The sequence below is a fragment of the Dermacoccus sp. 147Ba genome, assembly GCF_004151355.1.
GTDB classification, from domain to species: Bacteria; Actinomycetota; Actinomycetes; order Actinomycetales; family Dermatophilaceae; genus Dermacoccus; species Dermacoccus abyssi.
Genome location: NZ_SEHL01000001.1, coordinates 456,570 through 512,683 on the forward strand (window position 1 = coordinate 456,570; position 56,114 = coordinate 512,683).

Genomic DNA, 56,114 nt, shown 5'->3' on the forward strand with positions numbered 1-56,114 from the left:
CGTCCGCGAGCGCGCGGGCAGCGCTGCCGGCGGCGTCACGCTGCGCGCCGACGTCGGTGAGGGCATCATCGCGCTCCTGGCCGGAACCGACGGCGAGCACGACGCCCTCGGTGCCGGCGATACCGGCGAGGCGCACGACCTCGTCGGCGCTCGCTTTGGCCTTGAGGGTGCCGAGGGCGGCGTTGACGGCCTTCACGGTCTCGGCGGAGACGCCCTGCGGGTCGACGACACGGGCTCCGTCCTTCGACTTCGCGGTGAGGACGACGAGGACGTCGGCCTTGGACGCGGCGGTGGCCTTGTCGCTGAGGTTCACGGTGGTCACGTGAAGTGCCTTTCTCTTGCGAATGATCGACCCGCGAGGGGTCGCGAAACTGCTCCTCGTCGACCCTAGCGGCCCCATCCGCCCCGGACGATCGTCCGGGGCGATAGGTTCGGCTGTATGAGTGAAGCGAAACTGTCCCCGCTCGACGAGCGTCACCGCGCCCTGGGGGCCAAGATGGCCGACTTCGGTGGGTGGGCCATGCCGATCGAGTACCCCGGCGGCGGCGTCGTGCGCGAGCACACGGCTGTGCGCGAGCGTGTCGGCATCTTCGACGTCAGCCACCTCGGGAAGGCGACGGTCCAGGGCGAGGGGGCCCTCGACTTCGTCAACGTATGCCTGTCCAACGACCTGCGCAAGATCCAACCCGGCAAGGCTCAGTACACGATGTGCTGCGACGAGTCCGGCGGCGTCGTCGACGACCTCATCGTCTACGTCAAGGCCGAGGACGACCTGTTCCTCATCCCCAACGCCGCCAACACCGCCGAGGTCGTGCGTCGTCTCGCCGAGGCCGCCCCGGAGGGCATCACCGTGCGCGACGCGCACGAGGAGTTCGCCGTCCTCGCCGTTCAGGGGCCCAAGTCGGACGAGGTCGTCTCGGCGCTGGGCCTGCCGGTCGACCACGACTACATGAGCTTCGACGAAGCCGAGTGGGAGGGCCGCCCGCTCACCGTCTGCCGCACCGGCTACACGGGTGAGCGCGGCTATGAACTCGTCAGCCGCTGGGAGGACGCCCTCGCCCTGTGGGACGCACTCCTCGAAGCAGCCGCTCCCTACGAGGGCCTGCCCTGCGGGCTCGGCGCTCGCGACACGCTGCGCACCGAGATGGGCTACCCGCTGCACGGTCAGGACCTGTCGCTCGAGATCACGCCCGTCCAGGCTCGCGCCGGCTGGGCCGTGGGGTGGAAGAAGGACTCCTTCTGGGGCAAGGACGCGCTCACGAAGGAGAAGGCCGAGGGTCCGCGTCGCATTTCGCGCGGCCTCAAGCTGACCGGTCGCGGCATCCCGCGTGCCCACTGCGTCGTGCGCAGCACCGAGGGCGAGGAACTCGGTGAGGTCACCTCGGGCACGTTCTCGCCCACGCTCGGCCAGGGCGTCGCGCTCGCGCTTATGCTCCCGGACGTCGCCGAGGGCGACACCGTGGCCGTCGACGTGCGCGGTCGACTCCTCGAGGCTGTCGTGACGAAGCCGCCGTTCGTCGAGGTCCAGACGCGCTCCAACTGACCCCGCGCCGACGCCGTTCGGCGCACTCACGACGAAGCGGCCGCTCCCCTCGCCAGGGGAGCGGCCGCTTCGGTGTGTTCGGCGCCGGCGTCAGATACGCGTGCCGCCACCGAGGACGTTGCCGAGGATGTCGCCCCAGTTCGGGCCCGCTTGCTGCTGGGGTTGAGCCTGCTGGCTCCCCTGTCCGGCCGACTGGGCACCCGGCACGGAGCCACCGAGAACGCCCGAGAGGATCTGCGTCAGGATGTCGGCGCTGGAACCGGCGCCGGCCGAGGCGTTGGTGTCCGCGCCTCCACCGAGAACCCGCTTGGCAAGGTAGGAGATGACGATCGGCGCGATGATCGGTATGAGTCGTCGCACGAGGTCGTTGCTCGTGCCCGGCAGACCGCCGAGCTGGTTGACGACGGCGTCCTGCTGGTCGCCGAAGACGTGCTGGGCGATCTTGGCGCCGTCGTCGGTGTTCACCTCGTCGAGCGTGGGAGAGGAGTCGACGTGACCGCCGAGCGCCTCGAGCAGGGCACTCTGCCCGCCGGGGTGCTGGATGTTGGCCTCCATGCCGCCGAGGAGGGCAGGCACGACGCTGCGCACGGCGGCCTCGGTTTCCTCAGGGCTCGCGCCCACCTGCTCGGCGAGCTGATCGATCGGAAGCTCGGACAGGATCTCGGACGTAGCGGACATGTGCGTCTCCTTCGAAGATCGGTTTCTCCGTCACCCTAGTGCCGCCGTCGACGCGGCACGGCTCGTAGGCTCACAGGCATGGACGAGTGGAACTGGACCAGTGAGACGTCCGCCCGTGTCGGCGGCCCCTTCTCCTCCCAGGAGGACGCCGAGGCCTGGCTGTCGCAGACATGGCAAGACCTCCTCGACGAGGGTGTCGAGGAGGTCTCGCTCATGAATGGTGAGGAGGCCGTCTACGGGCCGATGCCGCTGAACGCCTGAGGTGTCAGTCGATCTTCTCGCCGCGCTTGACGACGGGCCGGGGGAAGCGGCCGCGGCGGATCTGCATGGCGCGCATGATGGCGTAGCCGGCGCCGCCGCGCGGTGCCGCACCGAACTTCTGGATGAGGCGCTTCTTCGTGCTGCGCCACATGAAGATCGCGTCGAAGAGGGCGATGAGCAGCACGGCCCAGACGATGATGAGCCCGAGAGACTGGATCGACGGGTTCGGCACGAACATGACGATGACCGCGACGAGCATGAGCGGAAGTGCGATCTCACCGATGTTGAGGCGTGAGTCGACACGGTCGCGGATGTAGCGCTTCTCCGGGCCGCGGTCGCGGGCGGGAAGGGCGCTGTCGTCGCCCCGCTCGGCTGCGGCGCGCTGGGCGAGGCGCGCCTCGCGGGCACGCTGCTTGTTCGCCGCTTTGGCGGCCTTGCGGTCGGTCTCCACGAGGGGGCGGCGACGCGCGGCCTCTTGATCCTTGCGCTTGGGCGTCGGGCGGTTCTTGGCGCCCGGACGCTCCTTCACCGGGGAAACGGGGGTTTCCGCCGTCGTGGAGGCTTCGACGCGTGTAGCGCCCTGGGTCGTGGTCTTGTCTCGTCCGAACACCCGATCATGGTAGGTCACCCTCGGTGCGTGGGATCGGACGACTCGCTCGCCGCGGACGATACCGTGGCCGGTGTGAACACGAATGACACCGTCGTCGACCTCGAGCAGCTGCGCGAACGCGTCCGTTCCCTCATGCCGAAGGTCGTCGAGGACCTCAAGGAACTGACCCGCATCCCGAGTGTTTCGCTCGGCTCCTTCGACCAGACGCAGGTTGCTCGTTCGGCCGAGGCCGTCGCCGAGCTGCTCGCTGCGGAGGGCATGGACGTCAAGGTGGTGGCCGAGGGAGGACGCCCCGCCGTCATCGCCCACAAGAGCGGCCCGGCCGGAGCCCCGAGGGTTCTCATGTACGCCCACCACGACGTGCAGCCGCCGGGCGCGGACGCACATTGGGACACGCCGCCGTTCGAGCCGACCGAACGCGACGGTCGTCTCTACGGTCGCGGCGCGGCCGACGACAAGGCCGGTGTCATGGCGCACCTGGCCGCAGTGCGCGCGTGGGGAGACGACCTTCCCTGCGACGTCACCCTGTTCATCGAGGGGGAGGAGGAGATCGCCTCCGACTCCCTGCCCGCCCTGCTGGAGAAGTACGCCGACGAGTTGCGCTCCGACGCGCTCGTCCTCGCCGACTCCGCGAACTGGGCCGTCGGCACGCCTGCCCTCACGACAACGCTGCGCGGCACGGTGCGTGCGGTCGTCACCGTCCGCACGTTGAAGCACTCGGTTCACTCGGGGATGTTCGGCGGAGCCGCGCCCGACGCCCTGACGACGATGTGCCGCCTCATGGCCGAGTTGCATGACGCAGAGGGCAACGTCGCGGTACCCGGTCTCGATGCGTCCGAGGACACCGAGATCGAGTACGACGCCGACCAGCTGCGCTCGGACGCCGGCATGCTGCCCGGCACGCAACTCATCGGCTCGGGTCCGCTCACGTCTCGCCTGTGGCTCAAGCCGAGCATCACGGTCATCGGCATCGACGCCCCGGGCGTTGACGTGGCGAGCAACACCCTCACCGCGAGTGCGCGTGCCAAGCTCTCCCTGCGCGTCGCGCCGAGCCAGGATCCGCAGGCGGCCTTCGACGCGCTGAAGAAGCACCTCGAAGACGCGGCGCCGTGGGGCGCCGAGGTCAACGTCGAACTCGACGAGCTGGGTGCGGGCTTCTCCGCCGACGCGAACGGTCCGGTCTACGAGGAGGCGCGTGCGGCCTTCGCGGACGCCTGGCAGAACGAGCCGGTGGACGTCGGCATCGGCGGTTCCATTCCCTTCGTGTCCCTCTTCGCCGAGATGATGCCCGACGCGGCACTCCTCGTCACGGGCGTGGAGGACCCGGACACGCGCGCACACGGCGCCAACGAGTCGCTCCACCTCGGCGAGTTCGAGAAGGTCTGCCTCGCCGAGACCGTGCTCCTGCAGCGGATCGCCCGACGCCTCGGATCTGAGTGAACCTCCACTCGAGCGTGAGCCTCGCCCTCGCCCCCTCCGCGGTGGACGAGGGTGAGGCTCTCCTGTGGGTGGCCCTCGTCGTCGGGGTCGCCCTTGCGCTCGTGCCGTCGACGTATCGGTGGGGTCGCCATGGGGTCACAGCCGTCCACGAGGCGGGGCACGCGCTTGTCGCGCTGCTCGCCGGGCGACGGCTTCGTTCGATCCGACTCAACCGTGACTCCTCGGGAGAAACGGTGAGTGTCGGACGTTCCGGTGGCCCCGGTGTCGTCCTCACCCTCCTCGCGGGCTACCCGGCGCCCTCCCTCGTCGGGCTCAGCGGGGTGTGGGCCGCCCGTCACGACCACGTCGAGGCCTGGGTGCTCGTGCTCCTCGTCGTGCTCGGAGGGACGCTGTTCCTGCTGCGCAACGTCTTCGGCGTCGTCGTCATGCTCGCCGTGCTGGCAGGTCTCGTCGCCCTGCGCCGCTGGGCCGAACCCGAGCAGGCGCTCGCGGCGTGCGCGCTCGTGTCCGCCTTTCTGCTCGCCGCCGGTCTGCGTGGGGCACTCGAACTGTTCGCCTCCCGTGTCGGAGCCAACGACGCCTCCGCGCTCGCCCGAGCCACGCACCTGCCCGCTGCTTGGTGGAAGACGGCCTTCGTCGCTGTGGCCCTGGCTGCCGCGGTCGCAGGCGCCTGGGTGCTCGGCCTCCAGTGGCCGGCGGCTTCCGGATGACCACCCCGGCGGGCGTACAGTGGTACACCGGGAACACGCACGAGCGTGCCGCTGTTGCCCTACACACGGCCTGGAGACCACCAGGACCGAGGACGTGAGAGAGGATCGATCCACGATGACTGTGGAGACGAACACCCAGACCGAAACCGGTACGCACGGCGTCAACCTGAGCGACGTCGCGGCCTCCAAGGTGAAGAGCCTGCTCGAGCAGGAAGGACGCGACGACCTGCGTCTGCGCGTCGGCGTCCAGCCCGGCGGGTGCTCCGGCCTGATCTACCAGCTCTACTTCGACGAGCGCACCCTCGACGGTGATCTCGTGCGCGACTTCGACGGTGTCGAGGTCGTCGTCGACCGCATGAGCGCGCCCTACCTCGAAGGCGCCTCCATCGACTTCTCCGACACCATCGAGAAGCAGGGCTTCACCATCGACAACCCCAACGCCGGCAGCTCCTGCGCCTGCGGCGACAGCTTCAGCTGATCCTTCCCTCGCTGCGTCTTCCGGTCTGAACCCCTCGCAAGCTCGGAGTTCAGCCTCGGTGCGACACAGCTTCGGGCACGACGCGCGAAAGCCCACCCCTTGTGAGTTCGCAAGCTCACTCCCACCGGGGTGGGCTTTTCGCGCGTCGTGGCGTCCGCTTCCAGCGTGGTCCTGTTCGTGACGAGGGCCGGACCGGATTCGTCCGAGGGCGGTCGCTCGCGCGGCAAACGCGCGTTCGGTCGGCCCGGGGGCGTCTCAGTGCGCGTCAGTGTCGGCGAGTTTCGACGACGTGGGCGCCCGTCCGCACACCCGCGATAGGTTGGCCCACGTGAAGATCGCAGTGACGGGTTCCATCGCAACCGACCACCTCATGACGTTCGACGGGCGCTTCGCCGACTCGCTCGTCGTCGAGCAGCTCGACAAGATCTCGGTGTCGTTCCTCGTGGACGACCTGCAGATCCGGCGCGGGGGAGTGGCAGGCAACATCGCCTTCGGCCTGGGCAACCTGGGCCTCCGCCCCGTCCTCATCGGTTGCGTCGGGGCGGACTTCGCGGACTACGGTTCCTGGCTCGAGCGCCACGGCGTCGACATTTCCGAGGTGCGCACGTCGGAAACGCACCACACCGCACGCTTCGTGTGCACGACCGATCGCGACATGGCCCAGATGGCCTCGTTCTACCCCGGCGCGATGTCCGAAGGGCGCGAAGTCGAGATCGGCCCCATCTCCGAACGCCACGATGGCTTCGACCTCGTTCTCATCGGCGCCCACGACCCCGAAGGCATGCGCCGCAACACCGAGGAATGCCGACGCCGCGGCCTCCCGTTCGTCGCCGATCCCTCGCAGCAGCTCGCCTTCGCCGACGGTCCCTTCATCCGCGAGATCATCGACGGCGCAGACTACCTGTTCACCAACGAGTACGAGTCGCACCTGACCGAGAAGAAGACCGGTTGGAGCGGCGAGGAGATCCTCGAGCGCGTCGGTGTGCGCGTCGTGACGAAGGGCAAGGACGGCGCCACCATCCTGCGCAAGGGAGAGGAGCCGATTCACGTCGACGTCGCCGCCATCTCGGGTGCCGTCGACCCGACGGGCGTCGGCGACGCCTTCCGCGCCGGATTCCTTGCCGGGCTGTCGTGGGAGCTCGACCTCGCCCGATGCGCGCAGGTCGGCTCGGTCCTGGCCGCACACGTCATCGAGACCGTCGGCACCCAGGAGTACGTCCTGCGCACCGAGACCTTCCTCGAGCGTCTGCGCGCGGCGTACGGCGACGATGCCGTGGCCGATGTCCAGGCGCACCTGAGCTGCCGTCGTCCTTGAACCCACTCGACTTCACGAGTGAGTGGGATTTCTCGCTCGCCCGTTTCGACCTCGACGACGACCTCGTCGCGCTGGGCGCCGACCTCGCCCCGGGCACGATCGTTGCGGCCTACGCGCACGGTGTCTTTCCCATGGGGCTGGGGGAGGGCGGTGCCCCACCGATGGGGTGGTGGTCCCCGCAGGAGCGGGGCGTCCTGGACCGCGACGCCTTTCACGCCTCGCGGTCGTTGCGCCGCTCGGCGCGTGCCTTCGAGGTGAGCTTCGACCGAGACTTCGAGGGTGTCGTCGCAGGGTGCGCCGACCCGTCCCGCGAGGGCGCCTGGATCACGTCCGAGATCACTGCCGCCTACACGCGTCTGCACGATCTCGGCGTCGCTCACTCGGTCGAGGTCTGGCAGGACGGGGCGCTCGTCGGAGGCCTGTACGGCCTGGCCATCGGCGGGTTGTTCGCGGGGGAGTCGATGTTCCATCGCGCGACCGACGCCTCGAAGGTCGCTCTCGGCGCGCTCGCGCACGCCGTCTACGAGCGTGACGACGTGCCGAGGCTCATCGACGTCCAGTGGCGCACGCCGCACCTCGGCAGTCTCGGGGTCACGGAAATCGCACGTGACGCGTACCGTGCTCGGCTGCCCCAGCTCGTCCACGCCCCGCCGATCGCGGCGTTCGGCGGCTCGGGTCGCGGCCGTTAGTGAATCGTTAACGCCCGGTACCGACCCCCACCCTCAGTGCCACCTGTGCCTGGGATAAGGTCTTACCGTGCCTGGTTTGGATCTGCGGAAGGTGGACGCTGTGCGTCGGCCCCTTGAAAAGACGAGCCCAGCGCGGCGTCGTCGGATTGCTGCTGTTGGTCTCGGTGGAGCTGCGCTGCTCCTGTCGGCGTGTTCGCCGCGCGTTGAGCGCGGTTACCTGCCGCACGGCGTCACGAAGAACGCCAACGAGGTCATCGACTTCTGGCTCGGTACTTGGTACTGGGCCTTGGCTGTCGGTGTCCTCGTCTGGGGCCTGATCTTCTGGTGCATCGTGCGCTACCGCCGTCGCAAGAGCGACACCGGTTTCCCGGCGCAGATGCAGTACAACGTGCCGCTGGAGATTCTCTACACGGTCGTGCCGATCGTCATGGTCGCCGTGCTCTTCGGCAAGACCGTGGGCCTGGAGAACAAGCTGCTCGACACGTCGCAGAAGCCTGACGTCACGATCAACGTCGTCGGCAAGCAGTGGAGCTGGGACTTCAACTACGCCGACGAGAAGGTCTACGAGACCGGCGTCATGGCGGACATGAAGGCCGGCAAGCCGGGCGCCGAGAAGGCTCTGCCCACGCTGTACCTGCCCGTGAACAAGCGCGTTGAGTTCGTGCTCACGACGCGTGACGTCATCCACACGTTCTGGGTGCCGCAGTTCATGCAGAAGCTCGACATGATCCCGAGCAAGGTGAACCGTTTCGCGGTCGACACGACCGAGGAAGGCACCTTCAAGGGCAAGTGCGCTGAGCTGTGCGGTGCGTACCACTCGCAGATGCTCTTCAACGTCAAGGTCGTCTCCCAGGAGGAGTACGACAAGCACATGGACGACCTTCGCAAGCAGGGTAAGACGGGCTTCCTGTCCAACTCCCTCAACCGCGCCAGCGTCGACCCGAAGGACCAGCAGTTCCTGCCGGACGGTCTGGACTCGTCCGACATCGTCAAGGAGGGCAAGTAATGGCATCCGTCGCCACCCCAGCGGCTGGAACCGCGGAGCGCCCCGATGGACGGCGCCCTGAGGACTTCCACGCAGGCCGCACGGTTGTGAAGTGGATCACGACGACCGACCACAAGGTCATCGGCAACCTCTACTTCATCACCTCGTTCATCTTCTTCCTCATGGGCGGCGCCATGGCGCTGGTCATCCGTGCTGAACTGTGGGAGCCCGGCCTCCAGGTCGTGGACAACCCCGAGCAGTTCAACCAGATGTTCACCATGCACGGCACGATCATGCTGCTCATGTTCGCGACGCCGCTCTTCTCGGGCTTCGCGAACGCGCTCATGCCGCTGCAGATCGGTGCTCCCGACGTCGCGTTCCCGCGACTCAACATGTTCGCTTACTGGCTCTACCTCTTCGGCAGCCTCATCGCTGTCGGCGGCTTCCTCACGCCGCAGGGTGCAGCCTCGTTCGGTTGGTTCGCGTACGCGCCGCTGTCGAGCTCGACGTTCAGCCCCGGCCTTGGTGGAAACCTCTGGGTCTACGGCCTTGCGCTGACCGGTTTCGCCTCGATCATGGGTGCGGTCAACTTCGTCACGACGATCGTGTGCATGCGTGCACCGGGCATGACGATGTTCCGCATGTCGATCTTCACGTGGACCGTCCTCATCACGTCGATCCTCGTGCTCCTCGTCTTCCCGGTTCTCGCCGCCGCGCTGTTCGGCCTCGGCCTCGACCGCACGATGGGTGCGCACGTCTTCGACTCGGAGACCGCCGGTGCCATGCTGTGGCAGCACATGTTCTGGTTCTTCGGTCACCCCGAGGTCTACATCATCGCGCTGCCGTTCTTCGGCATCATCTCGGAGATCCTGCCGGTCTTCTCGCGCAAGCCGATCTTCGGTTACAAGACGCTCGTCTTCGCGACCATCGCCATCGCGGCGCTCTCGGTCTCGGTGTGGGCTCACCACATGTACGCCACCGGCCAGGTGCTCCTGCCGTTCTTCGCGGTCATGACGATGCTCATCGCCGTTCCGACCGGCGTGAAGTTCTTCAACTGGATCGGCACGATGTGGGGCGGTTCGCTCACCTTCGAAAACCCGATGCTGTGGGCCCTCGGCTTCCTCGTGACCTTCCTCTTCGGTGGTCTCACCGGTGTCATCCTCGCCAGCCCGGCGCTGGACTTCCACCTGTCCGACTCCTACTTCGTGGTCGCGCACTTCCACTACGTCATCTTCGGCACCGTGGTGTTCGCGATGTTCGCCGGCTACTTCTTCTGGTGGCCGAAGTTCACGGGTCGCATGCTCAACGAGACTCTCGGCAAGATCCAGTTCTGGATGCTCTTCGTCGGCTTCCACATGACGTTCCTCATCCAGCACGTGCTGGGTGTCGAGGGCATGCCGCGTCGTTACGCGGACTACCTGCCGGAGGACGGCTTCCAGTTCATGAACCAGGTCTCGACCGTCGGTTCGTTCCTGCTCGGCGCGTCGATGATTCCCTTCCTCTACAACGTGTACATCACGTGGAAGAAGGCGCCGATCGTCAGCGAGGACGACCCGTGGGGCTTCGGCGCGTCGCTCGAGTGGGCCACCTCGTGCCCGCCGCCGCGTCACAACTTCAACAGCATCCCGCGTATCCGTTCGGAGCGTCCGGCGTTCGACCTGCACCACCCCGAGGTCGGTGTCTTCTCGGTGCTGCCTTCGCCTGAGACGGTCAACCAGCTCGACCGAAAGGGCACCAACGCATGAAGACTTCGGCCAAGCTCTTCCTCTACCTCGGACTCTTCTACGTTCCGCTGATCTTCATCTACGGTCACTTCACGGAGTGGTCCGAGCCGGTCGGCGCCGTGGGTCTGGCCCTCAGCGCCGGGTTCGGCCTCATGATCGCGGGTTACTTCGCGATGACCGACCGCAAGATGGACCTCGACCCGAGCGACAAGCCCGAGGGCGAGATCAACGAGGTCTCCGGTGAGGTCGGCTTCTTCTCGCCGTACTCGTGGTGGCCGCTGTGGCTGGCCGCGTCGATTTCACTCCTCGCCCTCGGCCTGGCCGTCGGTTGGTGGATCGTCTTCGTCGCCGCTCCGCTGGTCGCCCTGGCCGTCGTCGGTTGGGTGTTCGAGTACTTCAGCGGAGAGCACGCGATCTGATCGCTTCCTCGCAAACGAAGGGCCGCACAGTTCTGAACTGTGCGGCCCTTCGGCATGCCTGGTTGCGCGAGCAAGTGCGAAGCGGCGTCGGCCTCGTACGAGTTGTGGGTTTGAGGTTAGAAGCGCGCTGAAGGGTGGTCTGCGAAATCTGACCAAAAACTTACCGTTCGTTTCGGCCACCTCGTGACGATGCCGGGTGAGACTCGACGAGTCCCATCAACTCGTGGAGGTTGTCATGTCCGAGCGTTTCACGCACCGTGAAGTCCGAGGAGATGCTGCGCCGCTCAACGGCGGCACTCCGAAGGGGAAGCGGCGAGGGCAGCCCGCGCCGGTAGCGCTGTGGGCCTCCACCGCGCGCGGACGCGCTTTGGGCCGGTGGGCGACGGCGTGCTGCGCTGCGGTCGTGCTCGCCGGGTGCAGTGGGGAATCGGGGCCGGCCGCGTCGAGCGGGGACGTGGCACCGTCCGACATGTCTCGAATCGCTTCCGGAAACGCATCGTCCTCCAAGACGACCAGCGCACCATCGAGTACGTCATCGAACACGAATGGCCAGAGTCGTGAGTTCGTCGTCCCGGACGCAGCCAAGGCCCACACCCACGAAGGTGCCAAGGCTTATGCACGCTTCTACTTGGAGACGCTTGGGTCCTTGGACCGGACGCCGAGGACTGGGGTGATACCAAAGTTGTCGACGTCCGCGTGTACATCCTGCGCTAAACAAGAGGAGACCATCGCCTCCTTCGTCAAGACCAATAAGCGGGTAGAAACCAAAGACTTTAAGATTGGTTCGACCACGGTCCGCCCGGACTCGACGGAGGATTCCGTAGTCGTCCAGGTCCGACACTCTGATGGGGGCGCTACCGAGTTCACTCGAGGCAAGAAGACTGCTAACTTCCCGCCGACGAATAGCCACGTCGAGGTACGGACGGACTGGGACGGTAGGTCCTGGAAGGTGGGTGAGCAGGGAGTTGTCGCGGACTAGTCGTGTTCTCATACTGGGGGTTATGGGCGGGAGCCTGACCCTTTCAGCCGGTGCGGCTAACTCCGTAGCCGCTGAGGGGTGCCAGCGGGCACAGGTCGCTTGTACGGGGCGAGGTGGGGTCACCGTGGTTGTGAAGGTGCCCGGTTCCACTCGCTCCGGAGCTCTCGCACCCCGAAAATCTGCCTCCCGGGTGGCGGTTGCTCGTCGACCGGGAACGGCCACGCCTATCGTTCGGGCTGCGTCTAACCTGCCAAGAGGAGGACCTATGTGGCGCGCCTTAGATGTGCCGCTTGGTGAGGGCACAACCGACGGCCTCCCCATGATCGCTCAGGACCCGTGCGCTGTAGCTGATGGCGTGGCGAAGTATTCATGCGTCCGTACGAGGATGAGCGGCGTTGAGGCGGGCGTCGACTTCACGTCGCCGACAGTGCCTGCGGCTTCACCTCAGGGCGAGACGGTCACCCAGGTAGCTGTTCCGACCTACACGCCGGAAGAGGCTGCTGCTCAAGCCTGGACCACGCAGATCTTCACGAAACCGGGCGTGGACATCCAGCCGGTTGGGAACACGACCCTGACGGGCCTCCCGACCTACTTCCGTGCCGCCTTCGGAGCTGAAGGGCTCGCACCGGGGGAGAGCGTCACGACGACGGTCCTCGGTCACACGGTGACCATCCGTCCTGCCAGCGCTCTCTACACCTACCACTACGGCGACGGAACGAGTCACGGACCCACCCCCGATGCCGGCGGCGTCTACCCCTCAGGTGCGGTGACGCACACCTACGCTCGCAAGGGCGTCGTCAACACTCGCATCGATGTGACGCTGACTGGGGAGTTCAGGATTGGCGGGGGAGCGTGGCAACCCATTCCTGGTTCGACGACGGTGGCGGGAACACCAGAACAACTCACCGTCGCGATTCTTCAGTCCCGTCTGCATCACTGAGACTTATCGCAGACGAAGGAGGGCCCGATCGGCTGTTGCCGATCGGGCCCTCCTTCGTGTGGTGCAGCGAGCTGACTCAGCGCTGACCCGTCTCCTCGGAGCCACCGTGAAGTTCACCGACGAACTGATCGGACTTCGCGTCCTCGAGGACCGCAGCCTCAAGCTCGTCGTGGTCACCGTGGTGCTGAGCCGCTTCGAGCTCGGCAGGCGTGACGGGGGCGATGCGGTCACGGAAGTAGAAGTTGGTCCAGCGGTTGCGACGCTTCGCCTTCTTCAGCTCCTTGCCCTCAAGGCCGGAGGTGTCGATGTTGCTCGGGGCCTGAGCCTCGTAGCCGACCAGACGCCAGCGGGTGAACTCGTCGACCTCCTCGTGCGCCTCGAAGAAGCGACCCTCGGGGGTGCGCACGATGCGACCCGACTCACGGCCGTGCAGCACGAGGTCACGGTCGTGACGCTGCAGGCTGAGGCAGATGCGCTTCGTCACCCAGAAGGCGATGATCGGGCCGAAGATCACGAGGAAGCGGAACAAGTACGTGATGTCGTTGATCGACATGTGCAGCTTGATCGCCATGATGTCGTTACCGGCCGCGAACATGAGCACCGCGTAGAACACCGCGAAGCCCATACCGATGGCGGTACGCGTCGGAGCGTTGCGCGGACGGTCGAGCACGTGGTGCTCGCGCTTGTCGCCGGTGACCCAGTTCTCGATCCACGGGTAGATCGCGATCATGCCGAAGAAGATCGGCAGCAGGGCGATCGAGCCCGGGAAGATGTTCATGCTCCAGGTGTGGCCGAGAGCGACGAACTCGAGGAAGCCGGGAAGCAGTCGCAGCGCACCGTCGGCGAAGCCCATGTACCAGTCAGGCTGCGAACCGGCGGTCACCTGCGTCGGCTCGTACGGACCGTACGCCCAGATGGCGTTGATGCCGACGAGGCTCGAGATGAGAGCCGTGATGCCGAAGACGATGAAGAAGAAGCCGCCGGCCTTGGCCATGTACACCGGCATGAGCGGGAAGCCCACGACGTTCTTGTCCGTGCGACCCGGGCCGGGGTACTGCGTGTGCTTGTGCACGACGAGCAGGATGAGGTGAGCCGCGAGAAGCGCCACCATGATGGCCGGGATGAGCAGGATGTGCAGCGAGTAGAAGCGGGGGATGATCATCTCGCCGGGGAAACCGCCGCCGAAGAGGCCGTACGAGATGTACGTACCGACGATCGGCGTGGAGAGGATGAAGCCCTGCATCGCTCGGATACCCGTACCGGACAGGAGGTCGTCCGGGAGGGAGTAGCCCATGAAGCCCTCGATGATGGCCAGCATGAACAGCAGGGTTCCGATGACCCAGTTGATCTCACGCGGCTTGCGGAAAGCACCCGTGAAGAACACGCGGAACATGTGCATCATGATCGACACGACGAACAGCAGAGCCGCCCAGTGGTGGAGCTGACGGATCAGCAGACCACCGCGGATGTCGAACGAGATGTCGAGGGTCGAGGCGAAGGCCTCGGACATCTGGATGCCCTGCAGCGGCACGTACGAGCCGTTATAGGTGGTGTGGCCCATCGACGGCACGAACCAGAACGTGAGGAACGTACCGGTGATGAGCAGGATGATGAAGGAGTACAGCGCGACCTCACCGAGCATGAAGCTCCAGTGATCCGGGAAGACCTTCTTCATGAGGAAGCGCACGCCCTTGGCGGCGCCGCTGCGCTCGTCGATCCAGTTCGACACACCCGCCAGGCCGCCCTTGGGGTCCTGACGCTGCGTCGTCGGAGCGTGCGAGTCGCGCGCGGAAGCAGCGGTGCTCACGACTTGAGTTCCTTCCCGTTGTCTTCCCAGAAGCTCGGTCCGACCGGGCGCTTGAAGCCCTGGTCAGCCACGAGGTAGCCCTCGTCGTCGACGGAGATCTTCAGCTGCGGCAGCGGGCGCTTGGCCGGGCCGAAGATGACCTTGCAGTCGTCCGTCATGTCGAACGTGGACTGGTGGCAGGGGCAGAGCAGGTGGTGCGTCTGCTGCTCGTAGAGGCCCACCGGGCAACCCACGTGCGTGCAGATCTTGGAGTAGGCGACGATGCCGTCGACACCCCACTGACGCTGACGCTCCGACTTGATCTTGGCCTCGTCGAGACGGACGAGGATCACGGAGGCCTTCGTCTTCTCGTTGAGGGGGTGCTCGGTGTCGTTGACACCCTCGGGCAGGACGTGGAAGACCGAGCCCAGCGTCACGTCGGACGCGCGGATGGCGGTGCCTTCCGGGTCACGCATGAGACGACGGCCGCGCCCGTTGATCTTCGTGTCCCACATCGTCTTGACGAGGTCGAGCTTCGGCATCGGGCCCAGGCCACCGAGGAGGGGGAGGGCGACCGGCACGGCGAACAGGCCGAGCGCGCCACCGAGCGTCCACTTCAGGAGCGGGCGACGCTTGAGCTGAGCAGCCTCGGCGCCACCGGTCATGATGTTGGCGGCGGCTTCCCAGGCCTCGTCGTCCGACTTCAGCTCGTGACGCTCTTCGATGACCTCTTCGTCCGGCATGATCGTCTTCGCCCAGTGGACGGCACCGAGGCCGATACCGAGCAGCGACAGCGCCAGCGTGAAGCCGAGAACGAAGTGAAGCGCCTTGGTCGGGCCGACGAACGGGATCGTCATGACCGAGTTCTTGTCGATCGCGAAGTAGGCCACGACGAACAGCACCGTGGCGAGCATCGACATGATGAACAGGGTTGCGACCTGACGCTCGGACCGCTTGGCAGCAGCCGGGTCCTCGTCACCGAGACGGTGGACGTGCGGCGGGAGGCCGGGGTTCTCGAAGCGGTCGGGAAGTGCGCCCGTGCCCTCGATGTGCCCGTCGTTCAGGCTGACCGGAGCGTAGTCCGACGAGCCCTCACCCGGGTGCGCCGAAGCGCCGGATTCATTCATGTTCTTGCGATTCCTGTCTGACGAGTCAGATCCGAAACGGGGAAACTTCATCAGGCCGCCTTACGTCCGAGCCACACGGCCACACCGATGCACAGGCCGATACCGAACGTCCAGGCGAACATGCCCTCCGTCACCGGGCCGAGAGCACCGAGGTTGTGACCGCCCTCAGCAGGGTCGTTCTCGACGTGCTTGAGGTAGGTGATGATGTCCTTCTTGTCCTGCGGCGAGAGGTTGGTGTCGTTGAACACCGGCATCGACTGCGGGCCCGTGACCATGGCCTCGTAGATGTGCTTGCCGCTGACCGACATCAGGGTCGGGGCGTACTTGCCTCGCGTCAGGGCGCCGCCCTGGCCGGAGGCGTTGTGGCACATGGCGCAGTTGACGCGGAAGAGCTCGCCACCCTTGGCGGCGTTGCCGCCCGGGGTCGTGTACTCCTTCTCCGGAACGCTCGGGCCGGGGCCCAGGCTCTGGACGTAGGCAGCCATCTGCGCGATCTGCTCGTCCGAGAACTGGACGTTGTTGCGCTGGGCCTGCGTGTTCGGAGCCGCGAGCGGCATGCGGCCGGTGCCGACCTGGAAGTCGACCGACGCAGCGCCGACGCCGACGAGCGACGGGCCGGAGGTGGTGCCGGTGGCGTTGGTGCCGTGGCAGGTGGAGCAGTTCGAGAGGAACAGCTGCTTACCGGCCTTGACGTCCTCGGCGCTGGCGCCGGCAGCCTTGGCGGTCTTGGGCGCGAACGCGGCGTAGAGGCCACCGGTCACCACGAGGGCGAGAAGCAGCACGACGAACAGGGCAGCCGGGTGTCGGCGGCGGGCGGCGAGAGTGCTCACGAGAACATCCTGTCGACGGTCGGGGAAATGATGCGGCGCGGTTCGTGGCGCATTACTTCAGGAGGTAGATGGTGGCGAACAGTGCGATCCAGACGACATCGACGAAGTGCCAGTAGTAGGACGTGACGATGGCGCCGGTGGCCTGGTGGTGGCTGTAGTTCTTCGACGTGAAGGTACGGCCGATGATCAGCAGGAAGGCCAGGAGACCCAGGGTCACGTGGATGCCGTGGAAGCCGGTGGTGATGTAGAACATCGAACCGTAGGCGTCACTGTCGAGCGAGATGCCCGCCTCGTGGAGCTCGGAGTACTCCAGCACCTGGCCGGACACGAAGATCGCGCCGAACAGGTAGGTGAGGGAGTACCACTCGCGCATGCCCCACTTGCCGACCTCGAGAAGCTTGCCCGTGCGGTGCGGGATGCCGTGCTCGGCCTTGAACACGCCGAGCTGACACCACACGGACGAGATCACGAGGACCGTCGTGTTGATGGCCGCGAACGTGACATTGAGGTGATGCGTGCGGTCATGCCACAGGTCACCTGCCACGGAGCGGATCGTGAAGTACATCGCGAACAAGCCGGCAAAGAACATGAGTTCGCTTCCGAGCCACACCATCGTGCCAACGGCAGTCAGGTTGGGTCGGGTCGCCGGTCCGTGCCCGGCGGGGATGCCGTGTTCGCTCGTCTGAGCTGTAGTTGCGGTCGCCACCCGGACATTATGTCCTGCCCATTCCCCGATCGCGCACGCGGCCCCCCGAAGAGACACACTTTTGTTACTTCCGCTGTGAGAGCACTGGGTTTCGCACGGGTTCGAGCTGTGGGTGTGATGCGCGTCGTTCCGCGCATCGGGAGGCGGCACAGGGTGAGTCGGCGGCGGGCCTAGAGTTGGGGAGAACCCGTCGTCCGACACCAGCGAGGTATCGCAATGCAGTGGCCGCAACTCGTCTCACACCTCGTGCGAGGTGAGGACCTCAGCTATGAGCAGGCTCGTGGGGCCATGGACGCGATCATGTCCGGGGAGGTGTCGCCCGTCCGGATGGCTGCGTTCCTCGTGGCTCTTCACTCCAAGGGCGAGACCGTGCAGGAGCTTCAGGGCCTCGCGGACGTCATGGTCGAACACGCGCGCGCTCTCGAGGTGCCGGGCCCGACGCTCGACATCGTCGGCACCGGTGGCGACATGGCACACACGGTGAACATCTCGACGATGGCGTCTCTCGTCTGTGCCGGCGCCGGGGTGCGAGTGGCCAAGCACGGCAACCGGGCGAGTTCCAGTTCGACGGGCACTGCGGACGTCCTGGAGGCTCTCGGCGTCGATCTCACGACGGAGCCCGAGCGTCTGCAGGCCGAAGCGCTCGAGGCCCCCATGACCTTCCTCTTCGCGCAGCTTTTCCACCCCGCCATGCGTCACGCGGCGACGACGCGCCGGGAACTCGCCGTTCCGACGGCCTTCAACTTCCTCGGTCCGCTGACCAACCCTGTGCGCCCTGCGGTGGCCGCGGTCGGGTGCGCGAACAAGGCGATGGCCCCGGTCATGGCGGGCGTGTTCGCCGAGCGCGGCACGGATGCGGCCGTTTTCCGCGGTGATGACGGGCTCGACGAGCTCACCCTGGCCACGACGTCGACGGTGTGGTGGGTGTTCGACGGCGCGGTGGAGGAGCACGTGCTCGGCCCGCAGGACGTCGGTCTCGAAACGGCACCGCTGGAAGCCTTGCGAGGTGGCCAGGCGGACGAGAACGCCGAGGTCGTGCGCCGTCTGCTGGCCGGCGATCACGGTCCGGTGCGTGACGCCGTCCTGTTCAACGCGGGGCTCGCGTTGGCCCTGACGGAGCAGCAGGCGAGCGGTGAGCGCTTCGGTGGACGTGGCGATCTTGCCGAGGCGGTGCGAGCCGGCGTCGCCCGGGGCGCAGAGGCCATCGACTCCGGTGCTGCTGCCCGAGTTCTCGACGGTTGGGTCGAACGTTCCCGCTCGGCGTCGCGCTGACGATGGCTACGGTGTACCCGTGATCACCGCAATTGTTCTCATCGAAGCCGAGGTCTCCCGCATCCCCGAGGTGGCCGCGGAGCTCGCCGATCTCGACGGCGTCGACGAGGTCTACTCCGTGACAGGCGGTGTCGACCTCATCGCCATGGTGCGCGTTCCCTCCTACGAGGACCTCGCGCCTGTCATCTCCGATCGCATCAACAAGGTCGCCGGCGTGACGGGCACGGACACGCACCTCGCGTTCCGTACCTACTCCAAGCACGACCTGGAGGCCGGCTTCGACCTAGGCCTCGACGGCTGAGAACCCCTCACGAAGCGCGCTCTTCCTCCCACGCGAGTTCGCGAGCCCGCTCGACGAGGGGATCGAGCCGTGACAATGCCCCGCCGGCACCGCCCACGGGGCTGACCCACGGGAGATCCGAGTCGACCACGCGGGTTCCGGGGCGCTCGAGCCAGCGCAGCACGACGTCCGTCTCCTCCGGGAGTGTCTCGTCGGTGGGCGACACCGCTTCGGCGAAGAGGGCGAGTGACTCGATGACGGGGCGCGGGTCCTCCCCGCGATTCGCGTGTGCCGACCCCGCGAGCCGTCCGTAGCGGACGACCGCGAACTCCCAGCCTCCTCCGGCGCGTGGTCGGGCAGCGACGAAGTGGGGGTTCTGGACGAGCGGGGCGCGCCGCTGGTGACGATCGGTGCCGCGCAGCATCTCCACGAGGGCGTCGCGCGTGGCGCGGGCTTCTTCGAAGCGCTCGTCGGTGGCCAGGCGAGTCAGACGTCCTTCGAGATCGGAGACGAGCGTCGAGGTGCCGGACTCGAGCTCCTGGCGCAGAGCCGTCACGATCGGCGCGTAGGCCTCCGGTGTGAGTTCGCCGAGGCAGGGGGCGGCGCATCGGTCGATCTCGGCGAGAACGCACGGGGGCGCGCCCTTCTTCGAAATCGGTTGAGTGCACTGGCGGATCCGGCGCACGTCGTGGATGGCGTCACGCGCGGCGCCGGCCGCGGTCTTCGATCGGAACGGGCCCACGTAGAGGGCCTCGTCGTCGCGTCGGGAACGGACGACGGACAAGCGGGGGAAGCGCTCGTCGGTGACCTTGAGCCATGCGGCCTTCTCGGGCCGGGCGGAGCGCCGATTGAAGCGAGGGCGGAACTCTGCGATCAATCGGATCTCGCGCACATGAGCTTCGAGCGCAGTGGCGCAGGGGATCGGCGTGACGGTGTGCGCGAGGTCGACCATGAGGCCCATTCCGCGCCGCTTCTCGGAGGCCGTGAAGTAACTCTTGACTCGACGCTTAATGTTTCCCGACGTGCCGACGTAGAGCGGAACGCCCTGCTCGTCCTTGAAGACATAGACGCCCGGCGCCTCGGGTAGGCCGTCGGCCATCGTCGCGCGACGGCGACGCGCAGCGGGCACCTTGGCGCCGAAGACGAGGAGATCCTCGCGGGATGTCACACCGAGTGAGCCAGCGCGGGCGAGGAGAGCGTGCAGCACGTCGACCGTGGCTCGCGCGTCGGCGAGAGCGCGGTGATTGGGAGTCGTGTGAGCACCGAAGTGTGCGGCCAGGGTTCCGAGGCGGTGGTTGCGCACCTCGTCGCGTGGGACGAGGGCGCGAGCGAGCTTCACCGTGTCGACGACGTCGGGGGCGGGCCAGTCGATGGCGTGGCCGGCGCACGCGGCTTTGAGGAAACCGACGTCGAATCCGGCGTTGTGGGCCACGAGAACGCTGTCATGTCCGAGGAACTCGAGGAAGGCCGGCAGAACCCCCGCGATGCGTGGGGCGTCGTACACCATGCTCGTCGTGATGCCGGTGAGGCGCTGGATCTGGACGGGGATCTCATGGCCGGGGTCGACCAGGGTGGCGAACTCTCCCAGGATCTCGCCGCCGCGCACCTTTACGGCGCCGATCTCGGTGATGCCCTCGGCCTCGGGGCGCCCGCCCGTCGTCTCGAGGTCGACCACGACGAACGTCACGTCGACGAGGGGCGTGCCGAGGTCACTGAGCGACGTCTGCACGCCCGTCTGCGCTGTCGTGATCTCCATGCTCCGCACGGTAGATGCCGGCACCGACAACCCCTTGCTCCTCGAGGCTCGATGGCGCCGGCCATCGGATGAATTCCGCTGAATGGCGGGGTTGTCGGTACCCGCACCTACCGTCGTCGTCACAAGCCGATCGCATGGGCGAACGGCCGCGAGAACCAACCGAAGGGGGCATCATGCTCATCTCGTGCAACTCCTGCCCGGTGCGGGGTCGCGCTTGCGACTCATGCGTGGTCACGACCTTCCTCGGGCTGCCCGAACCGGCCCTCGGCGAACCCGAGTGGGAGGCCGAGGACCACCGGGTGCTCGACACCCTGTGCGCCTCCGGCCTCGTGTCCGCCCACGACGCGGCGGAGGCGCGTCTCGAGCGCGCGCCGTTCGGTCTTCAGGTGGCCGTCTGAGACGCGCCCTCTAGGGTTGGCGCATGCCGTCCCGCCGCCGTGTTCTCGGGTTGCTGCCCGTCGTCCTCGCCGCGGCATGCTCTGGTGGCGACGGTGATGCTCGCGACGCGGAGTCGCCGTCGGGTTCGGGGGGCGGTTCGTCGAGGCAGGCGATGCGCCTCGAGACGCCGCTCGGCTCGATCGACCTGTCGGTGACCGAGGGAAGCGCATCGGAGTGGGCGGATCGTGTGAAGCGTGCGGCAGGCGACGTGGCCACGATCTGGGGTAAGGCCCAGGGGAGCGTGAGGGTCGCGGTCGTCGACGACGCCACCTTCGCTGCGGCTGCTGACGGCCTCGACGGCTCGACGGCAGCCGTGACGACGAGCGACGGGCGCGTGCTCGTCTCGCCCAGCGCGGCGAGATCGCTGACCGACATCGGGCGACAGGTCGTCATTGCACACGAACTGGCGCACGTGCGGTTGCGACACTTCGGTTCCGACCGCACAGCGCTCTGGCTCAAGGAGGGCGCTGCGGAGTGGACCGCAACCCCCGACCAGGCGCCGAGGCTCCCCGCACGTTGGCCGAATCTTGCGGCAACCTACAACGCGCGGCAGGGACACTTCACCGGTCCACCGTCGGCGCAGCAGTTCCAGCGTGATGCCCGCCTGGGGTACGAGTGGTCCGCGGCTTACGTCACCTACCTGGCCCACGTCGCAGGTGCGGCGGTGCTCAAGCTTCTCGTGCAGTCGCGCGCGGACGAGGAGCACGCAGGCTCCTCGGCCCGACAGATCGTCCCCGAAGGCGCCGAATCGTTCGTCGCGTGGTTGGAACGCGCACTGAACTCCGGAGGCTGAGGCCGGCGAACCACCGAGGCGCGCTCAGGCGTAGAGCTCGTCGACCTGCTCGGCGAAGTCCTTGAGCACGACGTGACGCTTCACCTTGAGGGACGGTGTGAGGTGCCCTGAAGCCTCCGTGAGGTGTTCCGGCAGCACCGTGAACTTGCGGATCGACTCCGCGCGCGACACGAGTTGGTTGGCCTTGTCGACCGCAGCCTGCAGCGCTTCGAGCACCTCGGGGCGCGTGCGTGCCTGCTCGGGGTCGAGGTCGGCGACGCCGTGCTCGTTGGCCCACGCCGGCAGCGCCTCCTCGTCGAGGGTGAGCAGCGCCGTGATGAACGGGCGGCCGTCACCGACGACGACGGCTTCGGCCACGAGGGGATCGGAGCGCAGGGCGTCCTCGAGGCGCGACGGGCTGACGTTCTTGCCGCCCGCGGTCACGATGAGGTCCTTCTTGCGGCCGGTGATCGTGAGGTAACCCTCCTCGTCGAGCGAGCCGAGATCGCCCGTGCGGAACCACCCGTCGACCTTCGCCTCTGCGGTCGCGTCAGGGTTGCCCAAGTACTCGCGGAAGACGTTGATGCCCTTGACGAGCACCTCGCCGTCCTCGGCGATACGCAGGCAGACGCCAGGGCATGCCGGGCCGACGGTGCCGATCTTGAGTCGCTCCGGCGGGTTGACCGACGCCGGTGCTGTCGTCTCCGTCAGGCCGTAGCCCTCAAGAACGGGAAGGCCGATCCCGTTGTAGAAGTGGGCGAGGGAGGCGTCCAAAGGCGCGCCACCGGAGATCGAGTACCGGAGCTCGCCGCCGAACGCCGCGCGCAGCTTCGCGTAGACAAGACGATCGAAGACCGCGTGCTTGGCCCGAAGGAGCAACGACGGGCGCCGTCCCGCGTTCGTGGCCTGGCTGTACTTCGTCGCGACATCGGCGGCGGTGTCGAACACGCGACCCTTGCCGTCAGAGACTGCGCGCTGACGCGACGCGGCGAACACCTTCTCGAACACCCGCGGCACCGCGAGCAGGTACGAGGGGCGGTAGGTCCCGAGGTCGTCGACGAGGGTGGTCATCGACGTGTGCCCCAAACGGGTTCCGGAAGCGATCGCCACGTACTGGATGAGGCGCGCGAAGACGTGCGCGAGCGGCAGGAACAGCATCGTGCCGTTGTTGTCCTCGCCGTTGACGAGCGCGTCCATCCGGGCCAGGGCGTTCTGCGACAGCGCAACGAAGTTGCCGTGCGTCAGCACGCAGCCCTTCGGGCGGCCGGTCGTGCCGGAGGTGTAGATGATCGTCGCCATGCTCTCGGCGTCGAGGCTGTCGCGTCGTGCGCGCATCTCGGCATCACTGACATCGCCGGCACCCTGACGCAACTCGTCGAGGTGTCCGCCGTCGATCTGCCAGACGTCACGCAGGGCCGGGCACTCGTCGCGGACCGTGGCGATGCTGCGGGCCATGTCGACGTCCTCGACGATGGCGGCGATCGAGCCGGAGTCGCGAAGGATCCAGGAGATCTGGTCGGCCGACGACGTCTCGTACACCGGCACGACGACGGCGCCGGCAGTGAGCAGTGCGAGGTCGACGAGTGTCCACTCGTAGCGGGTGTGGCTCATGAGGGCGACACGGTCGCCCGGTCGCACGCCCGACGCCATGAAGCCCTTGGCCAACTGCTCCACCTCGGCGAGGAACTCGCGGTGGGTGATCTCACGCCACGTGGCCCCCTCGCGCACGGCGTAGCCGACCTTGTCGCCACGCTGCGTCGCGTTCGTCGTGAGCAACTGCGGAAGACTCGCGTCCTCGCGGACGGGAACGAGCAGAGGTTCGCAGCTCTCCTGCATGGCGACCTTTCGTCTGAGGCGTGGGGTGGCGGGGTGGACTGACGTCCGAATGCCGCGCCCAGCCTACCGGCTTGCTCGAAAGGTTCCGCGCGCATGCCCTACTGTCGCGACATGGGTGAGCACACGAACGCGACTCGGGTGATGTCAGCAGATCCGGAGACGGTGCTGGCCACCGTCGTCGACATCGAGGCCTATCCGAGGTGGACGTCGCAGATCACACGGGCCGAGGTGTTCGCGTTGGATGCGGCGGGCATGCCGAGCGACGCAGAGCTGAGGATGGACGCCGGGCTGCTCAAGGACGTCCTCCGGCTGCGCTACCGCGTGACGAGGCGGGGCCCGGAAGCGGAGGTCGCGTGGACACTCGTCGCGGCGCAGCAGCTACGGAGCCTGAAGGGTTCGTACCGCATCGTGCCGGCGGCTCAGGGGTGCACCGTCACGTACACGTTGAACGTGGATCCCGGCATTCCGATCATCACAGCACTACGCCGCAAGGCTGAGGCAACGGTCGTTTCGGTGGCGCTGGACGACTTGGCGCGTGAGGTCGAGCGCCGAAACACGGAAAGGGCGCACCCCGAGTGACGGCGAGGCGATTTGGCCACCGTCGTGGAGCCGTTCAGGATTGGTGGCACGTGCGGTCGCCCGAGTGGCTCCGCGGGATGAAGGGCACAACGTGAGCGTGAGCATCGGTATCGACATCGGCGGAACGAAGATCGCCGGCGGTCTCGTCGACGCCGAGGGCCGACTCGTCGAGCAGGCACGCCGTGACACGCCCGCGCAGGACGCCGAGGCCATCATCACCGGCACGGTCGACCTCATCCGGGACCTTGCCGAGAAGGCGCGAGCCCATGGTGACGAGACGCCCAAGGTGGGGGTTGCGTGCGCCGGTTACATCGATCGTGAGGGGGCGACGGTCCTTTTCGCACCGAACATCGCGTGGCGCCACGAGCCGCTGCGCGCCCAGCTCCAGGAGGCCACCGGTCACGACGTCGTCATCGAGAACGACGCCAACGCCGCCGGGTACGGGGAGTTCCGCTACGGCGGCGGCAAGAACGTCGACGACATGGTGATGATCACGCTCGGCACTGGTGTCGGCGGAGGCATCGTGCTCGGCGGCGAGGTCTTCCGCGGCAGCCACGGCGTCGGCGCCGAGATCGGCCACATGCGCGTCGTCCCGCACGGACACCTCTGCGGCTGTGGCAACCGAGGTTGCTTCGAGATGTACGCCAGCGGCAGCGCGCTCGTTCGCGACGCGCGGGCCCTCGTCGACGAGGGGACTCCGCAGGGAAAGCGTCTGCGTGAGTTGTGCGACGGCAAGCCGGAGAACCTCAAGGGCGTTCACGTGACGCAGGCCGCCCAGGAAGGTGACGAAGCGGCCGTGGCTCTGCTCGCCGAGATCGGACGCTGGCTGGGCGAGGGCGCCGCGTCGCTCACGGCGATTCTCGACCCGCAGCTCTTCGTCATCGGGGGAGGCCTCGCCGAGGCGGGCGACCTCGTCCTCGAGCCCGCACGCGTCGCGTTCGCCGAGGAGCTGACCGGCGGCGGGCACCGCCCCGCGGCTCGTTTCTGCGTCGCGACGCTCGGAAACGACGCAGGCGTCATCGGCGCCGCAGCACTGGCAAGGGAAGGACGCGCGTGAGTCTCGCGATCGGTATCGACATCGGCGGCACGAAGGTGGCCGGCGGTCTCGTCGACGAGGAGGGCAACGTCATCGCCCGCGCCCGTCGCGACACCCCACACCGCTCGACGAAGGCGGCGGTCGTCGAAGACCTGCTCGTCAGCGTCGTCGACGAGCTCGACGCCGTCGCGGAGCGCGACTCGCTCGGCGATGTATCCGCCGTCGGCATCGGCGCGGCCGGTTTCGTCGGAGCGGATCGCTCGACGGTCGTTTTCGCCCCGCATCTGTCGTGGCGCAACGAGCCGCTGCGCGAGAACCTGCGCGCGCGGTGCACGCACCCCGTCTTCGTCGACAACGACGCCAACACGGCGTGCTGGGCCGAGTGGCGCTTTGGTGCCGTGCGCGGTGAGAGCCACGTCGTCATGGTCAACCTGGGAACCGGAATTGGCGGCGCCGTGCTGTTCGACGGGGAGATCCAGCGCGGTCGGTACGGCATCGCGGGGGAGTTCGGCCACATGCAGGTCGTGCCCGGCGGCCTGCGCTGCGAGTGCGGAAACCGCGGCTGCTGGGAGCAGTATGCGAGCGGCAACGCGCTCGTGCGCGAAGCTCGCTCGCTGCTCGCCGCCGAATCGCCCATGGCTCACGACATCGCGGACACCCTCGGCGGCGACCTGACGAAGCTGACCGGTCCGATGATCACCGAGGCCGCCTCGGCCGGTGACGCCACCGCCGCGGAGCTTCTCGCCGAGATCGGCACGTGGCTCGGCACTGGCCTCGCCAACCTCGCCAGCGCGTTCGATCCGAGCGCCTTCGTCATCGGCGGTGGAGTCTCCGCCGCCGGTGACATGCTGCTCGGCCCGGCGCGTGAGGCCTTCCGCAAACAACTGCCCGGGCGCGGTTACCGCCCGGAGGCCCGCATCGCCCAGGCGCAACTCGGCAATGAGGCCGGCCTCGTCGGCGCCGCAGACCTCGCCCGCAGCGCCGTGATAGGAAACGTGGCATGACGGTACGACTCATGAGCTACAACGTGCGGGGCCTCAAGGACGACCGGGCCGCGCTGCTCGAAGTCATCGAGCACGCGCGACCTGACGTGCTGTGCCTGCAGGAGATGCCGCGTCACCCGTTCTCGAACCACAAGGTCGCGGCTTTCGCCGAGAGCCTCGGCATGGTCTGGGGCGGCGGCAAGCGTCATCGCATGAGCACCGCGCTCATCACGTCGCCGCGCGTCGAGGTGCGTCGCAGCGGTCACGGCCTGTACTCCGTGCCGCGTCCGCAGGAGCCGCGCGGTTACGCATGGGCGGAGGTGGCGCTGCCCGGTGAGAAGCCGTGGGTCGCGATCAGCACGCACCTGTCGCTCTACGGAGCGTTGCGCGGTGGCCACGCGCGTGAACTGCTCGGCGACGAGACCCTCGACCACACGTTGCCGTGGGCGATCGCCGGCGACTTCAACGAGCTCGAGAACGGCCCCGCCGGGCGCGAGTTCAAGCATCACGGTCTACTCGACGCGGGCCCGCGCGTCAACACGTTCAACGCGGCCGACCCGCACAAGCGCATCGACTTCATCTACGCCTCGCCGCAGCTGACGCTGACGGCCGTCGACATGTCCGCGGTCGAAGAGCAGATGAAGGTCGCGACCGACCATCGCCCGCTCGTCGTCGACGCCGTCATCGCCTGACGAGCCTCAGACGCGCGCCCCGTCGTCGTCATCGTCCTCGTCGCGTGACTTCGGCTGTCGGGCCACGGCCATGACGAAGCCGGCTGCGGTGATGAGCGCGGCGAGGCTCCACCACAACGTTGCGGCGTTGCGGTCGAAGAAGAGCAGGTAGAGCAGCCACAACGGGCCCAGCACGAGGCAGCCCAACATGACGATCGTTGCCGGGTCGTCGCTGTCGAGGGGCGTCGGCTCGGGTGGGACGAAGTCGTCGTCGTCCTCGAGTTCGGGAGGGTCCTCAAGCGGTCGATTCGTGTTCAGGTTCGGCAGCGAGGGCGCGTCGTCACGCAGCCGCCACTGGTCACGGAAACCCGGAACGGGGGAGTCGTCCGTGGCCGACGACGACGCGCTGTCGCCGCGCGAGTTGTCCTTGGGTGGCTCGGCAAAGCCGTGGTCGAACCGGTGGCGACTCGCCGGGGGCATCTCATGAGGTTCGTCGCCAGAGGAATCCGACTGCGGCCGCAGGCTCTTGGCGATGGCCTCGAACTCCGCGTCCCAGTCGCGGGCCTCGTCGGGCTGCCCGTTCGTCATCGAACGCGGTTGCGGCGCGCGGGCACAGCGCTGCCACGGAGATCGTCGAGCTGCATGCCCACATCCTGGCACGAGAGGGGCAACGCCGCGGCCCGGACGGGCTACGCGTCATAGGTCACACCGACTAGAGTGACATCGGATTCTCACGCCCAACAGGAAGTTCTCCCGTGCTCTACTGGCTCCTCAAGCGAGTTCTCGTCGGCCCGGCGCTGCGGACGGTGTTCCGCCCGACCGTCGAAGGGCTCGAGCACGTCCCGGATTCGGGGCCTGCGATCCTCGCCATCAACCACCTGTCGTACTCCGACTGGCTCTTTCTGCCGCTCGTGCTCGACCGTCGCGTGACGTTCGTCGCCAAGTCCGAGTACTTCACCACGCCCGGCGTCAGGGGCCGCATGCAGAAGAGCTTCTTCTCGGGCACGGGCCAGGTACCGATCGACCGCACGAGCGGTTCGGCGGCCGCGGGGGCACTCGCGACGGGCAAGCGGATCCTCGCTGAGGGCGATCTGTTCGGCATCTTCCCCGAGGGCACGCGTTCGCCGGACGGCCGCCTCTACAAGGGCAAGACGGGCGTGGCCCGGTTGGCGCTGGAAAGTGGCGCGCCGGTCATCCCGGTGGCACTCATGGACACCGACACGGTGGCCCCTCCCGGTGAGAAGTTCGGTCGTTACGCGCAGCCGCACGTGCGCTTCGGTGTTCCGCTCGACTTCTCGCGCTTCGAGGGTATGAGCGCCGACCGTTTCGTCCTGCGTTCGATCACCGACGAGATCATGTACGAGCTCATGCTCCTGTCGGGCCAGGAATACGTCGACGAGTACGCCGCATCGCGCAAGAAGTCCGTTGCCGAGAAGGCTCGCACCATCGGTGAGGGCGCGGTTCACGTGGCCAAGGAGATCCAGGGCAGCGCCACCTCCGTCATCGAGGACGCCGCCTCACGCCTGCCGCGCAAGAGCATCGACGCCGACAAGGGCAAGAACGCGGACGCAGCCGCGTCAGCAGAAACCCCCGACTCCTCCGGCGACGTGACCACGAAGACGATTCAGCCGGTGGCCGAGGCGCCGGGTGAGGAAGCGAGCGAGCGCTCCTGACTCCGTCTCAGCAAAAGGGCTAAGATGCGCAGGATTGGACAGCGGTCATAGGCTTTGGAGGGTGAGTACCACCCCCGAAACCCAGACCATTTCGACTACGACCCGTCCCGTGGGCCTCGACTGGCCGGAGCTTCCGGCGAAGCAGCAGCCCACGTGGCCCAACGACGGCTCGCTCGAACGTGTTTCGGAGACCCTGGCCAGCTATCCGCCGCTCGTCTTCGCGGGCGAGTGTGACGATCTGCGCACCCGTCTGGCCGCCGCAGCCCGCGGCGAGGCCTTCGTCCTGCAAGGTGGCGACTGTGCGGAGATGTTCGCCTCGGCCACGGCCGACAACATCCGCGACCGCATCAAGACGATCCTCCAGATGGCGGCCGTCCTCACGTACGGCGCGAGCACGCCGGTCGTGAAGCTGGGCCGCATCGCCGGCCAGTTCGCGAAGCCGCGCTCGAAGGACACCGAGACCCGTGGCGACGTCACGCTCCCGGCCTACCGCGGTGACATGGTCAACGACTTCGCCTTCACCGAGGAGGCTCGTCGTCCGAACCCGGACCGTCTGCTCCAGGCGTACAACACGAGCGCGGCCACGCTGAACCTCGTGCGCGCCTTCACGCAGGGCGGTTTCGCCGACCTGCGCAACGTGCACGAGTGGAACAAGGGCTTCATCGCCAACGCCGCGAACTCGCGCTACGAGAAGACGGCCAAGGACATCGACCGGGCGATGCGCTTCATGGCGGCCTGTGGTGCCGACTTCGACGCCCTCAAGGCGGTCGACTTCTTCTCCAGCCACGAGGCGCTGCTGCTCGACTACGAGCGTCCGCTGACGCGCACTGACTCCCGTTCGGGCCGCCCGTACGCCACGTCGGGACACATGCTGTGGGTCGGTGAGCGCACCCGCGAGATCGACGGCGCCCACATCGACTTCATCAGCCGCATCTCGAACCCGGTCGGCATGAAGGTGGGTCCCAAGGCCGACCCGGACGACCTGCTGCGCATCATCGACAAGATCGACCCCGAGCGTGAGCCGGGCCGTCTGACGTTCATCACGCGCATGGGTGCGGGCACGATCCGCGAGGTTCTGCCGCCCATCGTCGAGCGTCTCAAGGCCGAGGGCGCCACGCCGTTGTGGATCACCGACCCGATGCACGGCAACACGTTCGAATCCTCCAGCGGCTACAAGACGCGTCGTCTCGACGACGTCGTCGACGAGGTCCGTGGCTTCTTCGAGGTGCACGAAGCGGCCGGCACGGTGCCGGGCGGCCTGCACGTCGAGCTCACGGGCAACGACGTCACGGAGTGCCTCGGCGGCAGCGTCGAGGTGCGTGACGAAGACCTCGAGAGCCGTTACGAGTCGGCGTGCGACCCGCGCCTCAACCACCAGCAGAGCCTTGAGCTCGCCTACCTGGTGGCCGAGATGCTGGGTGCACGCAACGCCTGAGCAACCACCGCTTCACGCCGAACGGCGCTCGCCCCGACGAGGGGGTGAGCGCCGTTCGGCGTTTGTCGTGGAGCCGCCTCAGAAGTTCAGCGTGACAGTGGAGCCCTTGGGCGCCTGCTTGCCGGAGCCGCCCTCGGGCGACTGGCTGGAGACGGTGCCGTCGAGGAGATCGTCGAGCCACGAGCCGCCGTCGACTTCGAATCCGGCGTCCTCGAGCGTGCGGCGGGCATCGGCTGCGCTCATGCCGACGACATCCGGGACGTCAACCATCTCGGGTCCCTTGGACACGGTGAGCGTGACGGTGCTTCCTGCCCGCGCGGTCGTGCCGCTGCTCGGGTCGGTGGAGACGACCCTGCCCGACTCGATGTCCGGGTCGTAGTCCTCCGTTGTCGTCACGGAGAAGCCGAGCGCCTCCAACTGACGCTTCGCATCGTCCTCGGACGATCCGGAGACATCGGGGACGTCGACCTCGGCCGGTCCGTCGCTCACGATGAGGGTGATCGGGGTGTCGTGACGCACGCGGCTGCCACCTGCGGGGTTGGTGCCGACGACCTTGTCCTTCTCGATGTCGGAGTGTTGCTTCTCGACGCGAGCGACCTTGAACCCCTTGCTCTCCAAGGTCTTGCGCGCGTCGTCCTGCGTGGCGTTCGCGGTATCGGGGACGTCGACCATGCGGGGGCCGGTGCTGACCCAGAGCGTCACATCGCTCGTCGGACGGCGCGACGCTCCGCTTTCGGGTGTCGTGCGCACAGCCTGCCCCGTGGGCACAGTGTCGGACTCGGTGGTGCGGACCTTGACGTCGAAGCCTGCGTTCCGCAGGGTCGAAACGGCCTGACCTTGAGCTTGACCCTGAACCGTGGGAACGGTGCGCGGGCCGAGGGGGCCGACGGTGAACGCGATGGCCGCCACGACGGCGACGACGAGTGCGGCGACGGCGAGCACCCAGGGCCACCAACGGCGCGGGCGCTCGTTCTCGACGACGGTGGCGCGGCTCGGGAGGGCCGTCGTCGACTGGGGGCCGTACTGGCGGGTGACGAGCGGGGAGTCGGGAGCCTCGGCTGCAGAGGAGGCTCGGGCGACCGGCGCGGTCGTACCGTCGGCGGCCGCGGAGACGCGAGTGTGCTGGGTGTCGGCGTTCGTCGTCAGTGACGACGGCGGGGCCGGCGGCACCGGGACGTCGAGAACGTCGTCGGGGAGTTCGGCGCGAAGCCTGGTGACTTCGGTCTTGAACTCCTCGGCGTCGGCGGGACGCTCCTGAGGCTCCTTGGAACAGGCCCGGGCGAGGAGTGGGTCGAAGGCGGCAGTGAGCTCCGGCAGGATCTCGGAGGGCTTCGTCATCGTGCCGTACACGTGCTGGTAGGCCACCTGGACGGGAAGGTCGCCGTCGAAGGCGCGGTGACCCGTGAGCATCTCGAAGAGCACGAGTCCCGCGGAGTAGACGTCGGAACGGGTGCCGGAGGGGCTGAAGCTCGACGGCTCGACCTGTTCGGGCGACAGGTACGACGCCGTGCCGATGAGGACTTCGCTGTCCACGCTCATACCGCTTCCGGTGACCGCGCGGGCCAGGCCGAAGTCGGCGACCTTGACCCGGTCGGCAGCGTCGATGAGAACGTTCTCCGGCTTGATGTCGCGATGCACGAAGCCGGCCCGGTGGGCGGCGGCGAGCCCGTCGAGCAGCTGCTCGAAGAGCGTGAGCTGCTCACCCACGCTCCTGTCGCCGTCGCGAATGACGTCGCGCAACGTGCGACCGCGCACGAGTTCCATGGCGAGATAGACGACATCGGCGTCCTGCCCCTGGTCGTGCACTGCGACGACGTGGGGGTGGGCAAGTCGCGCCGCAGCGCGGGCTTCACGCTGGAAGCGCTCGACGAAGACGGGGTCACGCGCAAGGTCGGCCCGCAAGACCTTGAGGGCGACCTCCCGATCGAGGCGGAGGTCTCGAGCGACGTACACACTGCCCATGCCACCGTCCGCAAGATGCTCGAGGACGCGATAGCGCCCTTCGACGGTGCGGCCGATGAGGGGGTCGGCGTGCGAGGTGGTCACGGTGGCGAGTGTAGGTGGCGGGGCAGGAAGAACGCTGAACGCTGCGGGTCATCAGGTGAGGACACGGAGCGTGCCTGGCGCCCGGCTGCGTCAGCCGCCGAAGCGCTTCATGTGCGCCTTGACGCTGCTGACGTACTGGCGTGTGTCGGGGTAGAAGCCGTGTTTCCGGACAGCGCCGAGGCCCTGGTAGTAGGAGCCGATCACCTCGTCGCGGTTGTTGGCGTGCTGGGTGAGGAAGCGCAGAGTGACGACACCTGCCGTGATGTTGTCCTGTGGGTCCATGAGGTTGAGCTTGCGGCCCGCGAGGTCGCCCGCCCAACGGCCGGTGGCCGGCATGACCTGCATCGTGCCGAGCGCGTCGCAGACGGAGACGGCGCTCTGGCGGTGCCCCGATTCCTGCCAGCCGATGGCGAGGGCGAGCGTCGGGTCGACCCCGTAGCGCTTGGCGGTGGCGACGATCATCGAACGGATCTGGGCCTGGTTCGGCAGGTTCGCCTGCGCGAGTTGCTGACGGTGACGATCACCCGAGGCGACAGCGGAGGCCGGGTAGCGCCGTGCCGCAGAGGTGCCGGCGTACTTGACGACGTGCGTCGGCTTGGGTGCGTAGCCACCGGCAGGGGCCTTCGAGGTGGGCTTGCGAGCAGGCTTCGTGGTGGGCTTCTTTGCTGGCTTCGCGGCGGAGGTGACACCGGCAACGGGGATCTTGACCTGAGACCCGACGTGGAGACGACGCGCGTCGAGCCCCGGATTCGCCTTGATGACGCTTGCCAGGCTCGCGTGATGACGCTGGGCCAGCGTGTAGAGCGAGTCGCCCGGGCGCACGGTGACGCTCTTCGTGTGACGAACGGCCTTCTTCGTGGGCTTCTTCGCCGGCTTTGCTGCGGGCTTCTTGACCGGCTTCGCGCTCGTGGCCTTCGACGGCTTCTTGACGGGCTGCTTCTTGACGGGCTTCGTCGCCTTCGGGGCCGAGGCGGGGACCGGCACCTTGAGGACGGTGCCCGGCACGAGACGACGGAACTCGATCTTCGGGTTCGCCTTGACGATGGCCGCGACGCTCGAGGAGTGGGTTCGCGCGATGGCGTAAACCGAGTCCCCGGGGCGGATCGTGACGTTCTTGACCTTGCGGGTCGGCTTCTTCTTCGCAGCAGGGCTGCTCTTCGCGGCTCCCTTGACGAACTGCGCGTGAGTTCGGCCCGGCTGAACGTGCGCAGGCGGCACCGCGTGCAGTGCGACGGGGACGTCGTAGGTAAGAGGCATGGCTCACACGCTAGGTGGTGACGTGGCTCGTCCTGCGAAGGCGCGCCCGAAGGGGTGAAGCTCGCCCCCGGTGCGCTGGCCGACATGCGGTAACGCGTTCCCGTCTGGCAATCTTGGGGTCGTGGATGACGCAACGCACACGGAACTCGAAGCACTTGTCGGTGACTGGCTCACCGTGCCCGACCTCGCCGAGGAGCTGGGCATGTCGCTGCGCCAGGTGCGTCAGATGATCGCCGATCGCGAGATCATCGCCGCGCGCGTGGGGGAGCGCAATGTCGTCGCGGTGCCGGCATCCTTCGTTCAGGACGGTGCGGTCGTCACGCCTCTCATGGGCACGGTGACGGTGCTCTCCGACGCGGGGTTCAGCGATGAGGAAGCGATTCGCTGGCTGTGCACGCCCGACGAGACGTTGCCGATCGACGGCGCCCCCATCGACATGCTGCGTGCGGGCCGCAAGGCCGAGGTGCGCAAGCGCGCCATGGAAGAGGCGTTCTGACGCTGCGCTGACGCGGGGCTGCTCAGCTGGAGCGAGCGGTGGTCGTCCCGATGAAGTCGTGCAGAGCGGTGAACGCTTCGGTCGGCATCGACTCGCGGAGCGACTCGAGCGCGGCGCGCGCTTCGTCGGCTCCCTGAGTGATGCGCTGCTCCACGGCGTCGACGGCGCCGGTGCTCATCGCGAGCGCGCGGAAACGCTCGATCTCGTCGGTGTCGAGGTCGTCGTGGCCGAAGCGAGTGTCGAAGAACGCGCGGTCGTCGGCGCAGAGGTCGTCGAGCAGGTGAGCGACGATGACGGTGCGCTTGCCTTCGCGCAGGTCGTCGCCGGCCGGCTTGCCCGTCTGTGCCGGGTCGCCGAAGACGCCGAGCAGGTCGTCGCGCAGCTGGTAGGCCTCGCCGAGGGCGAGACCGTAGCGCGAGAGGGCTTCGAGAGTGGCGTCGTCGCCGCCGGCGCAGGTGGCACCGATGAGCAGGGGGTGCTCCATCGTGTACTTCGCGCTCTTGTACCGGATGACGCGCAGAGCGCGGGTGATGCGCTCGTCGGTGGCGAGCCCTTCCCAGTTCTGCACGGCCTCGAGGACGTCGAGGAACTGCCCGCCCATGAGCTGGGTGCGCATGAGGTCGAAGACCCGACGTCCGCGAAGAACCTCGTCGGCGGGTAGACCGCTCGTCGCGTACATCTCGTCGGCCCAGGTGAGGCACAGGTCGCCCGCGAGGATGGCGCCGGCCTCGCCGAAGCGGTCGGCGTCGCCGGTGAGGCCGCGCTCGCGGTGGGCGTTCGCCATGGCCCGGTGGGCAGCCGGCATGCCGCGGCGGGTGTCGCTCGCGTCCATGACGTCGTCGTGCAGCAGCGCGGCGGCCTGGAAGAGCTCCATCGACGCGCTGGCGCGCACGAGGGCGTCGCTGTCGGCGCCGCCGGCGGCGCGGTAGCCCCAGTAGAGGAACGACGCACGCACGCGCTTGCCGCCGGAGAGCAGGGAAGCGATGGCGTCGACCATGAGATCGGTTTCGTCGCCGAGGGGGGCGAGAACCTCGCGCTGGTGGGCGACTTCGGCGTCGACGGTGCGCTGGATGCGTTCGAGCAACTGCGATGCGTCCGCGGAGTTGGGCACGTCTCGATCCTTCCGGCAAGCGACTTCCACCGAGCCTACGCGGTCGCTCCGATTCCGCGGAATCTGGGGGTTGTCGCCGGGGCGTTCTAGTGTCACCATATCGAACATGAGTTCGAAAAAAACGGGCTTGTGCTGTGCCGTTGTTCCGACGTTCGTTGCGTCGTCGCTCACCGTCACAGTCACAGCGAACCATCCAGCGGTGACGACGCGGTCGGCACCCGAGTGAAGTGAGGTGGCGAGATGCGCGGATACGCCGAGAGCGTCGAGGTGACCACAGTGGACACGGGAGAGGCGAGCGCGCCCGAGGTCTTCGTCTGGCGAGGACGCCGGTATCGAGTCGCGGGGGTGCTCGAGAGCTGGCGTGAGGCAACGCCGTGGTGGCGCCTACCGATGGGGGAGCAGGGCGTGTACGACGCCGAACGTCGGGTGTGGCGGGTCGAGGCGAGTGCGGGGGCGAGCCCGAGCCTCGGGGTGTTCGACCTGGCGCATGCGCGCTCCGGGTGGTCGCTCGAGCGGCTCAGTGACTGATGTGCAGGTTCGACGAAGTGTGCAGCGAGAGGGAGATGTCATGACGACGACGGCAACGGGTCCGGGTGCGCCCGCGGAAGCACTCACCGGCGATCTGTTCGATCTTCTGGGCCGTTCGCGCGCTGCCTTGATCGAGGCCTGCTCGGCCACGACGACGTCCGAGCGCTACGCGAGGGCCCAACTCGCTGCGTTGCGGGCGGCTGCCGCCCTTCTGGCTCAGGTGGCGCCGCGTTCGCTCGGCTCACGTCCGCGCAGTGCGTGGGAGGCGCTGGCTCGTCAGCGCCCGGAGTTCGGGGAGTGGGCGAGCTTCTTCACTGAGTGCGGCAAGCGCAACGGCGTCGCCCAGAGCGGCGGGGCCGGGGTGAGTGTGCGAGAGGCCGACGACCTCGTCCGGCAGGCCCAGCTCTTCCTCGACACCGTGCTCGTCCATGTCGGTCTGCCTGCCGCCGACGCTTCGGCGCTGCGGCTCACCCCCGTCGCGGTGGGGTGAGGTCGGTGCAGTTCACCCACCTGCACGTCGCGTCGTCCTTCTCGCTGCGCTACGGCACCACACCGCCGAAGCGTCTCGTCGAGCGCGCACACGAGTTGGGCTACGGGCGTCTGGCGCTCACCGACCGTGACGGTCTCTACGGCGTGGTGAAGTTCGTCGAGGCCTGCCGTGATCACGACATCGACCCCGTCGTCGGCGTCGACCTGGCGCTCGAGCCACCGACGCCGGCCAACTCGTCCCGCCCGCGGCGCACCCCGGCGAAGGGCGGGGCAGCCGTCGACGACCGGGGGCCTCGTGTCACCGTTCTCGCCCGCGGCGCCGCGAGCGGGCTCGACAAGGGCGTCGGATGGGGGCAGCTGTGCCGTCTCGTCACGGACGCTCACCTTGTCGGGGAGCGCAGTGCCGCGCGCACGTCGCGTGAACGGATCGCGCGGTTCGTCACTGTCGAGGAGGTGGGCAGGGGTAACAGCGCCCCGGCGCTCACCGTGCTGCTCGGCCCGGCCTCCGACGTCGGGCAGGCGCTGCTCGCCGAACGTCCTGCCGCGGCGGAGCAGCTGCTCAAGCAGTGGCGTGCTGCGCTGCCGCACGGGGCGCTCGCAGTCGAGGTGGCCTGTCACGACGGGGCGCCGGGCACGCCGGCCAGCAGGCGGCACGCGCTCGACCTGTGGGCGCTGGCGCGTGCGTGCGGTGTGCCCGCGGTGCTCACCGGCTGGGTGAGGCACGCGGACGCCGACGAGGCCGTCACCGCCGATCTGCTCGACGCGGCGCGGCGCATGGTGGCGCTCGACCTGCGGCACCTCGACCGCACGAGCACGCGAGGGCATCTGCTCCCCGAGAGCGAGATGCTCGAGATCGCACGTGAACTCGCGCAGGCTGCGGGCGACGAGAGTGCGGCCCTCGAACTCGTCGGCGCGACGTCACGGTTGGCCGAGCTCTGCGTGCAGCATCCGTTCCACGACATCGGCATCGGTGCAGTTCATCTTCCGGAACCGGAGGTGCTCGACCTGGACGGCGTCGACCCCCAGCGCGCTCTGGCCGAGCGCTGCCGCGCCGCGCTGCCCGCTCGCTACGGCCACCTCTCGGCAACCGAGTACGCCGCCGTCGAAGAGCGACTCGACGACGAACTCGAGGTCGTGCGCCACCTCGGCTACCCGACCTACTTCCTCACGGTGGCCATCGTGTGCGATCTCATCCGTGACGCCGATGTGCGCGTCGCTGCTCGCGGTTCGGGCGCGGGCAGCCTCATCAACTACCTGCTGGGCATCAGCGGGGTCGACCCGATCCGGCACCGCCTGCTCATGGAACGCTTCTGCACGCCGCTTCGGGCGTCACTGCCCGACATCGACATCGACGTGGAATCGGCGCGGCGCACCGAGATGTACGAACGCATCATGGAGCGCTTCGGCGGCGAGCGGGTCACGTGTGTGTCGATGGCGGAGACCTACCGGGTGCGTCACGCCATCCGTGACGCCGGCGCTGCGCTCGGTATGCCGCCGGCCGACGTCGACGTCATCGCGAAGGCCTTTCCGCACATCGCCGCGCGCAATGCGCGCCAGGCCATCGAGGAGCTGCCGGAGCTGCGGGCTCGCGGTCTCGCCTCGAGCGAGTTGGAGCGACTGTTCGACCTCGTCGAGCGACTCGACGGTCTGCCGCGGCACGTCGCGCTGCACCCGTGCGGCGTCGTGTTGTCGAACGCGCAACTCGGCCATCGCACGCCGATGGAGGCGAGCTGGCTCGGTTTCCCGATGAGCCAGTTCGACAAGGACGACGTCGAGACCCTCGGGCTGCTCAAGCTCGACGTGCTCGGTATCCGAATGCAGTCGGCGATGGCGCATGCCGTGGCCGAGATCGAGCGGGTCGAAGGCGTCGTCGTCGACCTCGACGACGAGACGTGCGTCCCGTTCGACGACGAGGCGACGTTCGATCTCATCCGCTCGACGCGCACGCTGGGGTGCTTCCAGATCGAGTCGCCCGGGCAGCGTGAACTCATCGGCAAGTTCGCTCCCGAGGCCTTCGAAGACCTCATCATCGACATCTCGCTGTTCCGCCCCGGCCCGGTCAAGAGCGACATGATCAACCCGTTCCTGCGGGTGCGTCAGGGTTGGGGCGAACCGGGGTACCTCCACGAGAGCCTGCGGCCGGCGCTGGAGGAGACGGTCGGCGTCGTGGTCTTCCACGAGCAGGTGCTGCGCATCGTTGCCGAGACGACGGGTGTGACGCTCGCCCAAGCCGACGAGGTGCGTCGGGCGATGGGCTCGCCCACAGGGCAGGAGAAGATCGGGGAGTGGTGGCGTGCTGCGGCCAAGGCCCGCGGGTACACGCGCGGCGAGCGGGAACGCATCTGGGCGGTGCTCGCGGCTTTCGCGTCCTTCGGTTTCTGCAAGGCTCACGCGGCAGCGTTCGCGCTGCCCACCTACCAGTCGGCGTGGTTGAAGACCCATCACCTCGCGGCGTTCGTCGCGGGTGTGCTCACGCACGACCCGGGCATGTACCCCAAGCGGCTCATCCTCGCCGACGCTCGCACGTTCGGTGTGCCCGTGCTCGGTGTTGACATCAACGCCTCGCGGGGCGAGTACCGGGTGGAGCGGGTGAGCGGCAGCGCCGAGGAGGGCAGTGACAACGATGCTGGTGCTTCGGTCGGTCTCCCCGACGGCCCGAGCTCCGACGAATCGGACCCGAGCGCGGGGGCTTCCGAAAAACTCGGTCTGCGCATCGGATTCGCCGACGTCAAGGGCATGAGCGAGCGGGAGATCGAAACTCTCGTCGCGGCGCAGCCCTACTCGAGCTTGAGCGACGTGTGGAACCGGGCCGGCCTGACGCGAACGAGCGTCGAACGTCTCGTTCTCGTCGGCGCCTTCGACAGCCTGTACGGCTTCGGTGCTCGCACAGGGCGAGGCGCTCTCACCCGACGCGACCTCCTGCTCGAACTGGAAGATCTCGAGCGCTGGCACCTGCGCGGTACATCGCGGGGGAGTCCGCGCGGGCAGAAGGTGCTCGTGACCAAGCCGTCGTCGAGCAACGTAGACGAGAGGAGTGCGTCGAGCCCAGGTGCCGGCGAAGCGCCAGGGGAGGCGGGGCTCTTCACGTTCGACCCGGTGGAAGCCGCCCGTGCGCAGGCGCAGGGGCGCCGCCCCGGGGCGAAGGATCCGGTGGGTGCTCAACTCGTCCTCGACCTCGTCGACGGAGCCGTCGACGGTGAGGGTTCGGGCCTGCCCGAGTTCACGCCGGCGGAGAAGGTGCGTGCCGAGCTCGACATCCTCGGTCTCGACGTCAGCGGTCACGTCATGGAGTTCTACGCGCCGATGCTGCGTCACCTGGGCCTCAGCGCTGCGTCCGATCTCGTGAACCTGCGGGGTGGGCAGGAGGTGTGGTGCGCGGGCATCAAGGTGGCCACGCAGACCCCGCCGGTGCGTTCGGGGCGCCGCGTCATCTTCCTCACGCTCGACGACGGCACCGGCCCCGCCGACGCCACGTTCTTCGAAGACGTCCAGGGCCCGTACGCCGACACCGTCTTCCACTCGTGGATGCTCCTCGTGCGCGGTGTCGTGCGGCGTACCGGCCCACACGGTGTCTCCATCCGGGCCACCGGCGCGTGGGATCTCACGGCGGTGTGGCAGGCGTGGAGCGAGGCGGGCGCTGACGGCGTGAGCAGCCTCGTCAGCGTCGCCCCACCGGAGGCAGAAGGTGTCGGCGGCGCTCGCGGACGTCGGATGCTCGTGCACTCCTCAGGGTTCAAACAGTCGCCGTACGCCGACATCAAACCGGCCGGCGAGACGGTCTCGGGAGGTCGCGCGCAGCTTCCCGGTCAGGGTGAGGCTCCGCGGTCGCTGTGGCACGCGAGCCCCGGAAGTTCAGGAGGGTGGGGCAGATGATCCTGCACATCGACATGGACGCCTTCTACGCGTCGGCGTCCCTCATCGAGCGCCCCGATCTGTTCGGTCAGCCCGTCATCGTCGGCGGCGCCGGGCGGGGCGTGGTGCTCTCGGCCACCTACGAGGCCAGGCGCAGCGGGGTGAGTTCGGGTATGCCGATGGGGCGTGCGCGCAGGTTGTGCCCCGACGCCGTCGTCCTCGCGCCCGACTACGACCTCTACACGCAGATCTCGGGCTCGATCATGCACCTGTTCTCGCAGGTCACGCCGCTCGTGGAACCGATCTCGCTCGACGAGGCGTTCCTCGACGTTGGCGGCGTCTGCAACGGGCCGGAGTCTGCGGCGGCGCTCGGGCACGAGTTGCGTGACGCCGTCGCCGACGAGCAGGGCATCACGTGTTCGGTCGGGGTGGCGCCGATGAAGTTCGTCGCGAAGTTGGCCTCGACGAGTGCGAAGCCGGACGGGCTGCGTCTCGTGCGTCAGGATGAGGTGCTCGACTTCCTCCACCCGCTGCCGGTGGAGGCGCTGTGGGGCGTGGGTGCCTCGACGCAGGAGAAGCTGCACACGTTGGGGTTGCGCACCGTCGGCGACATCGCGCACCTGCCGCAGCGAACGCTCGTGCGTTCCCTCGGGCAGGCGAGCGGCATGACGTTGCACCGCCTCGCGTGGGGTCACGACGAACGTCGGGTCGTGCCGCACGAGCCGGAGCGCAGCATCGGTTCGGACGAGACGTTCGGTGAGGATCTCGACGATCCTGTGCTCATCAAGCGGCACCTGCTCAAGCTGAGCGACCGCGTCGCGGCGCGTATGCGTTCGGCCGAGGTGGCCGGACGCACGGTGGTGCTCAAGGTGCGCTTCTCCGATTTCACGACGATCACGCGGTCGCGCACGTTGAGCGAGCACACCGACGTCAGCCGGGAGGTTTACGCCGTGGCCGCCCAGCTCTTCGACGCCCTCGGGCTGCAGCGGGCCCGCATCCGCCTCGTCGGGGTGCGGGTGCAGGGGCTCACCGACCGACGGCTGACCTCCCGGCAGGGAAAGCTGGGGGAGCGCGAGTTCGGTTGGCAGGAGGCCGATCGCGCCGTCGACCGCGCCAGCGCGCGGTTCGGCGCGGGCATCGTGAGACCGGCGAGTCTCGTGGGATGAGCGGTCGGTTCTTCGCCCCCTCGCGGGTGGCCACGCGTAACGTCCCGAAGTGCTACAAATGAACGAGACAATGCCAGCACACCATGCGTGGCGCACCATGCGCCGCGAGTGTCGAACCGGAGGCTCCCATGCCGTTGTCAGAACAGGAACGGCGCGCTCTCGAAGAGTTGGAGGCGCAGCTTTCCGCCGAGGACCCGAAGTTCGCGTCGACCATGGTTTCCGACCCGAACCGCGCACGACGTCGCCGTCGTGTCCTGCTCGGTGTGCTTGCCCTCGCGGCGGGTCTCGCGCTCGTCGTTCTCGCCGTCACCACCCGTCAGACCTGGCTGGGCGCCATCGGTTTCCTCGGCATGGTCTTCGGCGTCACCTACGCGGTGGGTACGGATGCCGACCAGCGTCCTGACCTGCACGTCGTCGGTTCCTCGTCGGCGCAGCGCGCCGGCGGCTCGGGCGGTGCCGGCCGTGGCTTCCCGAGCGTCCAGGGTGGATTCCCGGGCTCGGCCAAGTCCAAGGCGAAGCCCGCTCGTGGCGCGAGCAACAGCGGCTTCATGCAGCGTCTTGAGGAGCGCTGGGATCGTCGTCGCCGCGAGAGCCAGGGCTGGTAGGGACGCCTCGTCACAGGCCAGTCACAGAGCCATCGGAATGGCCACGCAGGCCCATCCGACGGCAATGATCAGCGCCGCGAGCAGTTCGATTCCCACCGACATGAGGGCAGCCTTGACGGCCACCTTCGTCGAGCGCCACGCCTCGTCCGTGCGGCGCTGACGGGCCATCTCGGCCACGAAAACGCCGAGCACGAAGCCGACGAGCAGGCCGATCACCGGAATGACGAAGAAGCCGATGACGCCGAAGATCACTCCGACGAGGCTGCTGCGCTTCGGGATGCCGGCCCGGCCGAGGTGGCGGCCCGGCACGACGTACTGGACGACGTAGCCGATCGCAGCGAGGACGCACGCGATGCCGAACACCGTCCACGCGGTGGGGCCGGAGTTGCCGAGCGCCCAGATGAGCACCCCGCCCAGCACGAGCAGAAGGCCGGGCAGCGCGGGCACGATGAGACCGGCGATGCCGACCGCCATGACGAGTGCGGCGATGATCGTCGTCGTCAGTTCCATGGGCCCATCATCCCTCAGCAGAGCCGGGAGCCGAACCAGTAAGAACGCCCGCCGCGTGCAGGCACGCGAACGGCCCCGGCACCCTTGGCGGGTGACCGGGGCCGTTCGGCGTCAGCGGGAGTGTGCTGCTCAGACCTCTTCGCTCAGGCGGGGCGTCTCGTCGATGACCTCGACGGCGACCTCCTTGAGCTTGTCGAGGTGCTCGCGGCCGTGGTGGCCGCAGAAGCGCAGTTCGAGTCCACCCGACATGACCGCCTTGATGAAGGCCTGGGCTCCGCAGCGATCGCAGCGGTCAGCAGCCGTCATCGTGTGTTCCATCGTCGTGGTCATATCGATCCTCTCGTCGGGATGCCCTGAAAGGGCACCAGCGGCGTCCTACGAACGATGCCCGAAGCATCGTTTCTCGGAATCGACAACAGTCTGTCACGGGCGGACATTCCCGAGAAGCCCAATTCCGACTCCTGAGCCACATCGTTGTGATTCGGTCGACGTCGCAGGCGCGCAGTGAGCGTCGGATCACCGCGTGGCGGCCCGGAAACCCGCGGATTCTCAGGTACGGTGACGGGTGCGCCGTCTGCGGCGCCCCCCGCGAACTTCAAGGAGATTCCCAGGTGTCGCAAGGAGAGAACCAGACCTACACCGCTCGTCACCTCCAGGTGCTCGAGGGGCTCGAGGCCGTACGCAAGCGCCCGGGCATGTACATCGGTTCCACCGACGGGCGCGGTCTCATGCACTGCCTGTGGGAGATCATCGACAACTCGGTCGACGAGGCGCTCGGCGGCTACTGCGACCACATCGAGGTCATCCTCATGCCCGACGGCTCCGTCGAGGTGCGCGACAACGGCCGCGGCATCCCTGTGGACGTGGAGCCGCGCACAGGCCTGTCGGGTGTCGAGGTTGTCTTCACGAAGCTGCACGCCGGCGGTAAGTTCGGCGGCGGTTCGTACAACGCGTCGGGTGGTCTGCACGGTGTCGGCGCGTCGGTCGTCAACGCGCTGAGCGCTCGTCTCGACGTCGAGGTCGACCGTGCGAGCAAGACGTACGGCATGAGTTTCCGCCGCGGTGAGCCCGGCGTCTTCGACGACGCCGACGGCAAGAGCCCGCTCAACCCGTTCAGCCCGTTCGAGTCGGGCAGCGAACTCAAGGTCGTCGGCAAGGCCAAGCGCGGCGTCACCGGTTCGCGCGTGCGCTACTGGGCCGACACGAGCATCTTCCTCAAGAGCGCCCAGTTCGACTACGAGCAGCTCATCGGGCGTGCTCGTCAGACGAGCTTCCTCGTGCCGGGCCTCACCCTCGTCATCCGTGACGAGCGCGGCCTGCCCGAGACGCCGGGCGCCGACGGCCCCCACGAGGAGGTCTTCTTCCACGACGGCGGCATCAGCGAGTTCACCGACTACCTCGCCGCCGACGCGGCCGTCACCGACGTGTGGCGCTTGCAGGGCAGCGGTCACTTCACCGAGACGGTGCCCGTCCTCGACGAGAAGAGCGGGCACATGACGAGCCAGGACGTCGAGCGTGAGTGCGGCGTCGACATCGCGCTGCGCTGGGGCACGGGGTACGAGACGAAGGTGCGTTCCTTCGTCAACATCATCGCGACGCCGAAGGGCGGCACGCACAACACCGGCTTCGAGCAGGCCCTCATGAAGGTCTTCAAGAAGCAGCTCGAGGTCAACGCGCGCAAGCTCAAGGTCGGTAACGACAAGGTCGAGAAGGACGACGTTCTCGCCGGCCTCACGGCCGTCGTCACCGTGCGTCTGGCGGAGCCGCAGTTCGAGGGCCAGACGAAGGAGGTGCTCGGCACGAACGCCGTGCGCGCCATCGTCGCGAAGGTCGTCGAGAAGGAGCTCACGGCGCACCTGACGTCGACGAAGCGCGACGAGAAGGCGCAGTCGGCGCTCCTGCTGGAGAAGGTCGTCGCCGAGATGAAGTCGCGCATCAGTGCGCGTCAGCACAAGGAGACGCAGCGGCGTAAGACGGCGCTGGAGAGCTCGAGCCTGCCGGGCAAGCTCAAGGACTGCCGCTCCACCGACGGCGAGAAATCGGAGCTGTTCATCGTCGAGGGTGACTCGGCGCTCGGCACCGGCATGGCGGCGCGCAACTCGGAGTACCAGGCGCTGCTGCCGATCCGCGGCAAGATTCTCAACGTCCAGAAGGCGTCGGTAGGCGACATGCTGAAGAACGCCGAGTGCGCCTCGATCATCCAGGTCATCGGTGGCGGCTCGGGGCGCAGCTTCGATCTCGACATGGTGCGCTACGGCAAAATCATCCTCATGACGGACGCCGACGTCGACGGCGCCCACATCCGCACGCTGCTGCTCACGCTGTTCTTCCGCTACATGCGCCCGCTCGTCGCGGCCGGTCGGGTGTACGCGGCCATGCCGCCGCTGCACCGTCTCGAGCTCAACGCGAGCGGCCGCGCCAAGGGCGAGGTCATCTACACCTACTCCGAGGCCGAGATGCGTTCGGTCGTCAGCGCGTGGGAGAAGAAGGGCCGCACGTTCAAGCAGCCGCAGCGTTACAAGGGTCTCGGTGAGATGGACGCCGACCAGCTCGCGGAGACGACGATGGATCCGCGTCACCGCACGCTGCGTCGCGTGACGCTCGCCGACGCCGAGGCGGCCGAGCAGGTGTTCGACCTGCTCATGGGCAGCGACGTCGCGCCCCGCAAGGACTTCATCATTTCGTCGGCTCACCAGCTCGACATGGAGCGCATCGACGCATGACCGCGAGCAGGCTCGCGCGTGCCCGAAGCGTTCTCGCGGACACGCGCCCGCTCAAGGTTCCCGCCTTTCGGCGGTTGTGGCTGGCCGACATCGTCACGGTCATCGGCGCGCAGCTGACGATCGTGTCGGTGCCCGCGCAGATCTACGCGCAGACGCGTGATTCGAGCTATGTCGGTCTGACGGGCCTGTTCGGTCTCGTGCCGCTCATCGTCTTCGGCCTGTACGGAGGCTCGCTCGCCGACGCCCACGACCGTCGTCGCATCCTGATGTTCACGACGACCGGGCTCATCGTGACGAGCGCGCTGTTCTGGGGGCAGGCCGCCGTGGGTGGCATCAACGTGTGGCTGTTGCTCAGCCTGTTCGCGGTGCAGCAGATCTTCTTCGCGCTCCACCAGCCGGCGCTGCAGAGTTCTCTGCCGCGGCTGTTGCCGCCCGAGCTCCTGCCGGCGGCCAACTCGCTCCTCATGACGGTGGCGATGGCGGGCGGCATCGCCGGGCCGCTCGTCGCCGGAACGCTCATTCCGGTGCTCGGGTTCTCGTGGATGTACGCCGCCGACACGCTGTGCCTGCTCGCCACGATGTGGGCCGTCATCAACCTGCCGGCGATGCGTCCGCTCGGCGAGGTGACGGTGGCCGGCTTCAAGTCCGTGGTCGACGGGCTGCGGTACCTCTCACGCCATCCCGTGCTCATGGCGAGCTTCGTCGTCGATCTCGCCGCGATGATCTTCGGTATGCCGCGCGCGGAGTTCCCGCAGATCGCACACGAGTCGTTCGGCGGGCCGAGCGAGGGCGGGTTCGCGTTCGCGTGGTTGTTCGCGGCCATTCCGGTCGGCGCTGTGCTCGGCGGCGTGTTCTCTGGCTGGGTCTCGCGCGTCCAGCGTCACGGCGTCGCAGTGCTCGCCGCCGTCGCCGTGTGGGGCGGGGCGGTCGTCGTCTTCGGTGGAGCGGTGGCGCTCGCGAACGGACGGCTCGACGTCCTGTTCTGGATCGCGTTCGGCGCCCTCGTCGTCGGCGGCGCGGCGGACATGGTCTCGGCGGCGTTCCGCACGTCGATGCTGCAAACGGCGGCCACCGACGCGGTGCGCGGTCGCCTGCAGGGCGTCTTCCTCGTCGTCGTCGCGGGTGGGCCGCGCATCGCCGATGTCGTCCACGGGGCGGGCGCCGAGGCGTTCGGGGCCGGTCGGGCAGCGTGGATCGGTGGTGTCCTCGTGCTCGTCTCCGTGGTGGCGATCGCCGTGCTCGTGCCATCGTTCCGTCGGTACAGGCTGTCGACTGAAGCCGCAAAGAGTTAGGCCAGAGGCTTAATCGCTGCTACTTTAGGCGTATGACTAAATCGAGCGGTGGGGCGATGATCGTCGTCACGGCAGACCAGATCCGCAGCAGTTCTCGGGGCGACCGTGTTCCGGCCATGCTCACAGCCCTCGAATCCCTGACGCTCGGCGGTAGGTCCCGTGCCTTCGCGCGCACGGCGGGTGACGAAGTCCAGGCACTCATCGCCGACCCGGCCGATGCCGTGAGCGCCGTGCGTCTCTTCGTCCGCGAGGGCGGGTGGCGGGTCGGTCTTGGCATCGGGGCCGTCGACACCCCGGTGCCGGACGACGTTCGCGCCGCGAACGGGCCCGCGTTCGTCGCGGCCCGGGCCGCCGTTAACGAATCACGGGGCGGCGCGCAGGATCTCGCCGTCGTGACGCGTGTCGGGGGAGCCGAGGCCAGCGCCGCTGCCGACGACGTACGCGCCGCCCTCGACCTGCTGGCCTTCGTCTGGCGACGCCGCACCGCGGCCGGGTGGGAGGTCGCCGACCTCGTCGCCGAGGGCCTGTCGCGTCAGGAGGTCGCGGCTCGCCTCGGCGTGACGGCGTCCGCCGTCAGCCAGCGAGTGAGCACCGCGGCCGTCGTCGAAGCCGACGCGGGAGAGGCGCTCGCGGTGCGCGCGCTGACGGCTGCTTTGGGCTGATCTCGCCCGGTTGTCGGTACCGGGCGTTAGCGTTCAGGTCATGAACGAACGGGCGGTGTTGGTGGTCGCGCTCTTCGGTGTGCTCGCTGTCGTGGCGGGCGGATTCGTCACGCAGCTGGTCTTCCGCTTCGTCGACGGCCGGCGCGATCACGAACAGCTACCGGCGCCTTCCGAGCCGAACGCCGAGACACCGAAACCTGGGTCGGGCAAGGCGACGGGTGGCGTCGAGCAGGCCGGGAGCATCCTGCGGGGCGGCGCATGGATCGGGGCGCTCGAACGGTTGGCGATCTTCGCGGGTCTGGTCGCGAACTGGCCGGAGGCCATCGCCATCGTCCTGGCCGTGAAGGGTCTCGGGCGCTACCCGGAGCTGCGCAGCGGTGAGAAGTCGGCGGTGGCGGAACGTTTCATCATCGGCACGTTCGTCAGCGTGCTCTGGGCGTGCGGATGCGCCGGGTTGGCCGTGTGGTTGCGCGGCTGACGGATTCGTCACACCTGTTTTTGTCACCGAATTGCTCGGGTGGCAACTCTTCCTCGAATCGTGTGACGCCGTTACGTTGAAGTGATTCGGCTGTCCGCCGGACACCGTGCGGCCTGCCGCCAGGAAGAACGAGATCTCATGGCGACCCTCCGCTCATTTCGCGTTACTGCAACGGTGACGAACGCGCTCGTGGCCGCGCTGCTTTCGGGCTGCTCGATGGACGAGTGGGCGCGCGATCAGGACCACCCGGAGTACACGACGCCCCAAGCCGGTCGTGCTCGGCGACGACGCTCAGGCGAAGCCGGCGGCCGGGGCGTCGGGGCTGCGGGAGAACGTGTTGGGCCACCCGCAGGGCTTCCGCACGATCGAGAAGGGCACAGCGTCGGAGGGGAAGAGCCTCGACTTCCCCGACGTGGCGGGTGGACCCATGGAAGTGGTGGTTGCGTGCACCGGCGGTGGGCTGGTGGCGACCGCGTCGTACTCGGAGGCGATCGAGGGCGCCATGATCGAGCAGACGTTCCCGCGCACGTACGAGTGCGACGGTGACCCCGGAACTCTGGACACCGTCACGTCGGCGGCGCCCGGGTTGAAGGTGACGTTGACGGCGCAGAAGGGCACGACGGTGCAGTTCGCCGTCGGTGTGCGCAAGGCAGGCACGCCGTCTGCGGGACGTGTGCGCTGTCCTCGCCCGATGAATACGGGCGGGCCCGTCAGGCGGGAACGTTCTGCGGATTCGGCTGCGGCATGCCGCGGCCAGCGGCGCACAACGTAGCCAGTAGGGCGGTCAGTCCTTCTTCGCGGCGGCCTTCTTGGCGGCCTTGATCTCGCGCTTGGTCTCGCGGACCTTGAGCAACGAGTCGGGGTCGACGACGTCGGCGACGGAGCGGAAGGAACCCTCTTCGGCGTAGGGGCCGATGGCCTCGCGCCAGCCGTCGGGCTGGACGCCCAGCTGCTTGCCGAGCAGGGATGCGAAGATGCGCGCCTTCTGGTCGCCGTAACCGGGCAGGTTCTTGAGGCGCTTCAGGAGTTCGTTCGCGTCGTCGGTGGCCCAGATCTTCGTCGTGTCGCCGTCGTACTCGTCGCGGACGGCCGCGGCGAGCTTCTGGACACGCTCGGCCATCGACTTGCCGTAGCGGTGGATAGCCGGGGGAGTCGTGCACTGCGCGATGAACTCGTCGGGGTCGATCGCGGCGATTTCGGTTGGGTCCAGCGTGCCGAAGCGGTCGTAGATCTTGCCGGGGCCGGCGAAGGCAACCTCCATGGCGATCTGCTGGTCGAGGAGCATGCCGACGAGCAGCCCGAACGGGTGCTCGGAGATGATCTCGTCGGCGTGGTCGTCCTGTGCGATGTGAAGCTCGGCCATGGCGTCAGCCTAGCCGCGGCGGCGTGAAACACTCATCCCGTCAGCGTGACGAGGGGGAGGGCAACGACCATGTCAGCGAGCGGTTCCGACGGGCGTCCCGACAAGGGCTCACCCCGCCTCACGATCGCTCTTGACCCGCGGTCGGTGTGGCGGGCCACGTGGGTGGTGCTCGGTGCCTTGGGCGTCGTCGCGGCGCTCGGGTTCATCTCGAACTCCGCCGGCTCGGCCATCTTCACCATCCTCATGGCGTTCTTCCTCGCCGTCGCGATGGAGCCGGCCGTCCGTCGGCTGGCCAAGCACATGCCGCGTGCGCTGGCGACGGGCGTTGTCGTCCTCACGCTCGGCCTAGCGATCGCCGGCTTCTTCGCCGCGTTCGGCAGCCTGCTCGTGTCCGAGATCCAGGCGCTCGTGACGGCGGCGCCGGGCGTCGTCACCGACCTCGTGCGCTACGCGAACGAGCGGTTCGGCACCGACTACGACATCAACACGATGCTGTCGAAGGTCTCCCTGACGCCGGAGCGGGTCGCGTCGTACGGATCGCAGCTCGCGGGTGGCGTGCTCGGGCTCGTGACGAGCATCGTCTCGACGGCGTTCAACACCTTCGTTCTCGTGTTCTTCACCTGCTATATCTCGGCCGGAATGCCGCGCCTGCGCACGTGGATCGCGGGCCTGTTCCCCCCGTCGCAGCAGCGCGTGGTGCTGACGGTGTGGGAGGTCTTCGTCACGAAAGTCGGCGGCTACGTCGCGGCGCGGTGCATCCTTGCGACGATCTCGGCGACGGTGCACGGCACGTTCATGATGATCATCGGGATGCCGTACTGGCTGGCGCTCGGGCTGTGGACCGGCCTCATTGCGCAGTTCATCCCGAACATCGGCACGTACATCTCGATCGTGCTGCCCGTGCTCGTCGGCCTCACGAGCGACAAGCCGGTCAACGGCCTCGTCATCCTCGTCTTCGCGATCATCTACCAGCAGATCGAGAACATCACGATCGAGCCGAACATCAGCGCGAAGGCGGTCGACGTCCACCCGGCGGTGTCGTTCGCGTCGGCGCTGCTCGGCGCGCAGATGTTCGGCCTCGCCGGCGGCATTCTCGGTGTGCCCATGGCCGCGACGGCGATGGCGCTGCTCGACCTCTACAAGCGTCGCTACGAGATCAGCGACGAGACGCGCCGCGCGGCGGAGCGCGACGCTCGCCGCGAGGTGGAGGGCGAAGGGGACGACGAGCATCCGCCGGGGCGTGCAGATCAGCCACCCGAGAACGCACCTGCGGAACTGCACGGAGCTACCAAAGCAGAGTGACGTGGGGGGGAGGGGGCACCGGTCCACCAACCCGGTGCGGACGACGTGCGAGTTCGGCCGAATCGTGTGGGCGGGCACCGTGGCGTGCCGTAACCTTCGAAGGTTGGTTCATGTCGAACCGACTATTCATTGCTCCCCGAAGGACAACCCATCATGCGACGCATGTCCACCCTGGCCGGCACCGCGGCCCTCGCCACCCTTGCGACGGTGGCTTTCAGCCCCAGTGCCCAGGCCGCGACGAACGGTAGCTGCCGACTCGTCGTTCCTGCGCAGGTGCGCATTGTCGGCCCGTACCAGGCGGTCAAGACCACGCTCTCCGGAACGTGCACCTCGTACGCATCGTCCGTCTTCGCGACGTGGACCGGATACACGTCGCAGGGAGCCGAGGATGGTGTCCTCTTCGATTCGGTGACGTCGGACTACTGGGACATTTACGACTGGCACACCCTGGGTGTCGTCTCCTGGCGTGAGGCGTGGGCAACGGAGCAGAACAACTGGAACGAGTTCACCCCCAACACGCCGACGACCACCGTGCGCTTGGGTTCGTGGACGTCGCTCAAGGCGGTGCGCAGCGGCTCCCGCGTGACGCTCACGTCGACCGGCACGCGGTACGCGACGACCGTTCAGAAGCGCATTCCGTGGCAGACCACCGCGACCTTGCAGTACCGCCCGGTGGGCACGACGACGTGGAAGACGCTCAAGAAGGCGACCGCGACGAAGGGGGCCCTGACGTACTCCTACACCTCGAAGGCAGCGCGCGACTACCGCGTGAGCTACGCGGGTGGAACGACGATCTGGAGCTCGACGAGCAGCACCGTACGCAAGTGATGGCTGCGCTCGTGTGAGCGAATGACGGGTCGGGCGCGAAGGGCGCCCGGCCCGTCACTGCGTTTCGGGGGCAGCTTCGTAGTACTGCGACGGCTTGGGGTTCTTGATGCACGAATCGCGCAGCTCCGGGCCCTTGTGCGTGGTGACGAGCAGCGTTGTGCCGTCGGGCAGCTCGACGCTCTCGCCGCCGTCGGTCTTCGTCGCTGCTCCGATTGCGACGGGTGGGGTCAGCGGCAGCTCGGGGTGCTGCTCGCGCCACCAGGTCTCGGCGACGCGCTGGGCGGGGGAGAGATCCACCCGTCCGCGGTGCTTGGCGCGTGAGAAGAGTTCGGCGGGGAGAGCGTCAGTTGTGGCAGCGCGGGCCAGAGTGTCGGCGTCGTCGCCCGTGAGGCGGCCGAAGGTCTGCCCACTCGGCAGATGGATCGCCGTCGGCGCGAAGCGGTGACCGCCGATGTGCGACACCTCCCACGTGCGGGTCGGCTCAACCGCGTAGGCCGACTGGGCGACCGGTCGGCCGCGAACCGCGCAGCATGTGTCACGAGCACCGTTGGTGCAGACGAGGAGCGCCGGTTCGTCGGAACGCTCGAACCCGAACTTGGACCACCAGGATTCGTCGACAACGTCGCCCGAAAGGAACGTGGAAACCCCTGGGGCACTCAGTTTTCCGGTGACAAGCCACGGCTCGTTGTCGAACCCACCGCTCACGATGACGCGCTGCAGTGCCGGTGTCTCGGCATGACGACCGGGGGAGCGCACCACGTACAGAGTGGCGCCCTTAGGCGCCTTGAGTCCGGCGTCGGCAACGGCGTCTCGCCCCCACGAACCGCCCACTTCCACGACGACGATGACCCGGGCGTCTTTCGCGCTGCCCCAGGCGGGTAAGGCGGAGTCGTCCCAGTCGGCAGAGCACAGCGATGGAGTCACGCCTTCAGCCTAGTCGGGCAGTGCAGAGCTACTCGCGCACGGTGAGGCAGGAGGACAGATGGCCTACTCATGACGAGTGAGAAGGTGGGCATCGACCCGGATCGGGACGCGCACCCCCGTCCGGCACCACGCCTCAGGATGTGACCGCTGGCCCGCCCTGTGAGCCGCGCCGGTCACAGACCGGGCCAACACTCACAGAGCGGGCCGAACGGGTCAGGCGTCGTCGCCGTCGAACAGGCTCAACGTGCGTTCGGCGCTCTCCTCGGCCGCGCTGACGGGCGTCTGCTCAGCCACCTCGCTGGCCGACGCGTCGGCCGGAACGTCGGTGTACGGCGCCGTGGTGCCGATGGCCGCGATCTGGCCGGGAGCGGTGTCGCCCGAGCCGTCGCGCTTGCCGTCGGCCGGGGGCAGGGTAATCACCTTGCCCGTCGCGTCGGCGGCACGTGCCGGCGCGGAGCCGACCCACGCGAACGTCAGGTGGTTCTCGCCGCGCAAGAAGCGGTGCGCGCGCACGCCGGCCGTCGCGCGGCCCTTGGCCGGGAACTCGGCGAACGGCGCGACCTTGAGTGAGGTGATCTCACCGTCCGGCGAGCTCGGGTGGCCGGCGCCGGTGACGACGATGCCGTCGTGCGAGACGCTACCGAAGTGGATGACGTGGGCGCCCTTGCCGAGCTTGATGCCGGCGACGCCGCCGCCGGTGCGGCCTTGCGGGCGCACGCCGTCGGCGTTGAAGTGCAACAGCTGCCCTTCGTTGGTGACGAAGACGAGTTCTTCGGTGCCGGTCTGCAGCTCTACGGCGCCGACGACGACGTCGTCACCCTTGAGCGTGATCACTTCCATGATCGGTTTGTTCGCGTAGTCCGGGTTGACGCGCTTGACGACGCCGGCGGCCGTGCCGAGCGCGAGGCCGGGGGAGTCGGTGCGCAGCGACGTCACGGTGAGGACCTTCTCGCCGGGCGCGAGGTCGACGAACGCGGCGAGCGGTGCGCCGCCGTCGAGCACGGGTGCTTCGTGGGTGTCGACGAGGTGCGGCAGTTCGAGCGCGGAGACGCAGAAGAGACGTCCGGTCGAGGTGACGACGCCGAACTCACCGCGGGCGCTCGTGCGCGCGGCGGCGACGATGGCGTCGTGCTTGCGGCGGTTGCCGTCGGTGCCAAGCGGGTCGGCGTTCGTCGTCCGCGCGACGAGGCCGGTGGAGGAAAGGAGCACCCAGCACGGGTCGTCGGCGATCTCGAGCGGGGTAGCGCTCTTGGCGGTCTTCGTTTCGCCGGAGGCCTCGAGCAGCACGGTGCGGCGCGGCGTGCCGTGCTCCTTGGCGATGGCGAGCAGTTCGTCGCAGACGACCTTGTGCAGGAGCTTGACGTCGGCGAGGATCGCGCGCAGCTTCTCGATCTCCTTGCGCAGCTCTTCGGCTTCCTTCTCCAGCTCGAGGCGGGAGAACTTCGTCAGGCGGCGCAGCTGCAGGTCGAGGATGTAGGTGGCCTGCGCCTCGGAGAGGTCGAACACCTTCATGAGGCGTTCGCGCGCAATGCCTGAGTCGTCGGACGAGCGGATGATCTGGATGACCTCGTCGATGTCGAGGATCGCGATGAGCAGACCGTCGACGAGGTGGAGGCGGTCTTCCTTCTTGCCGAGGCGGTAGGCGGTGCGGCGGCGCACGACGTCGACGCGGAAGTCGGTGTAGACGCGCAGGAGGTCCTTGAGGCCGAGGGTGCGCGGCTGGCCGTCGACGAGGGCGACGTTGTTGATGCCGAAGGATTCCTCCATCGGCGTGAGCTTGTAGAGCTGTTCGAGCACGGCGTCGGGGTTGAAGCCGTTCTTGAGTTCGATGACGAGGCGCAGGCCGTGGTGGCGGTCCGAGAGGTCCTTGACGTCGGAGATGCCTTGCAGCTTCTTGCTGCTCACGAGGTCGCGCATGCGGTCGATGACTTTTTCGGGGCCGACCATGTAGGGCAGTTCGGTGACGACGATGCCCTTCTTGCGGGGCGTGACGTTCTCGATGCTGCAGGTCGCGCGGGTGCGGAAGGAGCCGCGGCCGGAGAGGTAGGCGTCGCGCACGCCCTCGAGGCCGACGATGCGCCCGCCCATGGGCAGGTCGGGGCCGGGGACGAAGCGCATGAGGTCGTCGAGGCTGCAGTCGGGATTCTTGATGAGGTGGACGGCGGCCTGGACGACTTCGCCGAGGTTGTGCGGCGGCATGTTGGTGGCCATGCCGACGGCGATGCCGCTGGCGCCGTTGACGAGCAGGTTGGGGAACGCGGCCGGCAGGACGGACGGCTGCTGCAGGGAGTCGTCGTAGTTGGGGACGAAATCGACGGTGTTCTCGTCGAGGCTCTCGGTGAGCGTCAGGGCGGCCGGCGCGAGGCGGGCCTCGGTGTAACGGGAGGCGGCGGGGCCCTGGTCGAGGGAGCCGAAGTTGCCGTGGCCGTCGACGAGCGGCAGGCGCATCGTGAAGTCCTGCGCCATGCGCACGAGGGTGTCGTAGATGGCCGAGTCGCCGTGCGGGTGGTACTTACCCATGACCTCGCCGACGACGCGGGAGGACTTGACGTGGTTCTTCGTCGGCATGAGGCCTAGCTCATCCATGGAGAACAGGATGCGGCGTTGCACCGGCTTGAGGCCGTCGCGTGCGTCGGGCAGGGCGCGCGAGTAGATGACGGAGTAGGAGTACTCGAGGAACGCCGAGCGCATCTCCTCTTCGACATCGATGTCGATGATGTTCTCGACGAAGTCGTCGTCGAGAACCTCGGGCTTCTTCGAACGGGCCACCGATCATCCTTCACGTCGCGGACGCCCAGGGGAGGGCACAGTGCACCTGTCATCCTCTCGCATGGGCTGACGAGGGGGTGTTGCGACACGCCTGGACCCCAGCGCGGCCCCAACCCTGCGTAGCAGGGGTGGGGCCGCGCTGATAAAGCTCGAATTCAGGATCAAGAGTTGTGCACGGTGAACGACTTTCCATTACCTGAACACGTCCAGGCGATGTTCTGCTCCTGACTGGAGACCGCGGTGGGCGCGTAGCACTCCCATCCGTCGAACCTCTGATTGTTGCTGTTGCCGTTGTCGAGCGTCACAGGCTTGGCCCAATACGTGGCGCTCACGCGCTTGGCTTCCGCACAGGTCAGCCCGCTGAGTGTCGTCCGGAGGGATGCGGCAGGGTCGTGTGGAGACACCGCCCTGCACGTGGTGTCGGCGACTGACTCGGAACTGGTGGAACTGCTCGCCCGGTCGGCGTATGGCGAGGCTTTTTCCGGTATTCCGCAGGTGTCGCCGAGGATCGGATAGTCAGGCGAACTCAGCCGTTTCACGAGGCCCTGGGGAGCACCATCGGCCACAAGCTGCGACTTGCACATGGACATGCTGGACGATGTGACGAGGTGCCATTGCCCGCCGCTCCATCGCATGATCACGGCCGTGTCGCCCACCTGGTACGGGTTCTCCGAGAACCACCCGCCGCTGCAATCCATGGGCACGTTAGGGCCGAATTGGGCCACATTGCCCTGGCCGTCGGTCAGCCCTTGTCGCGCGAGAGCCTTGTTGATCGAGTTGGCTGTGCACGCGCCCGCTGGCATGGCCGACGATGAACTCGTGCTGCTGGATGTCGTGGACGATGTCGAGCTCGACGATGACGTTGTCGTTGTCGACGTGGAGGTTGACGACGTCGAACTCGTCGATGAGCTCGTGGCTTGGGTTGTTCCACTTGTCGTGGCGGCGTTGGTTGCGTCACCGCCCGAGCTACACGCAGAAACACTCAGCAGTGTTGCACCGGCTAGAGCAAGGTAAGTCTTTCTCATTGGGTCCCCCTGGGCAGCGCGCCTCCGCTGGCACGATCTCAGGAGTCTATGTCGGATCCGCGGCAGTCGCTCCGGCTTGCGGTCGGCTGAGTCGGGTTGTCGCGTACGCGGGAGCGCGTGCCCTGCCCTGGCGATGATGACGCCCGAATTGCGGGTATCCGAGAATGTCGGCCGGAGTGACCTGGTCCCGACGAATCACGAGATCTCTCGGCAGGTGTCTGGTCTACTTCTCGCAGATGTGATGACTGGTCCGGGCGCCACTCGGACAACTCAGATCGAGGATTCAACATGGGTGCACGCAAACAGGGAAAATTCATGCTCCCCGAGGAGTTTGACCGGAAGAAGTGCAAGCAGTGGACGGTGCATCGGGTCGCAGACGGTCGGGCGTTCCTGTGGGAGCACGCAACGGACGGAACAACTGTTGAGTGGACGTTTGACGGGCTGGTGTGGGCAAAGTCCCCGACGGCCTCGCACCGAGACGACGAGTTCCGGCTCTACAGCGATCGAGTTGTCGAGATCAAGCACCCGGGGGCGAGCGAGGTTCTGAGCCAGCTCGAGGTGGTCGACGATGGGGAGCCGGAAGACCACGACTGGACCTTCAAGGTCGCGAAGTTCGAAGACGACGATGACCTCGAGAACTACGAGCAGGACAGCGTGCGCTATGTGACCGTCAACAAGCGCCGGGTCTGCTTCATGAACTCGGAGGGCCAGCAGGCGGTATTCCTCGTGGAGTATGG

Annotated in this window: 56 protein-coding genes (2 of these 56 cut by a window edge); 37 read left to right on the forward strand and 19 right to left on the reverse strand. The window is 67.8% G+C overall.

Going from position 1 to position 56,114, the window contains the following annotated elements:
• Positions 1 to 322, reverse strand: partial view of a leucyl aminopeptidase gene (locus tag EVU97_RS02065; RefSeq protein WP_129663084.1) — the beginning only. 1,163 nt of this gene lie to the left of the window's left edge; the window shows 322 of its 1,485 coding nt (coding positions 1-322); its start codon is at positions 320 to 322; its stop codon lies off the left edge, out of view.
• Between the two features lie 117 nt (positions 323 to 439).
• On the opposite strand from EVU97_RS02065, the gene gcvT reads away from it, so the two are divergent.
• Positions 440 to 1,543 (forward strand): glycine cleavage system aminomethyltransferase GcvT, encoded by a 1,104-nt coding sequence (gene gcvT / locus EVU97_RS02070; RefSeq protein WP_129663086.1) that lies wholly within the window; start codon positions 440 to 442, stop codon positions 1,541 to 1,543.
• 90 nt (positions 1,544 to 1,633) lie between these two features.
• Here gcvT and EVU97_RS02075 read toward each other — a convergent pair whose 3' ends face one another.
• A complete protein-coding gene (locus EVU97_RS02075; protein ID WP_129663088.1) occupies positions 1,634 to 2,221 on the reverse strand; it encodes a DUF937 domain-containing protein in 588 nt (195 codons plus the stop codon).
• A gap of 78 nt (positions 2,222 to 2,299) precedes the next feature.
• Between EVU97_RS02075 and EVU97_RS02080 the strand changes: the two genes are divergently transcribed.
• Positions 2,300 to 2,482, forward strand: a complete 183-nt coding sequence (locus tag EVU97_RS02080; RefSeq protein ID WP_129663090.1) for a hypothetical protein — start codon at positions 2,300 to 2,302, stop codon at positions 2,480 to 2,482.
• A gap of 4 nt (positions 2,483 to 2,486) precedes the next feature.
• Here EVU97_RS02080 and EVU97_RS02085 read toward each other — a convergent pair whose 3' ends face one another.
• Positions 2,487 to 3,092: a DUF3043 domain-containing protein gene (locus tag EVU97_RS02085; protein WP_165357838.1), complete on the reverse strand. Its 606-nt coding sequence runs from the start codon at positions 3,090 to 3,092 to the stop codon at positions 2,487 to 2,489.
• A 72-nt stretch (positions 3,093 to 3,164) separates the two neighbouring features.
• Between EVU97_RS02085 and EVU97_RS02090 the strand changes: the two genes are divergently transcribed.
• The 10 genes from EVU97_RS02090 (at position 3,165) to EVU97_RS02130 (ending at position 12,771) form a co-directional block, all read left to right on the forward strand.
• On the forward strand, positions 3,165 to 4,532 hold the full coding sequence (locus tag EVU97_RS02090; RefSeq protein ID WP_255417448.1) for a dipeptidase: 1,368 nt from the start codon (positions 3,165 to 3,167) through the stop codon (positions 4,530 to 4,532).
• A 14-nt stretch (positions 4,533 to 4,546) separates the two neighbouring features.
• Positions 4,547 to 5,242, forward strand: a complete 696-nt coding sequence (locus tag EVU97_RS02095) for a M50 family metallopeptidase (RefSeq protein WP_165357839.1) — start codon at positions 4,547 to 4,549, stop codon at positions 5,240 to 5,242.
• Positions 5,243 to 5,357: 115 nt separating this feature from the next.
• Positions 5,358 to 5,720, forward strand: a complete 363-nt coding sequence (gene erpA / locus EVU97_RS02100; protein WP_118913144.1) for an iron-sulfur cluster insertion protein ErpA — start codon at positions 5,358 to 5,360, stop codon at positions 5,718 to 5,720.
• 328 nt (positions 5,721 to 6,048) lie between these two features.
• Positions 6,049 to 7,035, forward strand: a complete 987-nt coding sequence (locus tag EVU97_RS02105; protein WP_240730091.1) for a carbohydrate kinase family protein — start codon at positions 6,049 to 6,051, stop codon at positions 7,033 to 7,035.
• Positions 7,032 to 7,724: a leucyl/phenylalanyl-tRNA--protein transferase gene (gene aat, locus EVU97_RS02110; protein ID WP_240730092.1), complete on the forward strand. Its 693-nt coding sequence runs from the start codon at positions 7,032 to 7,034 to the stop codon at positions 7,722 to 7,724. Before EVU97_RS02105 ends, aat begins: the two co-directional genes overlap by 4 nt.
• 76 nt (positions 7,725 to 7,800) lie before the next feature.
• Positions 7,801 to 8,730, forward strand: a complete 930-nt coding sequence (coxB, locus tag EVU97_RS02115; protein WP_129663100.1) for a cytochrome c oxidase subunit II — start codon at positions 7,801 to 7,803, stop codon at positions 8,728 to 8,730.
• Entirely contained in the window at positions 8,730 to 10,454 is a 1,725-nt protein-coding gene (gene ctaD / locus EVU97_RS02120) for a cytochrome c oxidase subunit I (RefSeq protein WP_118913146.1), read from the forward strand. The genes coxB and ctaD overlap by 1 nt, the downstream gene beginning before the upstream one ends.
• Entirely contained in the window at positions 10,451 to 10,852 is a 402-nt protein-coding gene (locus EVU97_RS02125; protein ID WP_118913147.1) for a cytochrome c oxidase subunit 4, read from the forward strand. The genes ctaD and EVU97_RS02125 overlap by 4 nt, the downstream gene beginning before the upstream one ends.
• Positions 10,853 to 11,321: 469 nt before the next feature.
• A complete protein-coding gene (locus tag EVU97_RS15420; RefSeq protein ID WP_223060461.1) occupies positions 11,322 to 11,831 on the forward strand; it encodes a DUF6318 family protein in 510 nt (169 codons plus the stop codon).
• 385 nt (positions 11,832 to 12,216) lie between these two features.
• Complete coding sequence (locus EVU97_RS02130) at positions 12,217 to 12,771, forward strand: hypothetical protein (protein ID WP_129663102.1); 555 nt, start codon at positions 12,217 to 12,219, stop codon at positions 12,769 to 12,771.
• 76 nt (positions 12,772 to 12,847) lie between these two features.
• On the opposite strand, the gene EVU97_RS02135 is transcribed toward EVU97_RS02130, so the two are convergent.
• The 4 genes from EVU97_RS02135 to EVU97_RS02150 are packed head-to-tail and all read right to left on the reverse strand — an operon-like array spanning position 12,848 to position 17,220.
• Positions 12,848 to 14,578 carry a cytochrome bc complex cytochrome b subunit gene (locus tag EVU97_RS02135; RefSeq protein WP_129663104.1) on the reverse strand — a complete coding sequence of 577 codons (1,731 nt, stop codon included), beginning with the start codon at positions 14,576 to 14,578 and terminating at the stop codon, positions 12,848 to 12,850.
• Positions 14,575 to 15,684 carry a ubiquinol-cytochrome c reductase iron-sulfur subunit gene (locus tag EVU97_RS02140; protein ID WP_129663106.1) on the reverse strand — a complete coding sequence of 370 codons (1,110 nt, stop codon included), beginning with the start codon at positions 15,682 to 15,684 and terminating at the stop codon, positions 14,575 to 14,577. Before EVU97_RS02140 ends, EVU97_RS02135 begins: the two co-directional genes overlap by 4 nt.
• 50 nt (positions 15,685 to 15,734) lie before the next feature.
• Positions 15,735 to 16,514 (reverse strand): c-type cytochrome, encoded by a 780-nt coding sequence (locus tag EVU97_RS02145; RefSeq protein WP_047311474.1) that lies wholly within the window; start codon positions 16,512 to 16,514, stop codon positions 15,735 to 15,737.
• Between the two features lie 52 nt (positions 16,515 to 16,566).
• A complete protein-coding gene (locus EVU97_RS02150; RefSeq protein WP_082128771.1) occupies positions 16,567 to 17,220 on the reverse strand; it encodes a heme-copper oxidase subunit III in 654 nt (217 codons plus the stop codon).
• Between the two features lie 216 nt (positions 17,221 to 17,436).
• Between EVU97_RS02150 and trpD the strand changes: the two genes are divergently transcribed.
• Both trpD and EVU97_RS02160 read left to right on the forward strand, forming a co-directional pair.
• The gene (trpD, locus tag EVU97_RS02155; RefSeq protein WP_129663108.1) at positions 17,437 to 18,492 is read left to right on the forward strand and encodes an anthranilate phosphoribosyltransferase; all 1,056 of its coding nucleotides are present in this window, start codon (positions 17,437 to 17,439) and stop codon (positions 18,490 to 18,492) included.
• A gap of 19 nt (positions 18,493 to 18,511) precedes the next feature.
• A complete protein-coding gene (locus EVU97_RS02160) occupies positions 18,512 to 18,793 on the forward strand; it encodes an Lrp/AsnC family transcriptional regulator (protein ID WP_129663110.1) in 282 nt (93 codons plus the stop codon).
• A gap of 7 nt (positions 18,794 to 18,800) precedes the next feature.
• Here EVU97_RS02160 and EVU97_RS02165 read toward each other — a convergent pair whose 3' ends face one another.
• Positions 18,801 to 20,528 (reverse strand): DEDD exonuclease domain-containing protein, encoded by a 1,728-nt coding sequence (locus EVU97_RS02165; protein WP_129663112.1) that lies wholly within the window; start codon positions 20,526 to 20,528, stop codon positions 18,801 to 18,803.
• Positions 20,529 to 20,755: 227 nt separating this feature from the next.
• On the opposite strand from EVU97_RS02165, the gene EVU97_RS02170 reads away from it, so the two are divergent.
• Together EVU97_RS02170 and EVU97_RS02175 are read left to right on the forward strand one after the other, a co-directional pair.
• On the forward strand, positions 20,756 to 20,926 hold the full coding sequence (locus EVU97_RS02170) for a hypothetical protein (protein WP_165357813.1): 171 nt from the start codon (positions 20,756 to 20,758) through the stop codon (positions 20,924 to 20,926).
• Between the two features lie 23 nt (positions 20,927 to 20,949).
• Positions 20,950 to 21,759 carry a hypothetical protein gene (locus EVU97_RS02175; RefSeq protein ID WP_129663116.1) on the forward strand — a complete coding sequence of 270 codons (810 nt, stop codon included), beginning with the start codon at positions 20,950 to 20,952 and terminating at the stop codon, positions 21,757 to 21,759.
• Positions 21,760 to 21,783: 24 nt separating this feature from the next.
• Here EVU97_RS02175 and EVU97_RS02180 read toward each other — a convergent pair whose 3' ends face one another.
• Positions 21,784 to 23,574, reverse strand: coding sequence for a long-chain fatty acid--CoA ligase (locus tag EVU97_RS02180; protein ID WP_129663118.1), 1,791 nt, complete (start codon positions 23,572 to 23,574; stop codon positions 21,784 to 21,786).
• 111 nt (positions 23,575 to 23,685) lie between these two features.
• On the opposite strand from EVU97_RS02180, the gene EVU97_RS02185 reads away from it, so the two are divergent.
• From EVU97_RS02185 to EVU97_RS02200, 4 genes are all read left to right on the forward strand, one after another.
• Entirely contained in the window at positions 23,686 to 24,153 is a 468-nt protein-coding gene (locus EVU97_RS02185; protein WP_165357840.1) for an SRPBCC family protein, read from the forward strand.
• A gap of 91 nt (positions 24,154 to 24,244) precedes the next feature.
• Positions 24,245 to 25,210, forward strand: a complete 966-nt coding sequence (locus tag EVU97_RS02190) for an ROK family glucokinase (protein ID WP_129663121.1) — start codon at positions 24,245 to 24,247, stop codon at positions 25,208 to 25,210.
• Complete coding sequence (locus EVU97_RS02195; protein ID WP_129663123.1) at positions 25,207 to 26,193, forward strand: ROK family glucokinase; 987 nt, start codon at positions 25,207 to 25,209, stop codon at positions 26,191 to 26,193. The genes EVU97_RS02190 and EVU97_RS02195 overlap by 4 nt, the downstream gene beginning before the upstream one ends.
• Positions 26,190 to 26,864, forward strand: coding sequence for an endonuclease/exonuclease/phosphatase family protein (locus tag EVU97_RS02200; RefSeq protein WP_129663125.1), 675 nt, complete (start codon positions 26,190 to 26,192; stop codon positions 26,862 to 26,864). The genes EVU97_RS02195 and EVU97_RS02200 overlap by 4 nt, the downstream gene beginning before the upstream one ends.
• A 6-nt stretch (positions 26,865 to 26,870) precedes the next feature.
• Here the strand turns inward: EVU97_RS02200 and EVU97_RS02205 are convergent, their stop codons facing one another.
• A complete protein-coding gene (locus EVU97_RS02205; RefSeq protein WP_129663127.1) occupies positions 26,871 to 27,431 on the reverse strand; it encodes a hypothetical protein in 561 nt (186 codons plus the stop codon).
• Positions 27,432 to 27,598: 167 nt separating this feature from the next.
• Here EVU97_RS02205 and EVU97_RS02210 point away from each other — a divergent pair, with 167 nt between their 5' ends.
• Positions 27,599 to 28,516: a 1-acyl-sn-glycerol-3-phosphate acyltransferase gene (locus EVU97_RS02210; RefSeq protein ID WP_205744839.1), complete on the forward strand. Its 918-nt coding sequence runs from the start codon at positions 27,599 to 27,601 to the stop codon at positions 28,514 to 28,516.
• Positions 28,517 to 28,577: 61 nt separating this feature from the next.
• Positions 28,578 to 29,951: a class II 3-deoxy-7-phosphoheptulonate synthase gene (locus EVU97_RS02215; RefSeq protein ID WP_370448509.1), complete on the forward strand. Its 1,374-nt coding sequence runs from the start codon at positions 28,578 to 28,580 to the stop codon at positions 29,949 to 29,951.
• A gap of 78 nt (positions 29,952 to 30,029) precedes the next feature.
• On the opposite strand, the gene pknB is transcribed toward EVU97_RS02215, so the two are convergent.
• Both pknB and EVU97_RS02225 read right to left on the reverse strand, forming a co-directional pair.
• A complete protein-coding gene (pknB, locus tag EVU97_RS02220) occupies positions 30,030 to 31,997 on the reverse strand; it encodes a Stk1 family PASTA domain-containing Ser/Thr kinase (protein WP_129663129.1) in 1,968 nt (655 codons plus the stop codon).
• Between the two features lie 90 nt (positions 31,998 to 32,087).
• Positions 32,088 to 33,254 carry a LysM peptidoglycan-binding domain-containing protein gene (locus EVU97_RS02225; protein WP_129663131.1) on the reverse strand — a complete coding sequence of 389 codons (1,167 nt, stop codon included), beginning with the start codon at positions 33,252 to 33,254 and terminating at the stop codon, positions 32,088 to 32,090.
• 121 nt (positions 33,255 to 33,375) lie between these two features.
• Between EVU97_RS02225 and EVU97_RS02230 the strand changes: the two genes are divergently transcribed.
• On the forward strand, positions 33,376 to 33,750 hold the full coding sequence (locus EVU97_RS02230; protein ID WP_047311482.1) for an Rv2175c family DNA-binding protein: 375 nt from the start codon (positions 33,376 to 33,378) through the stop codon (positions 33,748 to 33,750).
• Positions 33,751 to 33,772: 22 nt separating this feature from the next.
• On the opposite strand, the gene EVU97_RS02235 is transcribed toward EVU97_RS02230, so the two are convergent.
• Positions 33,773 to 34,861 carry a polyprenyl synthetase family protein gene (locus tag EVU97_RS02235; protein WP_129663133.1) on the reverse strand — a complete coding sequence of 363 codons (1,089 nt, stop codon included), beginning with the start codon at positions 34,859 to 34,861 and terminating at the stop codon, positions 33,773 to 33,775.
• 240 nt (positions 34,862 to 35,101) lie between these two features.
• Between EVU97_RS02235 and EVU97_RS02240 the strand changes: the two genes are divergently transcribed.
• From EVU97_RS02240 to EVU97_RS02260, 5 genes are all read left to right on the forward strand, one after another.
• On the forward strand, positions 35,102 to 35,389 hold the full coding sequence (locus EVU97_RS02240) for a DUF6504 family protein (RefSeq protein WP_118914897.1): 288 nt from the start codon (positions 35,102 to 35,104) through the stop codon (positions 35,387 to 35,389).
• Between the two features lie 40 nt (positions 35,390 to 35,429).
• Positions 35,430 to 35,879, forward strand: a complete 450-nt coding sequence (locus tag EVU97_RS02245) for an SAV_6107 family HEPN domain-containing protein (RefSeq protein ID WP_129663135.1) — start codon at positions 35,430 to 35,432, stop codon at positions 35,877 to 35,879.
• Between the two features lie 5 nt (positions 35,880 to 35,884).
• A complete protein-coding gene (locus EVU97_RS02250; protein ID WP_129663137.1) occupies positions 35,885 to 39,751 on the forward strand; it encodes a DNA polymerase III subunit alpha in 3,867 nt (1,288 codons plus the stop codon).
• Positions 39,748 to 40,896, forward strand: a complete 1,149-nt coding sequence (gene dinB / locus EVU97_RS02255) for a DNA polymerase IV (RefSeq protein ID WP_129663139.1) — start codon at positions 39,748 to 39,750, stop codon at positions 40,894 to 40,896. Before EVU97_RS02250 ends, dinB begins: the two co-directional genes overlap by 4 nt.
• Positions 40,897 to 41,024: 128 nt before the next feature.
• A complete protein-coding gene (locus EVU97_RS02260; RefSeq protein WP_129663141.1) occupies positions 41,025 to 41,501 on the forward strand; it encodes a DUF3040 domain-containing protein in 477 nt (158 codons plus the stop codon).
• 21 nt (positions 41,502 to 41,522) lie between these two features.
• Here the strand turns inward: EVU97_RS02260 and EVU97_RS02265 are convergent, their stop codons facing one another.
• Both EVU97_RS02265 and EVU97_RS02270 read right to left on the reverse strand, forming a co-directional pair.
• Complete coding sequence (locus tag EVU97_RS02265) at positions 41,523 to 42,011, reverse strand: DUF456 domain-containing protein (RefSeq protein WP_129663143.1); 489 nt, start codon at positions 42,009 to 42,011, stop codon at positions 41,523 to 41,525.
• Between the two features lie 129 nt (positions 42,012 to 42,140).
• Positions 42,141 to 42,341 carry a hypothetical protein gene (locus tag EVU97_RS02270; RefSeq protein ID WP_082128775.1) on the reverse strand — a complete coding sequence of 67 codons (201 nt, stop codon included), beginning with the start codon at positions 42,339 to 42,341 and terminating at the stop codon, positions 42,141 to 42,143.
• Between the two features lie 281 nt (positions 42,342 to 42,622).
• On the opposite strand from EVU97_RS02270, the gene EVU97_RS02275 reads away from it, so the two are divergent.
• From EVU97_RS02275 to EVU97_RS02295, 5 genes are all read left to right on the forward strand, one after another.
• Complete coding sequence (locus EVU97_RS02275) at positions 42,623 to 44,734, forward strand: type IIA DNA topoisomerase subunit B (protein WP_129663145.1); 2,112 nt, start codon at positions 42,623 to 42,625, stop codon at positions 44,732 to 44,734.
• A complete protein-coding gene (locus EVU97_RS02280) occupies positions 44,731 to 46,026 on the forward strand; it encodes an MFS transporter (protein ID WP_129663147.1) in 1,296 nt (431 codons plus the stop codon). Before EVU97_RS02275 ends, EVU97_RS02280 begins: the two co-directional genes overlap by 4 nt.
• A gap of 32 nt (positions 46,027 to 46,058) precedes the next feature.
• A complete protein-coding gene (locus EVU97_RS02285; RefSeq protein WP_129663149.1) occupies positions 46,059 to 46,688 on the forward strand; it encodes a SatD family protein in 630 nt (209 codons plus the stop codon).
• A 40-nt stretch (positions 46,689 to 46,728) separates the two neighbouring features.
• Positions 46,729 to 47,166, forward strand: a complete 438-nt coding sequence (locus tag EVU97_RS02290) for a hypothetical protein (RefSeq protein WP_225911213.1) — start codon at positions 46,729 to 46,731, stop codon at positions 47,164 to 47,166.
• A 274-nt stretch (positions 47,167 to 47,440) separates the two neighbouring features.
• Positions 47,441 to 47,938 carry a hypothetical protein gene (locus EVU97_RS02295; RefSeq protein WP_129663151.1) on the forward strand — a complete coding sequence of 166 codons (498 nt, stop codon included), beginning with the start codon at positions 47,441 to 47,443 and terminating at the stop codon, positions 47,936 to 47,938.
• A 12-nt stretch (positions 47,939 to 47,950) separates the two neighbouring features.
• On the opposite strand, the gene EVU97_RS02300 is transcribed toward EVU97_RS02295, so the two are convergent.
• Positions 47,951 to 48,529 (reverse strand): HhH-GPD-type base excision DNA repair protein, encoded by a 579-nt coding sequence (locus EVU97_RS02300; RefSeq protein WP_129663153.1) that lies wholly within the window; start codon positions 48,527 to 48,529, stop codon positions 47,951 to 47,953.
• 69 nt (positions 48,530 to 48,598) lie between these two features.
• Here EVU97_RS02300 and EVU97_RS02305 point away from each other — a divergent pair, with 69 nt between their 5' ends.
• Both EVU97_RS02305 and EVU97_RS02310 read left to right on the forward strand, forming a co-directional pair.
• On the forward strand, positions 48,599 to 49,831 hold the full coding sequence (locus EVU97_RS02305) for an AI-2E family transporter (protein ID WP_129663154.1): 1,233 nt from the start codon (positions 48,599 to 48,601) through the stop codon (positions 49,829 to 49,831).
• Between the two features lie 153 nt (positions 49,832 to 49,984).
• The gene (locus EVU97_RS02310; protein ID WP_129663156.1) at positions 49,985 to 50,659 is read left to right on the forward strand and encodes a hypothetical protein; all 675 of its coding nucleotides are present in this window, start codon (positions 49,985 to 49,987) and stop codon (positions 50,657 to 50,659) included.
• 54 nt (positions 50,660 to 50,713) lie between these two features.
• Here the strand turns inward: EVU97_RS02310 and EVU97_RS02315 are convergent, their stop codons facing one another.
• The 3 genes from EVU97_RS02315 to EVU97_RS02325 all read right to left on the reverse strand — a co-directional run bounded on the left by EVU97_RS02315 (position 50,714) and on the right by EVU97_RS02325 (position 55,155).
• Positions 50,714 to 51,583 carry a sucrase ferredoxin gene (locus EVU97_RS02315; protein ID WP_129663158.1) on the reverse strand — a complete coding sequence of 290 codons (870 nt, stop codon included), beginning with the start codon at positions 51,581 to 51,583 and terminating at the stop codon, positions 50,714 to 50,716.
• Positions 51,584 to 51,796: 213 nt separating this feature from the next.
• Positions 51,797 to 54,352 carry a DNA topoisomerase (ATP-hydrolyzing) subunit A gene (locus tag EVU97_RS02320; protein WP_129663159.1) on the reverse strand — a complete coding sequence of 852 codons (2,556 nt, stop codon included), beginning with the start codon at positions 54,350 to 54,352 and terminating at the stop codon, positions 51,797 to 51,799.
• Between the two features lie 161 nt (positions 54,353 to 54,513).
• Positions 54,514 to 55,155, reverse strand: a complete 642-nt coding sequence (locus EVU97_RS02325; protein ID WP_129663161.1) for a hypothetical protein — start codon at positions 55,153 to 55,155, stop codon at positions 54,514 to 54,516.
• Here EVU97_RS02325 and EVU97_RS02330 point away from each other — a divergent pair.
• Both EVU97_RS02330 and EVU97_RS02335 read left to right on the forward strand, forming a co-directional pair.
• A complete protein-coding gene (locus EVU97_RS02330) occupies positions 55,154 to 55,366 on the forward strand; it encodes a hypothetical protein (protein ID WP_129663163.1) in 213 nt (70 codons plus the stop codon). The two genes, EVU97_RS02325 and EVU97_RS02330, sit on opposite strands and share 2 nt — an antisense overlap.
• 299 nt (positions 55,367 to 55,665) lie before the next feature.
• A protein-coding gene (locus EVU97_RS02335) for a hypothetical protein (protein WP_129663165.1) crosses the window boundary here: on the forward strand, positions 55,666 to 56,114 show its beginning. Its footprint extends 505 nt past the window's final position; 449 of the gene's 954 nt are visible here — the first part of the coding sequence; it begins with the start codon at positions 55,666 to 55,668; the stop codon falls past the right edge of the window.

What these genes read in the sequence shown, in the direction of transcription:
- EVU97_RS02080 (WP_129663090.1), top strand. Translation starts at nt 2,300, where the DNA reads ATGGACGAGTGGAACTGGACCAGTGAGACGTCCGCCCGTGTCGGCGGC.
- EVU97_RS02130 (WP_129663102.1), top strand. Translation starts at nt 12,217, where the DNA reads ATGAGCGGCGTTGAGGCGGGCGTCGACTTCACGTCGCCGACAGTGCCT.
- EVU97_RS02205 (WP_129663127.1), bottom strand. Translation starts at nt 27,431, where the DNA reads ATGACGAACGGGCAGCCCGACGAGGCCCGCGACTGGGACGCGGAGTTC.
- trpD (WP_129663108.1), top strand. Translation starts at nt 17,437, where the DNA reads ATGCAGTGGCCGCAACTCGTCTCACACCTCGTGCGAGGTGAGGACCTC.
- EVU97_RS15420 (WP_223060461.1), top strand. Translation starts at nt 11,322, where the DNA reads ATGTCTCGAATCGCTTCCGGAAACGCATCGTCCTCCAAGACGACCAGC.
- EVU97_RS02285 (WP_129663149.1), top strand. Translation starts at nt 46,059, where the DNA reads ATGACTAAATCGAGCGGTGGGGCGATGATCGTCGTCACGGCAGACCAG.
- EVU97_RS02330 (WP_129663163.1), top strand. Translation starts at nt 55,154, where the DNA reads ATGGCCGACGATGAACTCGTGCTGCTGGATGTCGTGGACGATGTCGAG.
- EVU97_RS02290 (WP_225911213.1), top strand. Translation starts at nt 46,729, where the DNA reads ATGAACGAACGGGCGGTGTTGGTGGTCGCGCTCTTCGGTGTGCTCGCT.
- erpA (WP_118913144.1), top strand. Translation starts at nt 5,358, where the DNA reads ATGACTGTGGAGACGAACACCCAGACCGAAACCGGTACGCACGGCGTC.
- EVU97_RS02310 (WP_129663156.1), top strand. Translation starts at nt 49,985, where the DNA reads ATGCGACGCATGTCCACCCTGGCCGGCACCGCGGCCCTCGCCACCCTT.
- EVU97_RS02225 (WP_129663131.1), bottom strand. Translation starts at nt 33,254, where the DNA reads ATGCCTCTTACCTACGACGTCCCCGTCGCACTGCACGCGGTGCCGCCT.
- EVU97_RS02140 (WP_129663106.1), bottom strand. Translation starts at nt 15,684, where the DNA reads ATGAATGAATCCGGCGCTTCGGCGCACCCGGGTGAGGGCTCGTCGGAC.
- ctaD (WP_118913146.1), top strand. Translation starts at nt 8,730, where the DNA reads ATGGCATCCGTCGCCACCCCAGCGGCTGGAACCGCGGAGCGCCCCGAT.
- EVU97_RS02280 (WP_129663147.1), top strand. Translation starts at nt 44,731, where the DNA reads ATGACCGCGAGCAGGCTCGCGCGTGCCCGAAGCGTTCTCGCGGACACG.
- EVU97_RS02180 (WP_129663118.1), bottom strand. Translation starts at nt 23,574, where the DNA reads ATGCAGGAGAGCTGCGAACCTCTGCTCGTTCCCGTCCGCGAGGACGCG.
- EVU97_RS02270 (WP_082128775.1), bottom strand. Translation starts at nt 42,341, where the DNA reads ATGACCACGACGATGGAACACACGATGACGGCTGCTGACCGCTGCGAT.
- EVU97_RS02125 (WP_118913147.1), top strand. Translation starts at nt 10,451, where the DNA reads ATGAAGACTTCGGCCAAGCTCTTCCTCTACCTCGGACTCTTCTACGTT.
- EVU97_RS02305 (WP_129663154.1), top strand. Translation starts at nt 48,599, where the DNA reads ATGTCAGCGAGCGGTTCCGACGGGCGTCCCGACAAGGGCTCACCCCGC.
- dinB (WP_129663139.1), top strand. Translation starts at nt 39,748, where the DNA reads ATGATCCTGCACATCGACATGGACGCCTTCTACGCGTCGGCGTCCCTC.
- EVU97_RS02185 (WP_165357840.1), top strand. Translation starts at nt 23,686, where the DNA reads ATGGGTGAGCACACGAACGCGACTCGGGTGATGTCAGCAGATCCGGAG.
- EVU97_RS02240 (WP_118914897.1), top strand. Translation starts at nt 35,102, where the DNA reads ATGCGCGGATACGCCGAGAGCGTCGAGGTGACCACAGTGGACACGGGA.
- EVU97_RS02260 (WP_129663141.1), top strand. Translation starts at nt 41,025, where the DNA reads ATGCCGTTGTCAGAACAGGAACGGCGCGCTCTCGAAGAGTTGGAGGCG.
- EVU97_RS02300 (WP_129663153.1), bottom strand. Translation starts at nt 48,529, where the DNA reads ATGGCCGAGCTTCACATCGCACAGGACGACCACGCCGACGAGATCATC.
- EVU97_RS02245 (WP_129663135.1), top strand. Translation starts at nt 35,430, where the DNA reads ATGACGACGACGGCAACGGGTCCGGGTGCGCCCGCGGAAGCACTCACC.
- EVU97_RS02075 (WP_129663088.1), bottom strand. Translation starts at nt 2,221, where the DNA reads ATGTCCGCTACGTCCGAGATCCTGTCCGAGCTTCCGATCGATCAGCTC.
- EVU97_RS02165 (WP_129663112.1), bottom strand. Translation starts at nt 20,528, where the DNA reads ATGGAGATCACGACAGCGCAGACGGGCGTGCAGACGTCGCTCAGTGAC.
- EVU97_RS02175 (WP_129663116.1), top strand. Translation starts at nt 20,950, where the DNA reads ATGCCGTCCCGCCGCCGTGTTCTCGGGTTGCTGCCCGTCGTCCTCGCC.
- EVU97_RS02325 (WP_129663161.1), bottom strand. Translation starts at nt 55,155, where the DNA reads ATGCCAGCGGGCGCGTGCACAGCCAACTCGATCAACAAGGCTCTCGCG.
- EVU97_RS02265 (WP_129663143.1), bottom strand. Translation starts at nt 42,011, where the DNA reads ATGGAACTGACGACGACGATCATCGCCGCACTCGTCATGGCGGTCGGC.
- gcvT (WP_129663086.1), top strand. Translation starts at nt 440, where the DNA reads ATGAGTGAAGCGAAACTGTCCCCGCTCGACGAGCGTCACCGCGCCCTG.
- EVU97_RS02200 (WP_129663125.1), top strand. Translation starts at nt 26,190, where the DNA reads ATGACGGTACGACTCATGAGCTACAACGTGCGGGGCCTCAAGGACGAC.